The sequence below is a fragment of the Faecalibacterium sp. An121 genome, assembly GCF_002160915.1.
Taxonomy (GTDB): Bacteria; Bacillota; Clostridia; order Oscillospirales; family Ruminococcaceae; genus Faecalibacterium; species Faecalibacterium avium.
The window spans coordinates 1-56,391 of record NZ_NFLM01000004.1 but is presented as its reverse complement, the minus strand read 5'-3'; the positions used below and the strand labels follow the sequence as shown (position 1 = coordinate 56,391).

Below are 56,391 nucleotides of genomic sequence, written 5' to 3'. Positions count from 1 at the left end.
TGGCAGACGGTACAGGTCTATGAAAGCAAGACGGGCGCGTACATTTGGGACTTTGCAAAGGAAGCCCAGCGCAGAGGTGTCTGGAGCCCCAAAGACATTCTGCCGCTGCAGCATCAGGATTATCAAGAACAATGGTTCGGGTTTTGCAGCGACTACTTTGCAAGGAATCCTTAACTTTACAGCACGGCGCTGGCAGGCGTGGACAAACAAAACCAAACAGGATCCAAAGCTCAAAGACAAACTCCCGGATAGAATAACCGGGAGTTTTTTCGTTGATCGAAAAACAAGCAAATTTGGAACATAAAATGCAGATCCATGCAGCCGTACCAAAACCAGGCCCAGCGGGTCCGGAAACCGCCGGAACCGGCCAAAAGGCCCAAAAGTGGCTGAAAAGGGCTTTTTCGCTTCCCTATTTTTCGTATAACGTGCATTATACGAAATATATACATAGGCAAAAAAGCCTCTCCTCTCTTTGTCCATCCGCCCGGGATTTTGCGCCGCGGCCTGTGCTGCGGCCAATATAAAACGCATCCCCTCACCTGTGCCCCGCACAGATGTAAGGATGCGTTGTTCATGATCTTATCTTTTTTCCAAAAGCTCGCAGCGCATCAGCGCAAGTCGCAGATGGCCCCGTAGCACGCAGGCCGGCGGTCCCGGAACAGCCCCCATTCCATACGGGCCTGCCGGATGGCCGCAAAGTCATAGCTGGCAGTCAGCACTTCATCCTGATCCCGGCCAGCCTGTGCCACCACAGCCCCCGTCTCGTCGGTCAGGAAGCTGGTGCCATAAAACCGCAGCGCGCTGTGCTGGCCGCCGTTTTCCCTGCACGGCACCACAACTTCGGTGCCATAGCGATTTGCAGCCGCCACCGGGATCACATTGGCCGCCGCATGGCCCTGCATGGTGCGCTGCCAGTGGCCTGCGCTGTCCACATCCAGGATGGGTTCGCTGCCGATCGCTGTTGGATACAAGATGACGTCCGCCCCGGCCAGAGCCAGGCAGCGGGCCGTCTCCGGGAACCACTGGTCCCAGCAGATGCCCACGCCTACCCTGCCGTACCGGGTATCAAACACCTTGAAGCCGGTGTTGCCGGGCGTGAAATAAAACTTCTCCTGATAGTAGTGGTCATCCGGGATATGGGTCTTGCGGTAAACTCCCAGGATACTGCCGTCCGCATCGATCATGGCGACGCTGTTGAACAGCCTGGTGCCGTCCTTTTCATAAAAGCTGACAGGAACCACCAGATCCAGCTCCTGGCACACCTGAGAAAAGCGCTGCACCGCAGGATTTTCCGAAACAGGCAGTGCGTAGTCGTAGTATTCGTACCTGCGCTCCTGGCAGAAGTACGGGCGTTCGAACAGCTCCGGCAGCAGGACGATCTGAGCGCCCTGGGCGGCGGCCTGCCGCACCAGTTCCTCGGCGCGGGCCAGATTTTCGGCCGGGTCGGCGGCACAGGTCATCTGGATGGCCGCAACAATGGTCTGAGGCATCGCATTCCCCTCCTTACAATGACAGCGGTATCTGCTGGGTGATGCAGTGGATATTGCCTCCGCCCTGCAGGATCTCCCGGGCGGGCAGGCCGATCACCTGGCGGTCCGGGCACAGCTCTTGCAGGATGGCGCAGGCCCGGGCATCGCTGGCGGCGTTCTCGCCCCCAAACTGCGGCACCAGCACAGCATCGTTGGTAAAATAGAAATTGACATAGCTGGCAGCCAGGCGCTCCCCCGGCTCCCGGGTATCCTCTCCCGGCTCAAAGGCATAGGAGCTGCAATCCTCCTCGCTGCACAGGATGGGATGATCCGGGATGGGCAGCTTGTGCACGGTCAGCCGCCTTCCCCTGGCATCGGTGACGCTTTGCAGGTAGTCCAGATCAGCCGCCGAAAGCGCATACTGCGGGTCGGACGGGTCATCGGTCCAGGCCAGCACCACCTGGGCAGGCCCTACAAAGGCGCAGACATTGTCCACATGCTCGTTCGTCTCATCGTTGTAGATGCCGCGGGGAAGCCAGAGTACCTTTTCCACCCCCAGCCGCCGGCAGAGCTCCGCTTCGATCTCCTGCCGGCTCATGGCGGGGTTGCGCCCCGCCGAAAGCAGGCAGCTCTCGGTCACGAGGGCCGTCCCCTCTCCATCGGTGTGGATGCTGCCCCCTTCCAGGACAAAAGGCGCGGCATCCTCACAGGGCAGGCCAACCGCCTCGCAGAAGGCACGGGCCACAGCGTCGTCTTTGCGCCAATCCGCATAAAGGCCGTCCACCGTGCCGCCCCAGGCGTTGAAACTCCAGCTGATTCCTTTGATGCTGTCCCCCTCCTTGACAAAGGTGGGACCGACATCCCGGGCCCAGGCGTCATCCGAATCGATGCAGAGCAGGTGCACCCGGTCCAGGCGGGCCACTGCCGCCTGCGCCTCCCTGAAATGGTCGGGGCCGGCCAGCAGGTAGAGTTCCTCGCTGCGGGTGATCGCCTCGAACACCCGGACAAAGGCTGCCTGTGCGGCGCGGGGATCTTTTCCCCAGCTGCCGGGACGGACCGGCCAGATCATCAGGGTGCCCCGGTGGGGCGCATATTCAGCCGGCATTTTGTACATGGGCAAACTCCTCTTTCGGGCTGTCAGGACAGCCGCATCTTGAAATCTTGATAATCAAAGTGGCGCACCACCTCACAGCTGCCGTCCGGATGCCGCAGGGCGATATCCGGCAGAGGCATACCGTTGAAGGTGTTGTTCTTGACCATGGAATAGATCGCCATATCGCCAAACACAAGCCGGTCTCCCACCTTTGGGCAGACATCAAAGCTGTATTCACCGATCACGTCCCCGGCCAGGCAGGTGCGCGAGCCAAGGCGGCAGGTGCAGGGCTTTTCACCCGGCAGCCCCGCGCCGTACAGGGGCGGACGGTAAGGCATCTCCAGCACATCGGGCATATGGCAGGCGGCCGAAGTGTCCAGGATCAGCACCGGCATATCGGCTGCCTGGACCACGTCCAGCACGGTGGTAATCAGGGTGCCAGCCTGGAGGGCGATGGCCTCCCCCGGCTCCAGATAGACCGCAAGGTCGTATTTTTCCCGGATCGAGCGGATCAGATCCTCCAGGGCCGCGATGTCATACCCCGGCCGGGTGATGTGATGCCCGCCGCCCAGGTTCAGCCATTTGAGACCGGGCAGATAGCTGCCAAAGCTCTTTTCAAACGCGGCAAAGGTCTCCACCAGCGGAGCGGCATCCTGTTCGCACAGGGTATGGAAGTGCAGCCCCTCCACCCCTTGCGGCAGGGTGTCGGGCAGATCCTGCCTGCGGATGCCCAGACGGCTGCCCGGCGCACAGGGGTCATAGATGGCATGGCCTTCCTGGGTGGAGTGTTCGGGGTTGACCCGCAGCCCCACGCTGACCCCCGCCGCCTGCCAGGCCGGGCGGTGTGCCTCCAGCTGCGCGATGGAATTGAAGCTGATGTGGTCGCAGATCCGAACGATCCGGGCCATTTCCTCCGGCGTAAAGGCCGGGCTGAAAACATGGTTTTCCTTGCCGGGCATTTCCTCATAGGCCAGCTGCGCTTCGAACAGGCCGCTGGCAGTGGCGCCCGCCAGATACTGTCCGATCAGCGGGTAGACCCGAAACATGGAAAACGCCTTTTGGGCCAGCAGGATGCGGCAGCCGGTGCGCTGCTGCACCCCGGCCAGGATCTCCAGATTGCGGCGCAGCGCGTTTTCATCCACCACATATACCGGGGTGCGCAGCCCCGGCTCGGTGCAATTCTGGCGGTCCATCACTCCACCGTGGCGGGATGCTCATCCACCACCCAGGGCAGGCCGTACTGGTTCAGCATCTCCATGAAGGGATCGGGATCCATCTCCTCCAGGTTGTAGACGCCGGGCTTGCGCCACTGGCCATTGGCCACCAGAGCGGTGCCGATCATAGCGGGCACGCCGGTGGTATAGCTGATGGCCTGGCTGCCCAGCTCCTTGTAGCACTCCTGATGGTCGCAGACGTTGTAGATATAGATGGTACGCTCTTTGCCATCCTTGACGCCGGTGTAGATGCAGCCGATGTTGGTCTTGCCCACCGTACGGGGCCCCAGCGAAGCGGGATCGGGCAGCAGCGCCTTGAGGAACTGGATGGGTACGATCTCATGCCCCTCAAAGTTGATGGGGCTGGTGGACAGCATACCCACGTTTTCCAGACACTTCATGTGGGTCAGATAGCTCTGGCCGAAGGTCATGAAGAAGCGGATCCGCTTGACGCCGGGGATATTCTTGGCAAGGCTCTCGATCTCCTCGTGATGCAGCAGGTACATATCCTTTTTGCCCACCTGGGGGAAATCGTACTCCCGCTTGATCTCCATGGGCTTGGTCTCCACCCAGTGGCCGTCTTCCCAGTAGCTGCCGTTGGCCGACACCTCACGCAGGTTGATCTCGGGGTTGAAGTTGGTGGCGAAGGGATAGCCGTGGTCGCCGCCGTTGCAGTCCAGGATATCGATGGTGTGGATCTCGTCAAAGTAGTGCTTGAGGGCATAGGCGCTGAAGACGCTGGTGACGCCCGGATCAAAGCCGGAACCCAGGATGGCGGTCAGGCCGGCCTCCTCAAACTTTTTCTTGTAAGCCCACTGCCAGCTGTAATCAAAGTAGGCGGTGAAGCCTTCCTCCTTGCAGCGCTTTTCGTAGATAGCGCGCCAGGCGGGATCGTCGGTATCCTCGGGCTCATAGTTGGCGGTGTCGATGTAGTGCACACCGCAGGCCAAGCAGGCGTCCATGATGGCCAGATCCTGGTAAGGCAGGGCTACGTTCAGCACCAGGTCGGGCTGGTACGCGTTGATCGCCCGCTTGATGTCCTCCACATCGTCGGCATTGACGGTCATGGTGGTGATCTTCACCGGGGTGCCGGCGGCCTCCAGCTTGGCCTTCAGTGCATCGCACTTGGAAACCGTGCGGCTGGCAATGCACAGTTCGGGGAAAGTCTCGAAATTCTGGCAGCACTTCTGGATCGCCACCGAGGCGACGCCGCCGCAGCCAATGACAAGCAGTTTGCTCATAGTTGATCTCCTTTCATCCTCAAACGCCAGGGTCAGGCCCTGGATCAATCTTCTTCCTCTTTCAAAAGGTCCTCGACATAACGCGGCAGCATAAAGGCGCCGCGGTGCAGGTGGGTGGTATAGTACCAGGTCTTGATGTTGCGCTTGTTCCAGCGCTTGGGGTCAAAGTCCTTGATGGGATGGTACTTTTTGCTGGCAAAGCCAAACAGCCAGTACCCTGCCGGGCAGGTGGGGATATGGGCCTGGTATACCCGGCTGATGGGGAACGAGCGGTATGCCTTTTTGTGCATGGCGCGGCAGGTCTCCTCATCCTCGTCAAAGAAGGGGCTGCCGTGCTGGTAGACCATGATGCCGTCCTCGCGCAGGGCCTTGTAGCAGCTGCCGTAGAACTCTTTGGTAAACAGGCCGGCCGCATGGCCCAGAGGGTCGGTGCAGTCGTTGATGATCAGGTCGTACTCATCCTCTTTGCCGCGTAAAAATCGCAGGCCATCCTCGTAGTACACCCGCACACGGATGTCATCCAGGCCGCAGGCGTTGTCGGGGAAGAATTTGCGGCAGACATCCACAAACATCTTGTCCGGTTCCACCACATCGATGACTTCGATCTCCTGGTAGTGGGACAGTTCCCGGGCGACGCCGCCGTCCCCGCCGCCGATGACCAGCACCCGCTTGACGTCGGGGTGGACCGCCATGGGCACATGGACGATCATCTCGTCGTAGGTGAACTCATCCTTTTCGGAAAAAATAACGCTGCCGTCCGAGGTGAGGAACCGGCCAAATTCAGGGGAATCAAACACATCGATCCGCTGAAAATCGCTGGTGCCGCTGTAAAGCTGCCGGTCCACCCGGATACAGGTCTTGACGTTGGCGGTGTGCAGTTCGCCAAACCAGTAATCCATCTCCTGCATGGGATGTATCCTCCTTTCAGGCCAAAACGTTCAGTTCAGAGATATCCTCGCTTGCGGGCCCCTGCATCGAGCAGCCCTTGGCCTTGGCAAACTCGATGTAATCGATGATCTCCGGGGTGATCACTTCGCCGGGGGCGAGAATGGGGATCCCCGGCGGATAGCACATGACGAACTCGGTGCAGATCCGCCCTGCGGTCTGGCGCAGGGGCAGGCTCTCCTTGGGCGAATAGAACGCCTGCTGGGGCGTGGCCTTGACCTGGGGCGTGATATATTCCGCCGTAAACAGGTCGCTTTTGGGCTTGGAGTAGAGGCGCCGGATATCCGCCAGCGCGCCCACCAGCCGCTCGATGTCCTGGATGCGGTCCCCAATGGAGATATAGGCCAGGATGTTGGAAAGATCCCCGAATTCGATCTGGATATCGTACTCATCCCGCAGCAGGTCGTAAACCTCGATGCCGGTCAGCCCGATCCCGCGGGTGTTGACCGCCAGCTTGGTGACGTCGAAGTCATAGATGCTGCCGCCGTTGATCAGTTCGGAGCCGAAGGCGTAGTAATCCCCGATGGCGTTGATCTCATGCCGGGCATACTCGGCCATGTCCACCACCTTGGCAAAGCTCTCCCTGCCCCGCATGGCCAGATTGCGCCTGCTGATATCCAGGCTGGACATCAGCAGATAGGAAGCGCTGGTGGTCTGGGTCAGGTTGATGATATTGCTCACATAGCCCACATTGACCCCGGGACCGCACAAAAGCAGCGAACTCTGGGTCAGGCTGCCGCCCGATTTGTGCATCGAGACGGCCGCCATATCCGCGCCGGCCGCCATGCCGCTGAGGGGCAGGGCCGGCCCAAAATACAGGTGGGTGCCGTGCGCCTCATCCACCAGGGCCAGCATTCCATGGCTGTGGGCCAGCTCCACCAGCCTGCGCAGGTCGGAGCAGATGCCGTAGTATGTGGGGTTGTTGATGAAGATGGCCACAGCATCGGGGTTTGCCTCGATGGCGGCCCGCACGTCTTCCACCTCCATCCCCAGCGGAATGCCCAGGTCGGTGTCCACTTTGGGGTCGATGTAGACCGGCACCGCCCCGCACAGCACCAACGCATTGATGGCGCTCTTGTGCACGTTGCGGGGCAGGATGATCTTATCCCCCGGCTTGCAGGCGGTCAGCACCATGCTCTGCACACTGCTGGTGGTGCCGCCCACCATCAAAAACGCATGGGCTGCGCCGAAGGCGTCGGCGGCCAGCTCCTCTGCCTCCTTGATGACCGAAACCGGATGGCAAAGGTTATCCAACGGTTTCATCGAATTGACATCGATCCCGACGCAGCGCTCTCCCAAAAGCTCTACCAGCTCCGGGTTGCCGCGCCCTCTCTTGTGTCCCGGCACGTCAAAGGGTACTACCCTCTGCCGTCGGAACCTTTCCAGCGCCTCGTAGATAGGCGCTCTTTTTTGACGCTCCCGATCCAATGAACATCTCCCTCTCCTGCATAGATTCCCTGCCGCGCCGCAAAATAAAAAGCAGCGCACCCTTGCGGGCACACTGCTTGTGGAAACATTCTAAAGGGGCCGCCGTCCCGTCTGGCGGGACATGGCGCGCCAGGCGCCGGGCCATACCTTGCAAAGAGGGCTTCAGCAAATAGATCGAGGGGCTGTTCTGCTGCTCTTATTGACGTTTCACAAGTGGTGTGCGCATCCGCACGGGGTTACAAAAAGGACCAACTTATAAAATTTCCGGGCACATGGCCCGTTCAATAATGTTGTGGCGCTTTACGCCACACGCGGCAGCGGCCAGCCCTGTCCGATGAGCTTTAGGCGCCCCGGATGGGCGCCCGGCCTAATCTATTTGCGTGCATGGAACGCACACATTTCGAGTTTATTGTATCATGTTTTTTTCACTTGTCAAGCAGTTGTGTGAAAATCCTTTCATTCTTTATCCCTTTCTGTCGGAAAACCGCGTATGAGCGCAGCCGTCCGGCTTTTTACAGCGGATAAAATAAGCCGCTGCCTGTGCGCAGCGGCCATTCTTTTACGGCGCGGCCTGCTCCAAAGGCGTGGTGCCGAAATAGGCACAGATGGCCTGGTAGTAGACTCTGGCGGCCAGCTGGCAGCCGTCGGCGTCTCCAAACCGGTCCACGTCCCCGGCATTCGTCACAAAGCACTGTTCCGCCAGCACAGCCGGACAGTCCGCCTGCTCCAGCACAGTGAAAGTCTCCTCGTCCCGGATCTGCAGGTCGTTGGCCTCCGCCAGCACCTTCTGCCCCTGCTGGTAATAGATGTAGCGCACCCCGCCCTGCCCCCGCAGGGTGCTGCCGGCGGCCTGCATCCCTTCCGCCAGCAGCCGCGCAAAATAAACGCTCTCCCTATGCCAGGTGCGCCCCGGCGTAATGGGGTAACACTCGAAGCCGCTTGCCTCGGTGGCGGCAGAATTCCCGTGGATGGACAGCAGCAGGTCGGCTCGCTGCCGGTTGGCCTGCTGCACCCGTTCGGTGGGGGTGGCTGTGACATCATACCCCGCACGGGTGGTGACCGGCTGATAATTGGGGTCTGCCCTCAGCCAGGCCAGCAGCGCCTCGGCCGTGGCAGCGGTCATGTCCCGCTCCACCACCACCCCGGTGGCGCCGGGGTCACTGCCCCCATGCCCTGCATCCACAGCCACCACATAGGGCGGGTCCCCCACTTCGGGACGGAAATCCGGTCCCGGCTCCTCCACGGCACTGGTTTCCCGGTAGGTATCCGGTGCGCCGTACAGTGCGCTGCCTATGCGTAAAGCAAGGCCCAGTGCTACCGCGGCGGCCAGGGCGACAGCCTGCCAGCCGACGCGGACCGGCCTGCTGTGTTTTGATGCGATCCTTCTGCGCTGTTTTCTCATCCTGTGCCTTCGTTCCCTCCCTGTTTGGTCTCCCTTCACTTCAAAACGAAAACGACCGCCCCAAAATGACAGACGGGCGGCCGTTTTCTTGTATTTTTCACAAAAGGCCCGATTTACTTCAGCTCCACGACGGTCACGCCGCTTTCGCCTTCGCCGTAACGGCCCAGACGGAAACTCTTGACCATCCGGTGCCCCCGCAGGTGCTTCTGGATGGCATTGCGCAGCGCGCCGGTGCCATTGCCATGGATCAGGTAGACCGTGGACTGCCCGTTCAGGATCGCCCGGTCGATGAAGGAATCCGCTTCCTGGATCGCCTCATCCACCGTCAGTCCCAGCAGGTTGCATTCCATTTTGGCATCCCTGCGCACCCGCTCCACATGGCCGCCGCCCGAGCGGCTGCCATCCCCGGTCTGGCGGGTGTAGCGCTGCTGGGCTTTGGTCTTGGGGGCGGCGGGCGTCTTTTCCATCTTATCCGGCTGCTTGAGGCCCTTCAGGGGCACCTTGGTTTTGACGATGCCCGCCCGTACCAGGACGTCCCCGTTGCGGTCCGGCAGAGCCAGCACGGTAGCCAGCTGGCCCAGCTCCGCGATGCAGACCTCCTGGCCCACCCGCACCTCTTTCAGGGGCACAAATTCCCGCACCGGGTTGTGGACCACGTCCGAGTTGGCAAACAGCTTGGCCGACTCTTTTTTGGCGATCTCCCGCGCACGCTGGGCACGCTGCTGGGCGCTGGTCTTTTCATCCTTCTGGATACGGCGCAGCTCCTCGGTCAGATTGTAGGCTTCGTTCTCCACCTGCTGGGCCAGGGTGCGGGCTTTGGCCCGGGCTGCTTCCAGCTCGTTTTCACCCTGGCGGATCAGCTCCTCTTTCTTTTTCTGGGCGTCTTCCAGCTGATGGGCCGCCTCGTGGCGCAGCTGCTCCACCTGGTCCTGGCTCTCTTTCAGCTGAAGCTTGAGATCGTCCAGCTGCCCCAGCACGGCGTCCAGCCGCTTGTCATCGGCAGACAGATGCTGCTTGGCGGCCTGGATGACCCGCTCGGGGATGCCCAGCTTTTCGCTGATCAGGAATGCATTGGATTTGCCCGGTACACCCACGCTCAGCTTATATGTGGGCCGCAAAGTCTCCAGATCGAACTCACAGCTGGCGTTCACCACACCGGGCGTCTCCAGGGCAAACACTTTCAGCTCGGCATAATGGGTGGTCGCCATCAGCAGCACCTTGCGGCGGCGCAATTCCTCGATGATGGCGACAGCCAGGGCGGCGCCCTCGGCGGGGTCGGTGCCTGCGCCCAGCTCGTCCAGCAACACCAGGGTGCCGGGGCCGGCCAGCTCAAGGATGCCGGTGATCTTGGTCATATGGCCCGAGAAGGTGGAAAGGCTCTGTTCGATGCTCTGCTCGTCGCCGATATCCACCAGGTATTCCTGAAAGACACAGACCTCGCTGCGTTCATCCGCAGGGATCAAAAAACCGCACTGGGCCATGGCGCACAGCAAGCCGGCGGTTTTCAGGGTCACCGTCTTGCCGCCGGTGTTGGGGCCGGTGATGATCAGCGCGTCATAGTCCTGCCCCAGCGCGATATCCACCGGCACACATTTGGCCGGGTCGATCAGAGGATGGCGGGCGCGCACCAGCGAGAACGAAGCGTCATACCGGACGGCGGGCTTGAAAGCCTTCATCTCCAGGGCCATGCGGGCCTTGGCCAGCAGGATGTCGATCTCCAGCATGGCCTTGTAGCTGTACTGGAACTGGGGCTCGATGGCCGCCACCTGGCTGGTGAAAGCGGTCAGGATCCGCTCGATCTCCTGGGCCTCCTGGGCCCGGTATTGCAGGATGCGGGCGTTGGCTTCCACCACGGCCTGGGGTTCCACGAAAACGGTGGCGCCGGTGGAGGAGACGTCGTGGATGATACCGCTGATCTCGCCCCTGTATTCGCTTTTGACGGGCACCACATACCGTCCGTTGCGGATCGAGACCACCGCCTCCTGCAGATACTTGGAGGACTCCATATTGTGGACCATATTCTCCAGACGGTCACGGATGGCGTTTTCGGTGGCGCGGATCTTTTTGCGCAGATCGTTCAGGGTGTGGGAGGCGGTGTCCGCCATGGTGTCAGGCGCCAGAATAGCGGCCGAGATCTGCTGTTCCAGACCGGGCTGAGGAGCCAGGGCGTAGAACAGGTCGTCGGTGGGCAGCATATCGTGGTCGGTGGAACCGTACCAGCTGCTCAGATTCTGGAAGTTGCGCAGGGTGCCCGCCACCAAAAGCAGCTCACCCATCGACAGGACGCCCCCCTTGACGGCACGGGTGGCCAGAGCGCTGACCCCCTCCACGCCGCCAAAACGAGGCGACCCGTTTTTGATCAGGAGGGTGTTGATGGCGTCGGTCTGCTCCAGGGCATAGCGGACCTCGTCCGGGTCGCACTGGGGCGTCAGCTCCAGCATCTTCGCCCTGGCCTCCTGACAGACGCATCCGGCGGCAGCCCGCTCGATGATCTTATTCAGCTCCAGTGTTTTAAAAAAACTTGTATCCATTGGTTCAATCCTTTGTTTGCTTTTGATCCGGGTCCCAGGAGGACAGGGACCGCAAAAACTTGAGGGTATTCAGAGGCTTGTCCATGTGAGCCAGGGCGTACTGCTCGGCCACAGCAAAGAGATATCCGGCGCTGCTGGCCGAGATCCGGAAACCGAACAGCTTTTTATCCTCTGCCAGACAGATGTAGCGCACCGCGAACAGTGCCCCCTTATCCAGGTTGCAGACCACCTTTGCTTTGGCTGCACAGTCCTCGCAGAGCAGATGGCCGTCCTCCATATCCAGGTAGAAGCGTTCCCCGTCATAAGCGCCGCAATCCCTGCAGCAGAGCAGCTGAGGCAAAAAACCGCACTCGCAGCACATCCGCAGCTCGAACACCGCCTTGACGATCTTGGGGTCGGCTTTTTTCTTGCAGATCATATACAGGCAGTTCATCAGCAGTTTGAGTTCTTTCTCGGCGGGCTGGTCCGCCAAGGAAAGGCCGAGGGTGTATTCCACCATATACATGGCGACGCCCTGGGCCTCAAAGCTGTAAATGATATCCCGAAAATCCGTTTCGTATCCCGCTTCCACAACGGTGTACATTTTGTCATCGGCGTTCCGCCCGGGCCGCAGCACAAATTCCGAATAGCACAGCTGGCCGCAGGCTGCAAAAAGGTGGCTGGTCAGTCGCATACTGTTTTTGGCAAAGGCCGAGATCAGCCCCTTTTCAGCCGTCAGGATCTTGATGATCCGGTCCGACTCGCCGTACTCGATCTCCTGCAGCACCAGCCCCATGATCACAAACTCGTCCATCGTACCCTCCTCCGGCAGGCACCGCGGCGGCGGCCCGTCTGTAATCCAGATAGTGGTCGATCCGTCCGGTTCGGGCAAACCGCTGCCAGCAGCGTTCAGCATCCATATGTCAGCACCCGCTTTCTCGTTTCTGTCGCGGCGGCCTGCCCGGGCAAAGGGTCACTTGCGGCCGGGGTCCTGCCGGAAACCGAAGCTGTTGAGCAGGAACTCATTGTCCCGCCAGTCCGGCTTGACCTTGACCCAGCACTGCAGGTTGACCCGGCAGCCCAAAAAGTCCTCGCAGTCCACCCGGGCGGCGCTGGCAATCTTTTTGAGCATGGCGCCCCCCTTGCCGATCACCATTCCCTTGTGGCTCTCCCGCTCACAGTAAATGTTTACGTCGATGTCCACAAGGTCGGTCCCGGGGCGCTCCTTGAACCGCTCCACCACCACGGCCAGCCCATGAGGGATCTCATCCCGCATGAACAGCAGCGCCTTTTCCCGGATCAGCTCGGCCACCAGTTCTTTTTCGGGCATATCGGTGTAGGCGTCATCGTCAAAGTAATGGGGCCCCTCCACCGCATAGCGGCTCAGCAGCTCAAACAGCTGCTCACAGTTGCGGTTGTCCCGGACGCTGACGGTGCAGACCTGGTCAAATACGCCCAGCGCTTCCAGCTCTGCTTTGCGTGCTTCCAGCTCGGCGGGGTCCTTGACCAGATCGATCTTGTTGATGACCGCAATGGCAGGCCCGCTGCGGCGCAGCGCGTCGATCAGCATCTGCTCCGACTCGTTCAGGCCGGGATGGGGTTCAAACAGCATCATGGACACATCCACATCCCCCACCGAGTCGCTGGCGGTCTTGTCCATCCGCTTGCCCAGCTTGTTCTTGGCCTTGTGGACGCCCGGGGTGTCCAGCAGGACATACTGCAAGGGCCCTCTGGTGATCACGCCCGTAATGCGGGTACGGGTGGTCTGGGGCTTGGAAGTGACAATGGCTACCTTTTCCCCCACCAGGAGGTTGGTCAGGCTGGATTTGCCCACATTGGGCCGGCCGATCACCGCCACAAAGACCGAGGCAGTCCGCGCCTCGTGTGTATGTTCGGTCGTTTTATTCTCGGTATGATTCAAAAGTCTTACTCTCTTTCCATCCTCGGTGTATAGCCGCCAATCTGCCGGGTTGGGCTGTTCCTCATCCTGCTTTCCCGGCTGCGGGTCTCATTCGGTATAACTGACCGTGCGGGGCAGTCCCAGCTGCAAAAGGATGGCTTCCTCCCGCTCCCGCATACGGACGGCCTCCAGGCCGCCGTTCTCATGGTCATAGCCCAGCAGATGCAGCATCGAGTGGACCGTCAAAAAAGCCACTTCCCGCTGCAGCGAATGGCCGTAGAGGTTGGCCTGTTCCATGGCCCGCTCCATGCTGATGACGATGTCCCCCAGCATCTTGCAGCCGTTGTTGCCGTCCACGTCGTACTGGCCGCCTTCGCCCAGCGGAAAGCTGAGCACATCGGTGGGCATGGGCTTGCTGCGGTACTGGTTGTTCAGCTCCGCAATGGCCGCGTTGTCCACGAAGGTGACGCTGATCTCGGCCGGCCCCTCAAACTTTTCATATTCGAGCACAGCGTTGCAGGCCCGGCGGATCAGGATGCGCAGGCCGGATGGCACCTTGACTGCCTTCTGCGCGTTGGTGATAAGAACTTTATTGGACATTGTCAGTCCGCTCCTTTCTTTTGGCGGCGCTTTACCATCAGCGTTTCGCGGGGTGCGCGGCAGCCTCATAGGCTTTGATGATCTCCTGCACCAGACGATGGCGCACCACGTCCTTTTCGTTGAAATAGCACTGTGCGATCCCGGAAATATTCTTGAGCACCTGCAAAGCATCCACCAGGCCGCTGCGGGTCCGGTCGGGCAGGTCGATCTGGGTCACGTCCCCTGTCACCACGACCTTGGAACCGTTGCCCATCCGGGTCAGGAACATCTTCATCTGCTCCGGTGTGGTGTTCTGGGCCTCATCCAGAATGATAAAAGAATCGTCCAGGGTGCGCCCCCGCATATAGGCCAGGGGGGCCACCTCGATCAGCTGCTTTTCCACCAGACGCTCAAAGCTCTCGGCGCCCAGCATATCCAGCAGGCCGTCATACAGAGGCCGCAGGTAGGGGTCCACCTTCTGCTGCAGATCGCCGGGCAGAAAACCCAGTTTTTCGCCGGCCTCCACAGCCGGCCGGGTCAGGATGATGCGGGAGACGTCCTTTGCCTTGAAGGCTTTGACCGCCATCGCCACCGCCAGATAGGTCTTGCCGGTACCGGCAGGCCCCACTCCAAAGGTGATAGGATGGGTGCGGATGGCGTTGAGATATTCCTTCTGCCCCAGCGTCTTGGGCCGGATGGGCCGGCCTTTGACGGTGACCGCCACAAAGTCCTCGGTCAGCTCCCGGACCCGTTTTTCCTCGCCGTCGTGGGCCAGGCTCATGCAGTAGTGCACGGTCTGGTCCTCCAGCGGCGTGTGGTTCTCGATCAGGAGCAGCATACTTTCCACCGCCCGGGCTGCGGCCGCCACATTCTCCTCCTCCCCGGCCAGGCGCAGCATGGTGCCCCGGCAGGTGGCCGTGACGGAAAACTCTTTTTCCAGAAGGCGGATGTTGCTGTCGCAGTTGCCAAACACAGCGGCGGCGATCTCTACACTGTCCAGTTCGATGCTCTTTTCTGCCATGGGTTCCCTCCCGCACTGAATGATGGATCGGATTTTGCGCAGGTGCCGCGCACCTGCCCAGTTTAACACAGACTATAATTCTATGCTTTATTATATCACCAAAACTTTACAGTGGAAACTGTGAAAATTACACAAAATTTTTGATGCGTATTCAAGCGGTTTACCATGTAGGCACAGCCCGCTGCCTTCCAGCAAAACGGCCCATGCTTTCTCCATCGCCGCAGGGCAAAGGGGATCGCTTGACACCCGGCGTCTTTTGTGATAGAATAGGTTGCGTTGCAGCAAACGTGGTATGCTACTGTGGCTCAGCCGGTAGAGCAGCTCACTCGTAATGAGCAGGTCGTCCGTTCGAATCGGATCAGTAGCTCCATCCAAATCCCCGGGATCGTGGAAAACGGTCCCGGGGATTTTTGTTTTATCTCCGTCATTCTTGAGGCGGCAGGCTGCGGCAGAGCTGGCAGAGGATCAGACAGCATCCCAGAAAGGCCAGCAGTGCACAGTCCGGCGGCACCCGGCGCAAGATGGCCGGGAACTTGTGCAGCACAGCAGCGGCAGACTGTTCTCCGCCCGGCAGCCAGAGCAGCAGGCGAAACAATCCCAAAGACAGAGGCAGATGCAGCGCCCGCGCCAGCAGCAGAGGCCGGAAGGATATCTCCGGCGGGCAGATGGTCCGCACCTGGAGCAGCACCGAAAGGCCCTGCAAACTGATGGCTGCGCAGCACAGCCAGCTGGCCCACCGCCCGCTCCGGGCGGCCAGGTCGCAGCCGGAACACACCTCCAGCAGCATGGCGGCAGGGAGGCTGCTGCCGGGCAGCAATGCCCCCAATCCTCCCGCCAGCAGCCGAAAGTACAGAATGAAGCCGCACAGCTTGCAATACGTCACAGCAGCCTCGGCAATGACCGCATCCAGCCGTACCGGCTGCCATACAGGCTGCTGGGGTGTCCCGGCAGAGGCAGGCTGCCGTCGCTGCCGGCACGCACAGCGCAGAAATGCCGCCGAGGCCAGCCCAGCCGCCGCCTGTGCCAGAAACAGCCGCACGCCCAGTGCCATGCTGCCCAGCATCCCCTGCCCCACCGTCAGGATCACAAAGGAAGGGCCCGAACAAATGCAGGCGGGCAGCAGGCAGGCTGCCTCCCGGGCGTCCAGCTGCCCGGCGCGGACTGCCTGGGCCGCGGCGTTGGCCGCAGGGGCAAAGCCGCCGGTCAGCCCCATCAGCAGCACACCGCCGGCACAGGGGCTGGAAGCGCCGGCCAGACGGGCGGCGGGTGCCAGCAGTCGGCCCAAAAGGTCCCCGCCGCCGCTGCGTACCATCAGGGTGGATACGATCAAAAACGGGAACAGCGACAGCAGCAGCGGTCCCCCGCACAGAACCAGTCCCTGTCGCAAAGCCTGGGCGCAGGCTGCCGGCGCGGCAAAGGGCAGCGCCGCGGTCAGCAGCGCCAGCAGGACCAGCACCCATCGTTGAAAAAAGCAGCGGCAATACATAAGCAGCCCCCCTGCTTCCATATATATGGACAGGGACGGCGCGGCATTCCGGCCAACGGAGCGCCTGTCCGCACACCGCCGCAGGGCTGCCAACAGGAGGGAAAACGGTGTCGAAACAACACAAAAGGCGGCTTACGCCGCAGGGCTGGCTCAAGCTGCTGTTCCGCCAGCCCCCTGCGGGGATCTACCGCCAGCCGTCTGTCTATATGACCGGCACCCAGATGGAGATCCAGAACTTCCGGCAGATCCGCACCTATGACAGCAGCAAACTCTGCCTGGAGCTGTACGGCGGCATCTTTACGGTGTATGGGGACGAGATGCAGATCCTGTCCCTCGCAGCCCACCGGATCACACTTCAGGGCCGGTTTGTGCGGACCGACTTTTCGGACGGAACATAAAAGGAGGCGGGCGGATGGACGCATTGCAGCTCTGGGCCATGGTATCCTTCACGGCCCGCGGCGGAAACACCGAAGGTCTGCTGAATGCAGCCGCCAGCGGCGGGCTCCATCTCTCCCGGCTCACAGCCCGGACGGACGGCTTTGCGGGACAGTGTGCCGCCTGGCGTTACCGGCGGCTGGCTTCCATGGCCCGCCGGCGTCGTGTGCGGCTGCGCATCCAAAAACGGATGGGGCTGTTCTTCTGTCTGCGCCCTCTGTTCCGGCGCACCGGTCTTTGGGTGGGGGCTGCCCTCTTTGTGCCCCTTCTGCTTTGGAGCCGCAGCCTGGTTTGGGCTGTGGATTACGACGCCCTGTCCACCGGCCAGCAGGCTCGCGCCGCCATTGTGCTGCGGACCGGAGCCGGACTGGAACCCGGCGCACATGTCACGCAGGAGCGGCTGGCCGCCGGCGAATACGCCCTGCTGCAAAGCGGGGAATTCTCATGGGCCAGCCTCAATTTCTTCGGGGGTAGGCTGCAGGTGGAGGTCACTCCCGCTAAACCGGTCCCCGCCATCTTTTCGGGCAAGTGGCAGACGCTGTGTGCCAGGACCGGCGGCACGGTAGAGGCGGTGGATTTGCAGAGCGGCACCGCCCTTGTGACTCCCGGCCAACAGGTGGAGGCAGGCCAGCCTTTGATCGGCACATCCCGCACCGAACGGGACGGCACCCCTATTTTTGCCCCGGCCGCCGGCACTGTGACCGCCCGGTTCGAGTGGACGGCCGCCTGGCAGCAGCCCCTCTCCGCTCAGGTCCCGCTGCTGACCGGCACCACCCGCACCCATCTGCTTTTGCGCTGCGGCGGTCTGGAGCTTGCCCTTCCAAACCTTTGGGGCGCCGGCGCAGAGGGCAGTGCCGTCACGCGCCACATCCAGCTGGCCCCTGCGGGGTTTCCCCTGCCGGTCTCCATCGAGGAGACCACCGTATATCAAACGGAAGCGGGACAGACCGACTACCCCGACGGGCTGGCTCTGGCCATGGCACGCCTCCACTGTCTCCAGACGCTGGAGGACGAATGGCCCGGCGCCCGGATCGCAGCCAGAAAAGAGCAGGTGAAAATGCGGGCCGGCAGCCTGGATTATACCGTCACCTATACCCTTTTGGCAGATATCGTACAGCGTTAGACCGCACAAAAAAGCTGGCCCGTGCCCCAAAGCGCGGCCAGCTTTTTCATATGCAGCATCGTTTCGGGAAAGACGCCGTCACGGGGCGGCAGGAGCTTCCTCCTGGGGCGGCAGTTCGGCCAGCAGCCGGTTGAGGTCAAACTCATATTTGCTGTGGCAGAAATGGCACACCACCTCGCACCGGGGGTCCTCATCCCGGAGCTTTTCCAGTTCCCTGCGGCCTAAACTGAGCAGCATCTCCCGGGTGCGCTCCTCGCTGCAGTCGCACCGGTAAGAGACCTGCCGGGTCTCCAGCACCGAGGGTGCAAATCCGGCCAGCGCCTTTTCCATCATATCCCGCGGGGTGGCACCGGCCTGCAGCATCTCGGTCACCGAGGGCATGGCAGCGATGTTGGCCTCCAGCCGGGTGATCTCCGCATCGGTGGCTCCGGGCAGCAGCTGCACCAGGTATCCGCCTGCGCAGTGGATGCTCAGATCCGGGTCCACCAAAACGCCCAGGGCGCACACCGTGGGGATCTGCTCGCTGTAAGCATAGTAGGCCGTCAGATCCTCGGCGATCTCACCCGATACCAGGGGCACCTGCCCCACGGTCGGCTCCTTCTGGAGTTTATTGTCCCGGATCACCGTCAGGACGCCGTCCCTGCCCACTGCACCCCCTACATCCAGATGGCCGTCGGCCCGGGGAGGCATCTCGACCAGCGGATGGTCGATGCAGCCTTTGACATTGCCGGTGCCGTCGGTGCAGGCAATGAGCAGACCGGCAGGCCCTCCGCCGTTCACACGCAGGGTGATGCGGTCGCGGTCATCTTTCAGCATCGAACCCATCAAGGCCGCGCCGGTCAGCAGCCGGCCCAGAGCCGCGCTGCAGGTGGCGCTGGTCTTGTGCAGCCGCTCCGCTTTGCAGACGATATCGGTGGAATTTATACCGCAAAATACGATCCCGCCATTTTCGGACAGACCGCGGATCAATTCAGCCATTTTGTTCTCCTTCCAGCTGTGTATAATTTTTGACCGCACAGAAGAAATACCGCTCGCTGGTGTCGGTCAGCGGGCCAAACGTCTCCCCATCGCAGACGGACTCCAAAGTGAAGCCGTGCCGCTCCAGCGAGGCGCGGATCTGGTCCAGCGGATATGTATACTCACAGAATTCCTCGTGGAAACGCTCCCCTGTCTCCTGGTCGTGCACATCCAGGGCTATGCGGACTTTTCGCCCGTCCTCTTCCAAATGGTTTTTCCAGACGCAGTCCGCCTCGTCCGCTGCAAAGGTAAAGGTGTTGTTGCCCAGCACTTCCCGGTGTTTGTAGGGCGTATTCATATCAAAGAGCAGCACTCCGCCCTTTTCCATAAAGAAAGCAGCGTTGGCGATGGCTTTGTCCAGCTCAGGCAGATGGTTGAAGGTATCAAAGGTAGACACCGCCCCCCGAATGGTGCCGTAGAGATCCAGATCGCACAGATCCTGCTGCAGCAGAAGGAGCCTGCCGGTCAGCTCCAGCTGGTCGGCTTTGTCCCGTACCACACAGAGCATTTCCTCCGACTGGTCAATGGCGATCATATCGTAACCGGCCTGGGCCAGCATCAGGGTCAGCTCACCGGTGCCGCAGCCCAGATCGGCCAGAATGCCGTCCGTGATGCCATGGGCGTCCAGCTGGCCTTTGACATGGCGGTAAAGCGCCTCGTAATCTGCATCCTCATTGAAGGAATCGTAAAAATAGGCAAATTCGTTATAAGCCATTCGTCTGTTCTCCCTCGCCCGGCGCCCCCGCAACGGCGGCGTCCAGGATGGCCTGCAGCTGAGGAATGCCATAGCCGCTTTCGGCGCTGGTCAGCACCACAGCCTTGCACCCAAAGGTCAGGCATACCTTCTCAAAGGCCTGGCGGGTCTGCTCCAGCTGGCTCTTTTTCAGCTTGTCGGCCTTGGTCAGAGCTACCACATAGGGGATCTGGTGATAGTGCAGATACCGCAGCATCTGCGCATCGTCGGCGCTGATGTCGTGGCGGCAGTCGATCAGCTGGACCAGCAGGGTGTGGTTGCGCTGGGCGTCGAAATAACTGTTGATCAGCTCATCCCAGCGCTGACGGTCGGCGTTGCTGACCTTGGCATAGCCGTAACCGGGCAGGTCCACAAAATAGCAGCTGTCCACCTCATAGAAATTGATGGTGGCGGTCTTGCCCGGCGTACTGGACACCCGGGCCAGGTTCTTGCGGTTGCACAGCTTGTTGATCAGGCTGGACTTGCCCACATTGGACCGGCCCGAAAAACTGATCTCAGGCCGCCCGCTGTCGGGCAGCTGGCTGGAAATGCCATAGCTTGCCAGAAAGGCCGCTTTGTTGTAATTCATGGTTTCCCCCTTTGGATCGGTTCAGCAGACGACCCCCGGCTGCGGCGTTTTTTCGGCCGGCGGCGGCAGGATGGCGTCGCTGGTCTTGGGCTTTCTGGCCCGGGTGCGCCGGGTGGGCATGGACTTGGCAGGCTTGAGCAGCGCCGTATCCAGCACCTGCTCCAAAGTGGAAACAGGCATGAAGGTCAGGTTCTGCTTGACCTCCTCGTCCACATCGTAAAGGTCGCTCTCGTTGTCTTTGGGGATCAGCACCAGCTTCATCCCCTCCCGGTAAGCCGCCATGCTCTTTTCACGCAGGCCGCCAATGGGCAGCACATAGCCGTGCAGGGTGATCTCACCGGTCATGGCCACATCTCCCCGCACGGGGCGGCCGGACAGGCAGGAGATCAGGGCGGTGGTCAGGGTGACGCCGGCCGAAGGGCCATCCTTGGGGATGGCGCCTTCCGGGGCGTGGATGTGCAGATCGCACTTTTTCAGCTTTTCGGTGTCGATGCCGTATTCCGCCGCATGGACCCGGGCATAGGTGATGGCCAGCTGGGCGCTCTCCTTCATCACGTCGCCCAGAGAGCCGGTGACGGTGATCTTGCCCGAACCGTCCTCGATCACCTGCACCTCGATGGGCAACGTCTCGCCGCCTACGCTGGTCCAGGCCAGGCCGTTGGCGATGCCCACGGCATTGTCCCGGTTGAGGAACTCCGGCTTGACCACACGGGGACCCAGCAGTTCTTCCAGCATCGACTCGGTGACCGACACCTTCTCCGTCTCACCGGCGGCGATCTTGCGGGCGCACTTGCGCAGCACACTGGTGATGATGCGCTCCAGGCTGCGGACGCCTGCCTCCCGGGTATAGCCGTCGATCAGGCCGTAAAGGGCTCCCTTGGACAAAGTCACCTTGCCGGTCAGGCCGCACAGCTCCAGCTGCTTGGGCAGCAGATGCTGGCGGGCAATGTTGTATTTTTCCACGCGGGTATAGCTGGGCAACTCGATGATATCCATTCGGTCCCGCAGAGGCGCCGGGATACTGCCCAGGTCGTTGGCCGTGGTGATGAACAGGACGTGGCTCAGATCGTAGGGGATGTCCAGGAAATGGTCCTTGAATGTATTGTTCTGTTCGGGGTCCAGCGCCTCCAGCAGGGCGGCGGCGGGGTCGCCGCGGAAATCCCCTGCCAGCTTGTCGATCTCGTCCAGCAGGATCAGCGGGTTCTGGCTCTTGGCCGAGATCATGGCGCTGATGATCTTGCCGGGCATGGCACCGATGTATGTGCGCCGGTGGCCCCGGATCTCCGCCTCATCCCGTACGCCGCCCAGGCTGAGCCGGACGTACTTGCGATGGAGGCAGGCCGCGATGGAACGCGCAATGCTGGTCTTGCCCACGCCCGGAGGACCCACCAGGCAGATGATCTGGGCTTTGACATCGGGGGCCAGTTTGCGGACAGCCAGCATCTCCAGGATGCGGTCCTTGACCTTCTTCAGGCCATAGTGGTCCCGGTCCAGGATCTCCTGAGCCTTGACGATATCCAGATCATCTTCGGTGAAGGTATTCCATGGCAGGTCCAGACAGGTATCCAGGTAGGTGCGGATCACCGTGGCCTCCTGGTTGCTGCCCTGCATCCGGGCCAGACGGTCCACTTCCTTCAGCAGTTTCTGCTCGCTCTCCTCCCCCAGCTGGAGGGCCAGGATGCGGCGGCGGTAGTCCTCTGCCTCAGCGTGGGTGTCGTCCCCTTCCCCCAGTTCGCTGCTGATGATGTTCAGCTGTTCGTGGAGGTAGTAGTCCCGCTGGTTTTTGTCCATCGACTCGTTGACCTTGTCGCTGATCTCCTTTTCGATCTGCATGACCTGGCACTCCCGGCGCAGCAGCTCGATCAGTTTTTCCAGTCGGCCCATCAGGGTGTTCTCATCCATCACCGCCTGCTTGTCCTCATAGCGCAGCAGCAGATTGGCAGGGATGTACTCGCTCAAAAAGACGGGGTCATCGCTGGACACGATGGCAAACACCACATCCTTGGCCAGACGCTGGTTCAAAGCGAGGTATTCGTCAAAGACGCTCTTGAGGCTGCGCACCAGAGCGTCCGCCTGGAGGGTCTCCTCCTCCCGGACGCTCTGCACGGGCGCAGGCTGCACCGCCGCCAGCAGGAACTTGCCTTCGTTGTCCAGCTGGGTCATGCGGGCGCGGTATTTGCCCTCCACCAGCACCCGCACCAGCTCGTCCGAGACCCGCAGCACCTGCTTGATCTCGGCCACAACGCCATAGGTGAACAGGTCCGACCAGCCGGGTTCGTCGGTGTCCATCTTTTTCTGGGCCACCAGGAACACGTTGGAATTGTTGCTCATCGCCCATTCGATGGCGGCGATGCTCTTTTCACGGCCCACCTCAAAATGGACCAGGTTGTTTGGGAAGACCACCAGCCCGCGCAGGGCAATGGCAGGAAGATGGAGCACCTGCCGCTCCACCTTGATCGTAACTTTCTCAGACATTGTGTGAACCTCCCAAGGCTGCGGCCCCAGTATCGCGCAGGGCACAGCCTTTGTTCTCGAGAAAGGGCCGGCCTTGCAGGCCCCGTCCCTGTATTATAGCTGCTTGCCGCGGCTGTTGCAATGGGTCCCACTGCTTTTGCCAGGCAGCGAAAGTTTTCCAGCTTCGGCAGCCTGTGCCGCAAAAGCTGTTTTACTGATGTCGTTCTCTTATATTATACCCCAGCTTGTCCAGTGCCGGCAACAGGGCCCGCAGGACCAGGGCGGTCAAAGCGCCCATGGCCAGCCCCAGCACCAGCATCACCGGCGCGTAGTAAAAGGACAGCGACGAGGAAATGATCGCGGCTGCCCCCAGCAGCTGGCCGATGTTGTGTGCAAAGGCCCCGCTGACCGACAGGATGAACCAGGTGGGACGCACCGGCAGCACATCATACAGCAGCCACATCACCAGCAGCGAGAGCATCCCCCCGCACAGGGAAAGGAATCCTGCCGTGGGGCCGGACACCAAAAAGACAAAGAGCGCTTTGAGCAGATCCAGGATCAGAGCCTGCCCGGCCCCCATGAACAGCAGCGCATACATCACCACCACATTGGCCAGGCCCAGCTTCATGCCGGGCAGCAGGCCGGGTATGGTCAGAGAACCTTCTGCAAAAGAAAGGGCCATGGCCAGGGCGAACAGCATCCCCGAAAGGGCGGTCTGTTTTGCTTTGGAAGGGCGACGGTTGCCTTGCTGCATATCTGCCTCCTGCCCGGGGTTCAGTCCCCGGTGTTCTCCGTGTCCTCAAGGGACCGCTCATACTGTTCCTGTTCTTCGACGGCGGCCTCCCAGGCGGCAAACAGTTCCTCCTGATGGAAGCGCAGATCCTCCAGCTCGTCGCTTTTCTGGCGCAGCAGCTGGGGATCGTTGTACACCTCAGGGGAGTTGATCTCGTTGTCCAGCTCCACTTCCCGGGCGCCGCACCTTTCCATTTCCTCCTCGCAGGCCTTGATCTTGGCCCGCAGTTCGGCCCGGCGGCGGCGCTGTTCCTTGCCATAGCCGGCCTTTGCGGCAGCGTCGCTTTTTTCCGCTGCCGGCGCGGCAGGAGCCGACCGTCCCATCAGCGCATCGTAGCTGGGATAGATGGATGCCTTGCCGTCCTCCAGATAGAGGATGGGACAGGCCAGGCTGTTCATCAGATGCCGGTCATGGGTGACCAGCAGCAAAGTACCGGTATAGGCCATCAGCGCCTCGGTGAGATTTTCACGGGTGTAGATGTCCAGGTGGTTGGTAGGCTCGTCCAGAAACAGGAGGTTGGGGCGCTCCAGCACGATCTCCGCAAAGCGGAGCCGGGCCAGTTCGCCGCCCGACAGGGAGCTGCAGTCCTTGAACACCGTCTCCCCGCGGAAACCCAGCCGCGCCAGATGGCTGCGCACTTCCAGTTCGGTCATCTGGGGGTATTTGTCCCAGATGGCGTCGATCACCCGACCGGCGCCGGCCCGGTGCTGCTGCTGTTCAAAAATGCTGGGACGTGCCCCGGTACCCAGCCGCACCATCCCGCCCGAGGGGCGGCGCTTGCCGTCCAGCACCTGCATCAGGGTGGACTTGCCGGCGCCGTTGGGGCCGGCGATCACCAGCCGCTGCCCCCGGCAGACGGTATGGGTGAAGGGCTCCAGCAGGACCCGGCCCCCCACGCTGATGGTCAGGTTTTTCATGATGACCAGCTCGTTCCATGGCTCGATGTCATACTCAAACCGGAAACTGAGCTTGTTGGTCTCATCCTTGGGCGCCTCGGTGATCTCCAGCTTTTCCAGCTGTTTGCGCCGGCTCTGGGCCATCTTGGTGGTGGAAGCCCGCACAAGGTTCCGGTCGATGTAATCCTGCAGCTTTTCAGCCAGCGCCACATCGGCGTCGTGCTGCTTCTGCCGCAGGGCGTCGGCCGCCTCCTTCTGGGGCAGATAGGCCGAAAAGTTGCCCTTGTAGACGGTCATGGTCTGGCCCGACACTTCCCAGATCCTGGTACAGACGTTGTCCAGGAAGTAGCGGTCGTGGCTGACCACCAGCACCGCGCCGGAATAGGTCTTGAGATAATTTTCCAGCCACTCCATGGTGGTGAAGTCCAGGTGGTTGGTGGGCTCGTCCAGGATCAGGATATCGGGCTTTTCCAGCAGCAGCTTGGCGATGCGCAGCCGGGTCAGCTCACCCCCCGAAAGCACCCCCACGCCCTTCTCCCAGGTATCCTGGGGGAAGCCCATGCCGCTGAGCACCTTCTTGATGTTCACATCCATGTTGTAGCCGTCGGCGGCATCCACCACCGCCTGCAGCGCAGCGTGCTGCTCCAGCAGGGCCGGGTCGGCAGGATGGGCCGCCATTTTTTTCTCCACCACCTGCATCTGTGCCATTGCATCCAGCACCGGCGCAAAGGTAGAGCGCATCTCCCCGTATACGTCCAGGGTCACGTCCAGCTTGGCGTTCTGGGCCAGATACCCCAGGGTGACCCCGTGGGTCAGGCTGAACTCGCCGGCATAATCGGTATATTCACCGGTCAGGATCTTGAGCAGCGTGGTCTTGCCTGCACCGTTCTGGCCCACGATGCCGATGCGGTCCTCCCGCTCGACGCTGGCCGTTACGTTTTGCAGCACCACTTTCTCCCCAAAGCTCTTGCCGATCTGTTCCAGGTTCATCAACATATTCTTTTCCCCACACTGTATTCATGGCCGGGGCAGCTCGGTTCAGACCTGATGCCGCCGGTTCTTCTGGCCCACGCGGGCCAGCTCGTCCGGTTCCATCACGATCTGGTACAGCTGCTCCAGCTGGTCGATCTCATAGGTCGGGTTCACCTGGCCCGGGTTCTCCGCATGATCCCGGTTGAGCCAGCAGGTATCCAGACCGGCGTTGATGCCGCCCTGGATGTCGCTGGTCAGGCTGTCCCCCACCACCAACACGTGCTCCCGGTTCTCAACGCCCAGGGTGCGCAGCGCGGTGTCGAAGATCTTGCGGTTGGGCTTTTCGCTGTCCAGCCGCTCGGACACAAAGACATCTTCCATGTAGGCGGCGATGCCCGATTCCTTCACCCGGCGGCTCTGGACCCGGTCAAAGCCGTTGGTCACGATGGCCATGGTGGCCACCTCGGCCAGCTCATGCAGCACATCCAGCACATTGCCCACCATCAGGTCCGGGTGGCTGGACAGCTGGTTCAGGTAATAGCGGTTCATCTCCGCGCCGTTGCCCGAAGCCCCGATCTCCTTCAAAAACCGGGTGAAGCGCTCGTTCACCAGCTTCTCCCGGCGGATCTGGCCTTTTTCCAGCTGCCGCCACAGGGCCTCATTGATCTCGCGGTACTTATGCACCGTCTCGTTGGACGGCTCGATGTGATACTGGACCAGCGTTTCAGCCAGGGCCTTGCTCTCGGCGGCATCAAAGTCCAGCAGAGTGTTGTCTGCGTCAAACAAAATGCAATAGTATTTTGCCATGGTCCTTCCCTTTCCCTCAACGTATACAAGACAAAGCCAGCCCCGCCCGTGCAGAGCTGGCCCTGTCCTTCATTCTTTTGGATCTGTGCCGCTGCCGGCGGGGCGCGGCGCGCTTTCCGGATGGCTGTCTGCCATCCAGCCTTTCTCTTCCAGAGGTCCGGGCCCTCCGGTGATCTCCCAGTCCATGTCGTAGTAATCGACGCTGCCATTGGTCACGTCGCCTGCGCCTGGCAGGGAGAGGGTGTATTCATGCATTTCAGGGACATGCATCGCTCTCGCCTCCTCTCTTTCCAGCTTATGCAGCCGGCGGGAGAAGGTTCCCTCGTCAGTCGCCCGTGCCGTAGATGGTATCCATCAGAGAGTCCAGCGCCTGGCCTCTGCCTGTTTCCTCGCTGGAAGAGCTGGAGGAGCTGGAGGAAGAGGCGGGCGCCTCACTGGAAGAACTGCTCGGACGGGAGCTGGAAGAGCTGCCCGCAGCAGAGGAACTGCCCGAAGAAGCGGGACGGCTGCTGGAGGAGTTGCTGGCACTGGAGGAACTGCCCGAAGAACTGGAGGAGCTTCCCGAAGAGCTGCCGGAAGAGGACGGCCTGCTGCTGGAAGAACCAGAGCTGGGACGGCTTGTGGAAGCCGAGCTGCTGGACGAAGCCGAAACTTCCTGCGAACCGTCCTCCGAGGAAGCGCCGGACGAACTGCCGGCAGAGCTGGAAGATCCGGAAGCCGCCTCCGAAGAAGAGCTGCCGGAAGAAGATCCGGAAGCGCTCTCACTGGAAGAACTCTCCGAGGAACTGGAAGAGCTGGAGGAACCGGAGGAAACTCCGCCCTCAAAAGAGACGGTCAAGGTATTGCTGACCACCTGGCTGCCGTTGTAGCTGACCGTCGCGTAGACCGTATAGGTCTGATTGGCCAGGATGGGGTCCACGATAAAGGTGATGGAGGTCCTGCCGGCCGCGTCCCTGGACTCCACGCCGTTGACATACCAGCGCAGGTTCTCGGCATTTGCATACTGGCCGCTGAGCTTGGCACGGAAGGTATAGTTCATCCCCAGGATGCCGCTGCCCTCGCCGGTGATCTCCACAGAGGCCCGGGAGAAAACAGCGGTCACATCCAGATTCTGTTTGAAGCCGCTGTCGGTACGGGTCGGGGTGGTGACACCGTCGCTCCAGTTGACGAAGAAGTAGCCCTCCGCAGGCACCGCCGTCACGGTGACCGAATCGTCCGCCGTGACGTCAAAGCTGAGGGAGGTCTCGCCCGACACATCCCCGCTGGTCAGGGTACCGCCGGTCTGGTCGATGCGGTAGCGGGCCTGGAAGGTCTCGCCGGCCTCTGCCTGCGAAGAACTGGGCGCTACGGGGTCGCTGGGGTTGCTGGTGTACTCCAGGGTACGGGTGGGGATGTTGCTGGTATCCGGGCGGCGGTCTTCTGTCTCATAGGCATGCGTGGTCAGATAGTTCAGCACTGCCTTGAGGCCGCTGCTTTTGAGATGGATGTCCCCGTCGATATAATAATCGCTCAGTCCAAAACCGCTGGAGGGATCTTTGAGCACCTCGGCGCTGTTGAGGAACTTGACCCCCAGGTTCTCGCACATGGTCAGCAGGGCCATGTTGAAGTCGTCGATCTTTTCCTGGGAAGTGTCCGGGTAGTTGGAGTGGTTCTCCGGCACCGGCGGAACGGTATTGACGATGATATCGGTGTAGGGATAGCTGGCCTGGATGCTCTGGACAAACTGGGTGTAGTAGTTGATGAAGGTATCCACATCCATCCCGTTGTCGTTGGTACCCAGGGTGATGACCACCCGGCGGGGCTTCATCATGGCCACCGCCTCCGCCATGGTATAACGCTGATCGGTGCCTTTGAAGGTGACCAGCTGCTCCGAAATGGCGCTCTGGATGCCGATGCCCTCCTTGGCGCAGAACTGCTGCAGCGAGATCAGGCCGTTGTTGTACAGGCGCACTGTGTTGGAATCGCCCAGAAACAGGGTGTCGTTGAGATAGGCTTCTCCTGCGTCGGCGGTCTCGGTCAGCAGGGCGGCCGACTGGGTGTCCACCTGGTAATGGGTCGCCAGGTCGCTGGGCTCCTCTACCTGGGTGACCGTGCTGGAAGCACCGCTGCCCTTGGTGGCCAGCAGCACATAGGTGACGCTGGCCGTGATCAAAATAGCCAGAGCACAGATGGCGCACACCAGCACCGCCTGCTTCTGGATCGGTGTCATTGACTGTGAATTTCGACTCATGCTATCTTCCCCATCTCTCCGTCAAAGCGGCGCCCCCAGCAGGAGGTCCGCCAGTTGTTGGCAGCTTTCGGCATACAGTCTGGGCTTGAAGGGCGCCAGCTCTTCCCGGCTGCCATAGCCATAGAGCACCGCCGCCGCGTCCAAACCGCAGGCCGCCGCGCCCCTCATGTCATCGTGCCGGTCCCCGACCATCAGGACCCGTTTGCCCTGCAGCAGAGGCTGGTCCAGCACATACTGGATCACTTCCGTCTTGGTATCCCGGCTTTTGTCCATCGAGGCGCCGGCGATCAGGTCGAACCAGGGCGCCAGTCCCTGTTCCTCCAAAATGGGGGTCACCACCTGCGTGGGCTTGGATGTGGCCGTACACAGGATCAGCCCTGCGTCCTTCAAACGGCGCAGCATTTCTGCCGCGCCGGGATAGGGTTTGCACATATGGCAGCCCCGGACCGCATAACTGTCGCGGTAAAGGTCGGTGGCGCGCTCGATCCAGGCCTCGTCTGTGGAATACTCACCGAAGGTCCTGCGCAGGGGCGGCCCCACATAGCGCATCAGATCCACGCCCGAGATGTCTGTGCCCATCTTGCAAAAGACTTCCCGCAAGGTGGAAAGGATGCCCGGGGCCGAATCCAGCAACGTCCCGTCCACATCAAACAGGACAGCATCGTAAGGTAACAAACGGCGCTCCTCCTTTATTGCATAGATATACAGTAGGTAGTATAGCACAATTTGCCCCGGGGGGCAATTCCAAGCGTATGATTTAACGAATTTTCCATTTTTACCCTGATCCGCCTCCAAAATCCGCCTGTTTACGCGCCTTCAAGCAACACAAAGCGCCCGTCCCAGCACATGGGGCGGGCACTTGCGGCGCCAGGCGGGCGGTCAGCCGGCAGGGTTGCCACCGTCGGCAATGCCGCTGTTGCCCGTATAGGGCAGGTTGTTGGTGACGAACTCCAGCTTATCCTTGAGCACCAGGCCAAGATTTGCAGCGGCGTGGATCATGTTGGCGGCCGAATCGTTCAGCTCCAGCAGTCGGTTCAGGTCCATGCCCTCCATGGTGAAGGATGTGACCATCTTCTGGCTCTCGGCGTTGAGGATTCCGCTCAGGGCCATCTCCTGCATGGCGATGCCCTCCAGCAGATCCAAAACGACCTGGTCCATCGAGGCGGCCTGGCTGCCGGGATATGGGGCGGTCGGGGTGGTGTTCATAGGCGGGTACCCTTCCTTTCCTCTCGTGGGATACGCCAGTCTATGCCGCCCGCCGCCCGGATGTGCGTCACCGGCCGTTCTTTTCCTTCTCCTGGACGCGCTCAATGATGGCCTGGTAGCCTCCCGAGCCGTACTGGATGCAGCGGTTGATCCGGCTGATGGTGGCGGTGCTGATCTCGGCAGACTTGACGATCTGCTCATAGGTCTTGCCCTGCAGCAGCAGCTTGGCGGCTTCCAGCCGCTGGGACATATCGGCGATCTCTTTCACCGTGCACAGGTCATCGAAAAACTGATAGCATTCCTCCCGCGTCTCGAGGCTGAGGATGGCGTCAAAGAGCGCGTCGGTCATAGCGTTGTGTCTGGGGTTCTTTTCAAACATAAATGCCTCCTGTACTTCCTGGCGGGTGGTTACCTATCCACTTTAGCACCTAAAAGCGTGAAAGTCAAGAGGCATTTTCCTCTTTTCTGCTCCAGGCAAAAAGAACGCGGCATCCCACCGGACGCCGCGCTCTTCTTAACAAGTCAGACTTTGCTGGGCAAAGAGCTTACTTCACCATGCTGGCCACTTCGGATGCGAAGTCGTCGGCACGCTTCTCCAGGCCCTCGCCCTTCTGGAAGCGGGCAAACTTGACGATCTTGATATCGCCGCCCAGCTCCTTGGCAACCTTGGCGGTGTACTGAGCCACGGTCAGGTCGCTGTCCTTGACGAACTCCTGGTCTACCAGGCAGTTCTCCTTGTAGTACTTCTTCATCTTGCCCTCGATCATCTTGGCCTTGACTGCCTCGGGCTTGTTGGCAGTCTTGGGATCGCTGGACATCTGCACCAGCATGATCTCCTTCTCCTTGGCGACGACCTCGGCGGGGACGCTGGCCTCATCCAGGTAGCTGGGGTTGGCAGCGGCGATCTGCATGGCGATATCCTTGCCGTAAGTGGTGAACTCAGGCTTTGCGGCGATCTCGTCGGAGGTCTCGAAGTTGACCAGGACGGCATGGGTGCCGCCGCCGTGCACGTAAGCGGCGCAGGGGCCCTCGTAGCGGACGAAACGGCGGACCTTGATGTTCTCCTTGATGACCAGGATCAGCTGCTTGAGCGCATCATCCACGGTGCTGTCGCCCATCTTGCAGTTCATCAGAGCATCCACATCGGCGGGGCTCTGCTGCATGATGACCTTGGCGGCTTCCTTGACGAACTCAACGAACTTCTCGTTCTTGGCGACGAAGTCGGTCTCGGCGTTGACCTCGATGACCACGCCCACCTTGCAGGCGGAGCAGTAATCGGCGTAGACCATGCCCTCGGCAGCCACACGGCTGGCCTTCTTGGCGGCAGTGGCCAGGCCGCGCTCGCGCAGCAGCTCGACAGCCTTGGCGAAATCGCCCTCAGCGTCGGTCAGTGCCTTCTTGCACTCCATCATGCCGCAGTCGGTCTGCTTGCGCAGCTCCATAACGTCCTTTGCAGAAATAGCCATTTTAATCCTCTCCTATTCTATCGTTGGGTATCGGGCGGAGAACTCAGGCGTTGGCTGCTTCCTCAGCGGGGACAGCTTCCTGGTTGCCCTGCTTGCCCTCCAGCACAGCGTCAGCCATGGCGCCGGCGATCAGCTTGACAGCGCGGATGGCGTCGTCATTGCCGGGGATGACCCAGTCGATCTCATCGGGGTTGCAGTTGGTATCCACGATGGCGATGATGGGGATGTGCAGCTTGCGGGCCTCGGACACGGCGATGCGCTCCTTGTGGGGATCAACGATGAACAGGGCCTTGGGCAGGGTCTTCATGTTCTTCACGCCGCCCAGGTACTTGTCCAGCTTCTCCATCTCCAGCTCCAGCTTGGCAACTTCCTTCTTGGGCAGCAGCTCGAAGGTGCCGTTCTCCTGCATCTTCTTCAGCTGCTCCATGCGGTCGATGCGCTTGCGGATGGTGCGGAAGTTGGTCAGCATGCCGCCCAGCCACCGGGCGTTGACATAGTGCATACCGCAGCGGGTAGCCTCGTCGCGGATGGACTCCTGAGCCTGCTTCTTGGTGCCCACGAACAGGATCTCGCCGCCCTCGGCTGCGACTTCCTTCACGTAGTTGTAAGCCTCATCCAGCTTCTTGACGGTCTTCTGCAGGTCGATGATATAGATGCCGTTGCGCTCGGTGAAGATATACTTCGCCATCTTGGGGTTCCAGCGGCGGGTCTGATGACCGAAGTGCACGCCTGCTTCGAGAAGCTGCTTCATAGAAATGACTGCCATGATTGTTACCTCCAAATTGTTTTTACCTCCGCACACCGTGATCTGCGCCGCCCGCATGGTACAGGCGCGCAGACTGCTCTCCACCCCCGCAGGGGCACAAAAGAGCATAGTGATGCGTGTGTGATGTTTCTTCGGCGCGTCCGGCCGCCCATTTTGAGCCAGGTCGGACACACCCTTGTTATAATACCACAGCCGCAGCCCGGATGCAAGACCGATTTTTGCTTTCCGGGGCGGTTTTTATCCTTCTTCGTCGAAGTCCAGGCCCATACGCTGTGCGGCATATCCCTCCCCGAACATCAGGTCGTATTGCAGCAGCCAGTGGTCCTGCCGCCAGGTCTCCTGACGGGCCGTCAGGCTGCCGGCCATCGACCCGTCCCAGTTGACCGCCACCCCGCCGGTGAAACTGCGGTATCCATAGCGTAGCTGCCGGTTGAGGTACTGGAAGTAGAGGGGCTGCTCCAGACCGAAAATGTCCATCATCACCGGCGACACCTCGTAGGCTGCAATGGTGCCAAGGTCCACCGGGATGCTGCTGTAATTGGACCACATCAGCAGGGTGGTCTGGTGCAGGGCCGGATCGGCGCTGTTGGCGCTGGCGTAGCCGGTGGCAGTGTAGACGTCGTAGCCTGAATCGATGGGGTTGTAGTGATCTCCCCAAAAGACCAGGATCACCGGCTCTTCCACCTGGGAAAAGTAACTGACCAGCTGTCCCAGCAGCGCGTCGGCATCCCGGACGCCGGTGGCGAAGTCCTCCAGAGCGCCGATGGTACTCTGGGACAGCCCAGCCGGGGCGCTGGTGATGTGCACCCGCTGTTCGTCGGGATAGTTGGCCGCGTTGTAGTTGGTGTGGTTCTGCATGGTCACCGCGTGCAGAAAGACCGGCGCGTCCGACTGCGCCTTCAGCGCCTCGTATTCCTGAATGATCTGCTGGCCCATCGACGCATCGGTGACCAGCCCGCCGGCCCAGTAATAGTCCCGCACCTTGTCCACCCCGTGCATATCCTCCAGGCTGATGAAATCATCAAAGCCCAGGTTGGGATAGGCGGTGTTCCGGCTCCAGTACTTGGCATAGTAGCAGTGGATCGCCGCCGTCTGGTAGCCCTTGCTCCTGAGGTAGGAGGGCAGGGCGAACATGGGGCGTGTCACGTGCTGCTGATAGGGTTTGCAGCCCGAGGGCAGAAAGCCCACCGAATGGCCGGTCAGCGCCTCAAATTCCACATCGCAGGTCCCGCCCCCGAAGCTGGGGCTGTACACCTTGCCGTAGGCGCTGGTTTGCTGCAGAGCGTGGAGGTTGGGCGAGATATCGATATCAAAGGTGACGCCGTACTGCTCCAGCTGGCTGACATCCCAATAGGATTCGTCCATCACATAGATGATGGTGGGCGTTTTGTGGACCTCTTCGGGGTCTGTTACCGCCCCGTAGCTTTCCGGGAAGTTGGGACCGGTCTCAAACCGGCCGGCCGCCTCCACTTGATCCAGAACAGCGTCCACCGCCTCCTGGGAATACCCCTCCGGCTGGTCGATCTCCAGGTTGGTGAGGTTTGTCATAAAGCCGGTGATGACCCCATACCAGCGGTAGTAGCGGTCCTGCATCCATGCGTCGGAGTAGATGCCCAGCCGCTGGGTCACCGCAGGCTGCAGGTAAACGCCGAACACCAGCCCCAGAAGCGCGGCGATGGCCGCAGCAATGGCCGCCAGCCGCATGGGCACCGGCAGCCGGGGCCGCCTGTGGTACAGCACAAACGAGAGCGCCAGCAGGATGAGCAGCAGTACGATGGACCAGACCATGCTGGTCTGGATCTTGAGACCCGCAGCAGAAGCCACCCCTGCCGCCTCTTTGATCTGAGTCAGGTCCCAGGGGAGGAACGGTTCTCCCCGCAGCTGCAAGGTGTAAAAGTTGACCGCGGCCGGCACCAGGCCCGCCGCCCCCGCCGCCAAAGTAGCCAGGGGGGCCAGCCGGGTGAGGGTATCGGCCGCGATCCAGATCAAAAGCAGGAACAGCCAGGACAGCAGATAGGATTCGATGTGCGGGTGGATGTATTCGGCCCAGGTCTCCCCTGTCAGCTCCCCCCGGGCCACCCATTCGGTCAAAACCAGCAGCACCAGGGTCGCCGCCGCAGGGAACAGGCCCCGGGCCAGCTGAACGGCCAGGGAGGCCGCCATCTGTCTAGGATTCATTGCAGTTCACTTCCTGTTTCTAGGGTTGGGCTAGGATGTATCCGACCGTATGGAGGCGTTTTCAGATGCACCCTCTGTCCCGGGCTGTCTTGAGACGGCGCCCGCCGGGACAGATACGCTTTTTATTATAGCGCGATTTGACATAAAGTCTACCTGTTTTACTGTGAAAATTTACACGCTGACCGGCCTGTTTGCCGCGCAGGCTCCCGCAGGGTCAGCCCTGTCCCAGCAGCCTGCCCAGCAGACCCGGCTTTTTCGCCTCCTGTGCGTTTTCCTCGGGCAGAGGGGTGTTGACCAGAATGGCATTGGCCCCGATCTTCTGGATCTCGTCCCAGTCGATCACCAGGGACTCTCCCCTGCCCAGCAGGCCGAACAGTTTGGGCCTGCCCAGCATCAGAAGTTTTTCCACCCGGGCGCTCTTGTCGTCGATGACCAGATCGTCGATCTTGCCCAGGCACTGCCCTTCATCTACCTGCACGACTTCTTTTTTGCTCAGTTCACGGAATGTCATACCATGCTCCCCCTTCCCGCCTGCGGAGACCCCGCAAGAAAAACCAGTGGAAATCCCTGGTCCCGATGTGTTATACTATGCAGTACGAAGTAAAATGTGTATTGCGCCCGGTCCCGCCGGGCTTGATGGAGAGCATCGTATGTATAAGAACGTTATTTTCGATCTGGGCGGCGTGATGGTGGATTTTGCGCCCAAGGATTTTCTGCTGGAGCGGTTCTGCAACACGGCCGTCGAAGAAAAAGTCTACCGCCTGACCTTTGGCAGCAAAACCTGGCAGCAGCTGGACGCAGGGCTGTGCACCCGCAGCGAGGGCAATCACGCCATGCTGACCGCCGCCCAGGCCGAGCACTGTGTATTCGAGGTCCAGGAAGTGCTGGAGAACTGGACCAGCATCCTGCATCTGCGCCGCCGGATGGTGGAGCTGGTGCGCCGGCTGAAAAACCACGGCTACTGCGTATACTATCTCAGCAACATTCCCGAAGACACCCTGGACCTTTTGATGAGCCGCGGTCTGGAAGGGGTCTTTGACGGAGGGGTCGCCTCCTGCCATGTGCACATCAACAAGCCTGACCCCCGCATCTACAAATGTCTGCTGGACCAGTATGGCCTGAATGCCAGTGAATGCATTTTCATCGATGACAGCCGGGCCAATGTCCAGACTGCCTTCCAGCTGGGGATGAACAGCATCCAGATGAAAGACAGCGTGGACACCCTGGTGCGCAGCCTGGCCACCTGCAATGTGACCCTGCGCTGACAGCCCAAAGGAAAGCTCCCCTGCCGCCGGCCCATGACAGGCTGGCAGCGGGGGAGCTTTTTTTACAGGAGTTACGATCCGCAGGAGTTACTTTTTCTCGTAGCTCTGGCAGAAGTGCGGGTTGTCCATCTGCTGGGTGCCGCAGGTGCAGTGCTCGGTCACCTTGATCTGGGGCAGATTGCACTTGCAGCAGTCCACATTATAGCGGCACTCGCTGACATCACAGATAACACCTTTGTTCTCCATCGTTTATCACCTCTCTTTGCAAGCAGTATGCCCGCAAAGAAAGGCCCTTATGCATCGACGTGCGGTTTCGGTTTTTACCAGGCGGCCAGGGCGGCGCCCAGCTTGCGGCAGTCGGCCTGCACGTCCTCGTCGGGGGCCTCGTTGCAGATCAGGCCCTCCTCGCTGTACAGGACGGCGCCGTCGCCCTTGGCGCGCTCGCACCAGTCCCGCATCCACTGGCCGTCGCCCCAGCCATACGAGCCGAACAGGGCCACCTTCCTGCCGTTCAGTGCCCCCTCCACAGAGGAGAACATGGGCTCAAACTCCCCCTCCTCCAGCTGTTCCGCCCCCATGGCCGGGCAGCCGAAGGCCACCACGTCATAGCCCGACAGCACATCGGGCGTCACATCGGCGCAGCTGAGGAGGGTGGCGCTGGCGCCTGCGCCCTCCGCAATGCAGTTGGCCATGGTCTCGGTGTTGCCGGTGGAGCTCCAGTATACGATTGCAACCTTGTTCATGCGATGTAACCTTCTTTCTGAATGTTGATGGGAAGCAAAGTTAGTTATAACTAATTTCGATCCCCTGAAAATGCGCTGGACTTCCAGCGCAGCAGCAAGTGGTTAGTTATTTATAACCAGCATCAACATGATACCACCCGGCGGGCAGGTTGTCAAGGGCTTTTTGTTCAGTGCAGGGCGTTCCAGACCATCAGCAGCCCATAGAGCACCGGCTGGTGCAGCATATAGATCACCAGCGAATGGCGGCCGATCCAGCCCAAAGGCGGACAGATGGAGCGGCGCAGCGGCTCCATCCGGGGCCGGCCCACTACCTTGTACAGATAAAACCCTGCCCAGAACAAAAACAGCCAGGGGATCAGGGAGAAATAGTCGGTGGAGTAAAAGCCCGGACCCAGAAAGCCCAGATAGGCGGTAAGCAGATTGGCGTAGAGGCTGTCGGGCAGCTGCCCCAGGTACAGGCCCCCCAAGCTCAGATAGCCTGCGTTCACATGGTAGGTCAGCAAAAACAGCAGGATGCTGCCTGCCAGGCCGGCCCAGCCGGGCACACGGTCCAGCCAGGGCCGCAGCAAGCCGGTAAAGATCATGGCGCTGCCCAAAAAGGTCAGCACACCGAACAGGACGATATCCTCCGGCAAAACAGCCCAGGTCACCAGGGTGACCAGCGCGCCGCCCCCAAACACGATCAGCCCCCGGCGCACCGGCGCATGGCCCAGGGCCAGACAGAATCCGGACAGCAGGATAAAGATACAGCAGACAGTCTGCTGCCAGAGGCGGCCCAGCAGCCCCTCATACCAGGCGGCCCGGATACCGGCAAGATAGACCAGATCCCACATCCCGTGGTAGCCGATCATGGCGATCAGACTCAATCCCCGCAGTTCATCCAGCAGAGCGTACCGCCCGCCGCTTTTTTTCGTTGCATCCATCGTTGCAGCTTTCCCCCTTTGCATGGCAAGAAAAATTAGGAATCCGTACTTCTTCAGTATAGATTCTTTACTATTGTAAAGCAAGCGAACATTTTGTGAAATTGCTGTGCACCGACGCGCCGTTCCAGCGGCCGGCCGCCTCAAATGCCCCCGCAAAGCCAAATAAAAAACCTGCGAAGCGCAGCGCGCTCCACAGGCTTTGCAATGCCGCCGACGGGGGTCGAACCCGTACTCTGTCTCCAGAAAGGGATTTTAAGTCCCTCGTGTCTGCCAATTTCACCACAGCGGCCCGTCAGGCCGCCGGGCAGAACTTGCAGCCCGGCGGCTCAGGACGCATTCTATAATACAATAGACCCGGCTTTTTGTCAACCTGCCGGCCCGGTCAGGCCCGGCCGCCGTGGTACTCGGCGTACATCTTCTCCCGGCATTCGGCCACAGCCGGGGTCATGTTGACGTAGTGCTTGTGGGGGCACTCCACCCGCAGTTCGCTCTCCCATACCTCGCTGGTCAGCTGCCGGGCCACGTATTCCCGGCGCTGGCTGATGCTGGGCAGGTCAATGACCAGCTGCCCGTCCAGAATATAGGGCACCAGCAGCTGTTTGACCTGGGTGGGGGTGAAGGTGATGACCCGTTCCACTGCGTCGGGGTCCAGGTTGACCATGGTGACCGGCTTGCCTGCCTCGATCACCTCGCCGTCCATTGCGATCAGGTCGCACTGAGCCTGGCCGTTGGCATCGTAAAGACGCCAGGGCATCTTTTTGCCCGGGATGATGGCCTTGCTGACGCTGTCCGAGATCTTCATCTTGGGCTGATAGCTGCCGTCCGCCAGTTTGACCGCCACCAGCTTGTACACACCCCCGAACACAGGATCGGAGGCAGATGTGATCAGGTTTTCACCCACGCCGTAGGAGTCAAAGTGGGCGTGTTCATACAGCTCCATATTGGCGATCTTTTTCTCGTCCAGCGCATTGGAGGCCACCAGCTTGATGTAGGGCTTGCCTGCGGCGTCCAGCGCTTTGCGCAGCCGCTTGGAACCCCGGGCCAGGTCGCCCGAGTCGATGCGCGCGGATTTGACCCGCTTGCCAGGATCGTCGGGATATTTTTCGATCAGGTAATCATCCAGCTTGATGAGGTTGGGCAGGCCGCTCTCCATGATGTTGTAGGTATCCAGCAGCAGGCTGACCGAGTCGGGATAGGTGTCGGCATAGGCTTTGAAGGCCTCAAATTCGGTGGGGAAAAACTCAATGAAGCTGTGGGCTACCGTGCCCACGGCCTTGACCTCGGCGCCGAACTTCATTTCGGCCAGGCAGTTGGCGGTACCGATGCAGCCGCCCAGCACAGCGGCGTAGGCGCCATCGTTGCCGGCGCTCTCCCCCTGGGCCCGCCGGGTGCCAAATTCCATGACGCTGCGGGGCGTGTGGGTATTCAGGCCCACCACCCGGGTGGCCTTGGTGGCGATCAGGCTGTGGAAATTGATGGTCTGGAGCAGATAGGTCTCAATGAGGATGGCCCCCACCATATCGCACTCGATCCGCACCATCTGCACATTGGGATAGCAGACCGTGCCTTCGGGCAGGGCGTACATATCCCCCTTCCACTGATAGGTGCGCAGGTACTCGCAGAACTCCTCGCTCATGCCCTTGGTGCGCAGCCACCAGATGTCCTGCGCATTGAAATGGTAGTTCATCAAAAAGCGGGTCAGCTTGCGCTGGCCGGCGCTGATGGAATACCCCTGGCCATCCGGATTCTTGCGGAAAAACATATCAAAAACCAGCCGGGTATCCTTGTAGCCATGCAGGAACAGGCAGTTGGCCATGGTGAACTCATAAAAATCCACCACCATGGCAGGGTTGTCATAATCTTCGTCGGGTATATAAGGAATGACTTCGATCTTATTCTCCATTGGAACAGTCCCTCTCTTTTCTCAAAAAGCTCAGGCTCTCCTGGCCTCCCACAGGACAGGCCGGCACATTACCGTAATGATATCATCATTTGGGCCTGGGCGCAAGTTTTTTTGAAAAATTCAGGTCAAATCCGGCCATCTGTCATGACAGGTGCCCGTCATTTCCGGATTTTTGGGAAAGGCGCTGTCTCCATGCAGGTTTTACCTTTCCTTTACCCCGATTTTGTTGTCCCTCTGCCCCCGGCACGGTACAATAAACATACCAGATCCCACACCGCCGGAAAGGAGTCGCGCCATGCAGTTGTTCCTCATCGTCCTGGCATTCGCCGCCTTTTTTGCCTACACCCTCTGGAGCAGCCGCCTGGGCAGGCCCGGCGGACATTTGGGTCACGCTGCTTTTTGTGGTGCTTGGGTGTATCCTTTTCTCGGTACCCTTTTGGGTCCGACTGTTCCGGCACCTCTCCGGATAAACCACAAAGAGGCCGGCACAACCATTGCCAGCCTCTTGGGATATGGTTCAGCCGCGGAACTTACGGAAAAACCGGCGAATGCCGCGGAAGATCATGCCGACCAGCACGACAAGCAGGCCGGCCGTGACCAAAACATCCAGGATCGACGACAGCATCTTGCAACACCCTCCCCTCTCGGACCCTGTGTGCAGAAAAGGCCCCGGCAAAAGCGCCGGGGCCCTGTTGCATTCCAAAACAGCTTTAGCCGTTCATGATATTGGGGGTGGAGTTCTTGAGGAGGACATCGTGGCTGCCGCCCTCCACAATGGAGGTGGAGGAGACCACCGTCAGCTTTGCCTTCTGCTGCAGCTCCGGGATGGTCAGAGCGCCGCAGTTGCACATGGTGCTCTTGACTTTGTACAGGGTGGTCTGGACGCCGTCGGCCAGGGGGCCTGCATAGGGCACATAGCTGTCCACGCCTTCCTCAAAAGAGAGCTTGGTGGCGCCGCCCAGGTCATACCGCTGCCAGTTGCGGGCGCGGTTGGAGCCCTCGCCCCAGTACTCCTTCATGTACTGGCCGTTGATGCGCACCCGGTTGGAGGGGCTCTCGTCAAAGCGGGCAAAGTAGCGGCCCAGCATCACAAAATCCGCGCCCATGGCCAGAGCCAGGGTGATGTGGTAATCGTGGACGATGCCGCCGTCCGAGCAGATGGGGATGTAAATGCCGGTCTCCTTGTAGTACTCATCCCGGGCCTTGGCTACCTCGATGACTGCGGTGGCCTGGCCGCGGCCGATGCCCTTGGTCTCGCGGGTGATGCAGATGGAGCCGCCGCCGATGCCGATCTTGACAAAGTCGGCCCCGGCCTCCGCCAGGAAGCGGAAGCCGTCCCGGTCCACCACGTTGCCGGCGCCCACCTTCACCTTGTCGCCATAGTGCTCGCGGATCCAGCCCAGGGTGCGGCTCTGCCACTCCGAGTAGCCCTCGGAGGAGTCGATGCACAGCACATCCACGCCGGCTTCCACCAGAGCAGGCACCCGCTGGGCATAGTCGCGGGTGTTGATGCCGGCGCCCACCACATAGCTCTTGCGGGCGTCCAGCAGCTCGTTGGCGTTCTCCTTGTGGGAGTTGTAGTCCTTGCGGAAAACAAAGTATTTCAGATGGCCTTCTTCGTCCACCAGAGGCAGGGTATTGATCTTGTTGTCCCAGATGATGTTGTTGCAGTCATGCAGGGAGGTATTCTCGGGGGCGGTGACCAGCTTGCTCATGGGGGTCATGAAATCGGTGACCGGGGCGTCGTCGGGGGTGTGGTTGATCCGGTAATCGCGGGAAGCCACAATGCCCATCAGGCGGCCGCTGGCGGTGCCGTCGTCGGTGATGGCAATGGTGGAGTGGCCGGTCCGGGCCTTCAGCTCCAGCACGTCGTGGAGGGTGGCGCTGGGAGAGAGGTTGGAATCGGAAACCACATAGCCGGCCTTGTAGGTCTTGACACGGCGGACCATGGCGGCCTCATCCTCGATGCTCTGGGAGCCGTAGATGAAGGAGACGCCCCCCTGGCGGGCCAGGGCAATGGCCAGCTTCTCACCCGAGACTGACTGCATGATGGCGCTGACCATGGGGATGTTCATTTCAAGGGGGCACTTTTCCTCCCCTTTGTGGTATTTGACCAGCGGGGTCTTGAGGCTGACCGCAGCAGGCACATTCTCAGCCGAGGAATAGCCGGGAATCAGCAGATATTCGCCAAAGGTGCGGGAGGGTTCTTCATAATAATACGCCATTGCACAATCTCCTTTTCTTCAGGGCCCGTGTGGATTGTCCCGGCCTGTGCGGGGGCCTGCGGCCGCGGCCAGAGGTCACTGATGCTTGGATATAATAATACCACATTTGCAGATGGAATACAAAATATTCAGCCGACAAACTTTTCCAAAAAGTGATCTGAAAAAACAGTCACTTTGTATAGTCCAAGCATGAAAAAGCTGCAACATCCTTCCCTTGTGCCCGCCGGCCGGCAAAACAAAAAAGCCCATCCCAAAGGACGAGCTTTTTTGTACACGAAGTGAGGTATCGCCTGTGTGGCGTCTGCCAACAGCTGAGAAGGAGAACAGCCGGAGGAGGGGCAGGCAGGCGCCCGATACCTCAGAAGCAAGAAGAAAAAGATTTCACAGTCGCCGGGTCGTTTCCCTGCTGTAACTGTATTGTAACTCTTTTGTCTCCATTTTGCAATACCTTTTTGTAATTTTTTTGTAATTTTTCAAAAAAACTTTCTGCGCCCCTCCCCACCCCGGTCAGAACTGGCAGAACAGCTCAAAAGCGGCCTTGTCCTCCCGGCGGCCCATCACATACCAGCCATCCCCGTCTTTGCCGGCGGCGGGGCCATAGAACAGCTCCATTTCCTCCCCCATCGGCACCTGGCGGTGGTACTTGATGGCCGCACTGCGGATCGGGCCCTGGTCCAGCAGCGCCAGGGGGAGCGCGTCGCAGGCCACATCCAGATAGGCGGCGTTGTTGATATGGCGGTTGGTGTCACAGACGGAGTAGCCCGCCTTCCGTATCCCGGCCGGGGTCAGGGTCTCGGCCTTGGGCACCAGCTGGGACAGCTCCCACTCCACCTCGGGGTTCCAGTGGTGGTCGATCTCCTCGGGGACATGGCGGACGATCTTGGCGCAGGTGGTATCCACCAGGGTCCAGCGGGTATCCACCCAGGCCAGTTCCTCCCCTTCCGGTGTGCGCATCACCATCACACGCTTGTTGGCGCCCCGGCGGTTGCGCTCGGGGTAAGTGACCAGGACCACCTTGTCATACATGGCGGGCACCCGCACAAACCGGAAGGCCTGCCGCCCCACCAGATAGACCAGGTTCCGCTGGCTGTAAAAGGCCTTGTCCATCCCCAGGGTGACGGCGTGGGCTGTGGCCATATGCTCGGCATGGCGCAGCAGGGCCGAAGGCCGCATCAGGCCCCGGTAATCCACGTCTCCCTCCTGCAGGGTGATCTGTTCGGTGTAAAAGCTCGGATAATCCATTGCCCTTCTCCTTTCAGAACGCTCTCAGTACATATTGCGCACCTTGCGGCGCATCTTGCGCCAGATGTTGAAACAGGCCAGCAGAACCATGGCCAAAAGCAAAAGCAGGAACAGGTAACTGCTGCCCCCTTTGTCGTAGCTCTTCATCTCGCTCCACTTGATGTCCAGCTGGCTGTTCACTTCCTCGCTCAGGGCGGTGAATACCTGTTCTTTGGCCGCGATCTCTGCGGAAGGGTAAGCGATCTCGCTGTACTTCAGCTCCTCGTCCAGCTGCTCCCAGACGGCGGTGCTGGGGGTGGTATAGCCGATGTATTCTGCATTGGCCACCCCCACATCCACCTCGCACATGAAGTTGATGAACATTTCGGCGGCCTCCTGGTTCTGGCTGGTGGCGGGGATGCACATGCAGTCCACCGACAGCACGCTGCCTTCTTCCGGGAAGACCCAGGCCAGGTCGGGGTTGTCGTCGATCATGGTGATGGCGTCCCCCGAATAGTATACGCCCACAGCCGCCTCGCCGCCGATCATCTTGTCGAAGATCTCGTCCATGACATAGGCCTGCACCAGAGGCTTCTGCACTTTGAGTTGCTCCATCACCTGATCCACTTCATCGGTGGTGGCAGGGTTGACGCTCCTGCCCTCCTTGAAGGCGGCGATGGCGTAGGCGTCCCGGCTGTTGTTGAACATCAGAATGCTGCCGGCATACTGTTCATCCCACAGGTCGGCCCAGCGGGTGGGCGCCTGGCTGACCATGGTGGTATTGTAGATGATGCCGGTGGTGCACAGCATATAGGGCACCGTATAGGCGTTTTCGGGGTCGTAATCGGGGTTGCGGTACTGCTGGTCGATCAGCTGGAAATTGGGGATATTGTCGTAGTTGAGCGGCAGCAGCATCCCCTCCTGGGTCATCTTGGCCACCATATAATCGGAGGGGATGATGACGTCGTAGGTCGCCGCCCCGGATTTGAGTTTGGCGTACATGGACTCGTTGGAATCGAAGGTGGTGTAGTTGACCTCGATGCCGGTGAGTTCTTCAAAGGCAGCCACAACGTCCGGGCTGCCGTCCGAGCCGTTGGAGATGTATTCGCCCCAGTTGTAGACGTTCAGGGTGACGTTCCGGCCCGCAAAACGGGTCCAGTCATAGTCCCCCGACACGCTGATCTCCTCGGTGACCCGGATGGGCTCCGCCGCAGCCGCAGAGACCGCGCAGGCCCCCGCCAGCACCAGGGCAGACAGAAAAGTCAGAATGCGTTTCATCGCTTTCCCTCCCTTTATACCTGCATCTGCTGGGCGGCCTGATCCCGCTTGTAGCGGCGCCCCTCCGCCGCGTTGGAGAGGAGGATCACCGCCAGGATGGCCGCAAACATGATGGTGGACAGAGCATAGATCTCGGGGCTGACCTTGCGGCGGGTCATCGAGTAGATGGCGATGGGGAGCGTCTCCACCGTGCCGCAGTTGAAGTAGGAGATCATGAAATCGTCGATGGAGTAGGTCAGGCAGATCAGGAAGGAGGAGACGATGGCGGGACTGATCTCGGGCAGGATCACCTTGAAGAAAGCCTGCCGGGGGTCGCAGCCCAGGTCCAGAGCCGCCTCATAAAGGTGGATGTCCAGCTGGCGCAGCTTGGGGCTGACATTGAAGATGACATAGGGCACGTTGAACGCCACATGGGCGATCAGCAAAGTGGGCATTCCCATGATGGTGTCGGGCAGCCAGGGCACATCCGCCGCAAACCGCTGGTAGGCCACAAACAGCAGCATCAGGGAGATGCCGGTGATGATCTCGGGGTTGACCACCGGGATATAGGTGATGTTGGTGATCACCAGGCGGGAGGTGCGCTTCATGCCGGCGATGCCCAGAGAAGCTGCCGTCCCCAGCACCGTAGCCACCACCGAGGACACCAGGGCCACTTCCACCGACACCGCCAGCGCCCGCAGGATGGAGGAATTGTGCAGCAGGCTCTGATACCACTTGAGGGTGAAGCCGGTGAACAGGGCGTAGCCCTTGCTCTCGTTGAAGCTGAACAGGATCATATAGGCGATGGGCAGATACATGAACCCGAAAAACAGGATGATATAGGTCCGCTGCATCAGGCGGAGATGCTTTGTTTTCATCAGGACACCCCCTCCATTTCGTCTTCGTCAAAGCTGGATGTAAAGCTCATGCACAGCAGCACGATGATCATCAGTACCAGACTCATGGCGGAGCCCACATTCAGATTGTAGCTGTTGCCCAGGAACTGCATCTCGATCAGGTCGCCGATCAGCAGGTTGGCGCCGCCGCCCAGCATCCGGCTGATCACAAAGGTGGACACCGCCGGCACGAACACCATGGTGATGCCGGTGCAGATGCCGGGCACGCTCATGGGGATCAGCACCCGGAACAGGGTCTTGGTGGTGTTGGCGCCCAGGTCCTGGGCGGCCTCGATGATGCTCTGGTCGATCTTGGTCATGCTGGTGTACAGAGGCAGGATCATATAGGGCACATAGTTGTACACCATGCCCAGCACCACCGCCCCGGCCGTGTTGAGCATATTGAACGGGCCCAGACCCACCAGTCCCAGCAGGGTGTTGATGGGGCCGTTGATGCTCAGCAGGCCCATCCAGGCATAGGTGCGCAGCAGAAAATTCATCCACATGGGCAGCATCACCAGCATCTGCATGATCCGCTGCTTGTTCACCCGCAGCCGGGACAAAAAGTACCCCACAGGGAAAGCGATCACCAGGCAGATGACGGTGGCGATCAGGGCCAACAGCAGACTGCGGGCAAAGACCGAACCGTAACCGCTGACCGAGGCCAGATTGGCCAGGGTGAACTGCCCTTCCCCGTCGGTCAGGGCATAGTAGCAGACGATCAGCAGCGGGATGACGGTAAACAGCACCATCCATGCCAGATACGGCGAGGCAAGACGCTTGTCATATACCTTCATCTTCTTACACCTCGCTGCGCGCCATGATGTGGATCTCGTTGGGGCCGATGCGCATCCCGATCCGCTCGCCGGGGGTGCAGGCCCGGGTGGAGTGGATCAGCCACTGGCGGCCGTCGCAGTCCACATGCATCTCGAAGTGGACCCCTTTGAAGATCACTTCCTCCACCACGCCGGTGAGCTGGCCCTCCACGGGAGAGACCACCTCGATGTCCTCGGGGCGCACCACCACCTGGACGCTCTGCTCGGGCTTGAAGCCCCGGTCCACGCAGGGGAACTGCGCCCCCGCAAACGACACCAGAAAGTCCCGGTGCATCACGCCGTCGATGATGTTGGAGTCGCCGATGAAATCCGCCACAAAAGCGTTCCTGGGCTCGTTGTAGATCTCCTCGGGGGTACCCACCTGCTGGATGACGCCGCCGTTCATGACGACGACGGTATCCGACATGGTCAGAGCTTCTTCCTGGTCGTGGGTGACATAGATGAAGGTGATGTTCATCTCGCGCTGCAGCCGCTTGAGCTCCAGCTGCATTTCTTTCCGCAGCTTCAGGTCCAGAGCGCCCAGAGGCTCGTCCAGCAGGAGGATCTCGGGTTCATTGACCAGGCTGCGGGCAATGGCCACCCGCTGCTGCTGGCCGCCCGACATCTGGGAGATGCTGCGCCGCTCAAAGCCCTTGAGGCCCACCACTTCCAGCATATCCCGCACCTTGGTGCGGATGGTCTCCTCGTCCAGGTGTTTCAGCCGCAGGCCGAAAGCCACGTTTTCAAACACGTTCAGGTGGGGGAACAGGGCGTATTTCTGGAACACCGTGTTCACCGGCCGCTTGTAGGGCGGCACCCCGGTGATATCTTTGCCATGGAGACTGACCGTACCGGCGTTGGGCTCCAGAAATCCGGCGATCAGGCGCAGGGTGGTGGTTTTGCCGCAGCCGGACGAGCCCAGCAGCGTGACGAATTCCTTGTCGTGGATGTCCAGATTCAGGCCGTTCAAAATGCGCTGGCCGTCAAAATCCACCACGATGTCCCGGAGGGATACGATTACAGAGTTGTCCATTTTCCAGATGAGTCCTCCCCTTGCTTTCTCATTTGCGCCTGCCGGCGGCAGGGCGCCGCCAGCACACAAGGGGGCTATCCGCCTGCCGGCAGGACCACCCCCAATGGGTCTATCTTAAACAATCCCACGGAAAATGTCAATTCACAAACCAAAGTTTCTGTTCCCGTCGAATCAAAAAGCGCAAAAAAGCCGGGCGCACAGCGTCTGTGCGTCCAGCTTTTGCAGAAATATGCCTTATCTTTTACATCAGCTCTTCCGCCGGGCAGAAAGCAGAGAGGGCATCCGCATCCACCCGATAGGCCGAGCTGTCCCCTTCCACGGTCAGGTAACAGCCGTCGGTGCCGGCGGCATAGGTCAGGGTGCGGCTTCCCGTATCATCGGTGACGGTCACGGTGACCGACGGTTCCCCCAGTCCCAGGGCCGCCGCATCCGCGCCGGTGACCTGTCCGGCCGCATACCCGCCCAGAACCGACAGAAGCTGCTGTACGGCCTCCTGGTCCAGAGGGGTATCGGGCTGCTGCTCCAGACGCCACTGAGTGGAGTAGGCGCCGTCCTCCCCTTCCACCGACAGGGCCTTGAGGCTGACGGTGAAGCGGTCTGCCCCATCGGCACAGGTATAGACGATCGCCTCCAGGCTGCTGGCCGTGATACCCGCCGGCTGGAAGGGAGCGAACAGCCCCTCCTTGTCATAGGCAAAGCACTCCGCCTTGGCCGGGTCGGCGGTGTAAAGAGCGCTGTCCCCTTCCCTTTGCAGATAGATGTCCCCGGTGACCGGGTTGGTGGTCCCAAAAGTATAGGTCTCGGTACGGCCCGCCGCGGTGACCGACACGGTCAGGGAGGGCTCATCCAGCCCGTAATCCTCCCCGGGCTGGGGCTCCAGGCGGCGCTTGGCCGACAGACCCGTCATGGCGGCGGCCATGGTGTTGCATTTGGTCTGATCCAGGTGGTAGTCCGGGTCCTCCGCCAGGGTCCACCGGCTTCCGTCGTAGTCCAGGGTCAGGGTCTCACCTTGCCAGGTATAGGCGATTTGGGTCAGCTCCGCCTGGGCGAACGCCGCCAGGGGGATATCCCCTGCGGCGGCTTCACTGGACGCGGCTTCGGCATGGCGGTTCGCCGCAGTCACTGCAGCCAGCGCGGCGGCGGACAGCAGGATCAGTGCCGCCAGCACCAGCAGGGTGCGCTGTTTGGCCTTCATGGCGGTACCCCCTTATCTGCGCCGGCGGCGGATGGTGACCACCGCACCGGCGATCAGCAGCCCCGCCGGGATCACCAGCAGGAAGGTCAGGCCCAGAGGGGCCACCACCCCCGCCGGGATGGTCAGCAGGTCCGCCTCCAGGGCTTTGGAATCGATGAGGATATCGCTGGACTGCCCTGTGAGGGAAGCCGCGCACCCCACCAGGAAGTCGCAGTTGCCCGGGACGCTGAGGTAATTGGCCTCGTTGTCCATGTTGGAGGACCCGATCCAGATCACCTCTGCGCCGGTGTCCTCGGCCTGCGCATAGACCGCCAGGTCAAAGGGGCCGTCCAGATCCCCCTCCTCTCTCTCGGTGGTGGTCATCTCATAGCCCGCAGCTTTGCTGTACGCAGAGCCGGAGGTGGTCAGCAGGGGTTCTGCCGTCACTCCGTCGGTGGGGGTGATCCGGATGCCCTGGGCCATTTGGACCAGCACCGGCACGCTGGACGTGATGCCGTCCAGGGCCGTGCTGACAGAGGGCTGGGCGTAGTCGGGCAGCAGATAGTAACTGTACCCATAGAGGCTGTGATCGGGGTCGCCCTCCACCACCAGGCCGTCCACCCGGGCCAGCCCAAGGCCGGCCATTACCCCGTCCAGATTGGGAGTGTCATAATAGGCATCGGTCATCAGCAGCAGCTTGCCGCCCCCCGCCAGATATTCCTGCAGGAGGGCCGTCTCATCCACCACCCCGTCCGCCCCCGCAAAGTCGCTGGCCGGGCAGTTGACGATCAGCAGGGCGCAGTCCTCGGGGATGCCGCTGGACAGCAGGCTGAGGGGAGCCGTCTCGATGTTCTGGGCCTCCAGCGCCTGGGTCAGGGTGTCCGAAAGGGCCGCTTCGCCGTGGTTGGTGGTGTAATAGGCCCGGCTGGCCTGGCCGCTGGTCAGGCGGTAGATGGCCGATGTGATCTGGCCCTCGCCGTCAAAACGAACATCGTAGGCGCCCGTCTCATAATAGCTGGCATAGTCATAGACATACAGCCCGGCGGCATCCAGCACGGTGCTGGCATCGCCCGTATCCAGGATCAGGCTGCCGGAGGCTGCATTCTCAGCCCCATACCGGGACGCAAAGGTGGGATAGACGGCGGGGTCGATCTGCTCCCAGCGGATGTGGGGACCCGCCGCGGCGTACTGGTCCAGCAGACGGGTGATGATCCGGTCCTCCGCCCCCGTCTCACAGAGATAGTAGATGGTCAGGTCTTCCTCCAGGCTGCCGGCCACCTGACGGGAGGTGTCGCCGAGGGTATACAGTCCTCCGGCAGAGAGGTCGAACTGGGTGTAGCGGGCAGGGATGGCCCCCACCAGCAGGTTGACCAGCACGGCCAGCACCACAGCCGCCGCAACGGTGGCGGCAGACAGCATCCCGCTGCGGAACACCCGGCCGCCGTCCGGGGCAGGATGCCTTTTGAATCGGATATGCAGCATACAAATCCACCCCTTTCAGACCCAGCGGCGCTTTTCCATCTGCTGCGCCGTAAAGAAGAGGAACAGCGCCGGCACGGTCAGATAATAGACCAGAGCAGGCACCGAGAAGCTGCCATTGACAAAGCTCTCAAAAGGCTCGAACAGGCACAGCGCCCCCAGCACCCGGCTGAACGCCTGGGTGAGCCAGGCGCTGCGGACCGTGAACAAAACGGCGATCCCCGCCGCCAGCAGAGCAAACAGCAGGCACCCCGCCGTCAGGCTGCGGCAGCGCAGACCCATCAGGAACCCCGCCGCTGCGGCCAGCGCCGTGAACACCAGCAGGGCCGCCCCGCTGCCCGCTGCGAACATACTGCGCAGGCTGGGCATCAGATAGGCCGACAGCAGGGCTCCAAAGCCCAGCAGGGCCGCAATGATCTGGTTCTCGGTCAGGCCCGAGAGGAATTCGCACACCGCGATGGCGGCGCATCCCAGCAGATAGTAGCACAGCAGGCTGGCCAGGTTGGAGGCCAAAGACGCCGTCGTGCACCCCAGGGCCCGCAGGGCCAGGATCATCACCGCGTCCACCCCGCAGGGCACCGCAAAGAGGGCACACATGGCCAGGTACTTGCCCACCACGATGCCCCACACCGGCACAGGGCTGGTCAGCAGCAGCTGGTCGGTGCGTGCCCGCCGCTCCTCGGCCAGGCTGCGCATGGCCAGCACCGGCACATACAGCAGCAGCACAAATACGGTACGGTAGAGGGTGTAATAGCCAAAGTCGGTCAGGCCGTAGCCCAGGTTGAGGGCAAAGAAATACAGCCCCGAAGCTGCCGCCAGAAAGGCGGTCAGCAGCCAGCCCATCATGCCGGTGAAGCTGGCCCGGAATTCCCGTTTGAAAATGGCGATCATTCCGCCCCCTCCTCTCCCGGCGCATCGGAGCCGGTCAGCTCCAGAAAGACCTGTTCCAGGCTGCGTCCGCCGGCGGTCAGTTCTTCCAATGTGCCGTCCGCTGCCAGCACCCCGTGGGACAAAATAAGCACACGGCTGCACACCGCCTGCACCTCGCTGAGGATGTGGCTGGACAGGATGACCGTGTGCTTGTGGCCCAGCTGCTGGATCAGGCGGCGGATGCCGGTGACCTGGGCCGGGTCCAGACCCACGGTGGGCTCATCCAGGATGATCACCTTCGGGTCGGACAGCAGCGCCTGGGCGATGCCCACCCGCTGGCGGTAGCCCTTGGACAGGCTGCGGATCAGGCGGGGCATCACATCTTCCACCCCGGTGCGGCGTGCGGCCGCCGCCACAGCCGCAGCCCGGCCGGCGCGGCGCACCCCCTTCAGCTCGGCGGCAAAACGCAGGTACTCGGCCACCGTCATGTCCGGGTAGAGGGGCGGCGTCTCGGGCAGATACCCCACGCAGGCCCGGGCCGCGGCAGCCTCCTCGGGCAGCGGGTGGCCTTCCACCGACACTGACCCGCTGGTAGGGGCGATGTAGCCGGTGAGGATGTTCATGACTGTGGACTTGCCCGCCCCATTGGGCCCCAGCAGCCCGCAGATCTGCCCGTCCTCCACCGTAAAAGAAAGGTCCTGCACCGCCGTCCGGCGGCCATAGACCTTGGTCAGATGCGAAACTTGGATCATGCGCACGCTCCTTTTCGAACAGTGTGGCAGGAAAAACCTGCCCACCAGCAAATATAGGCTGGAAATGTGTTCAAATCATGGCAAAGTGATGAAATCAAAAAAGGCCGCCTCCCCCATCGGGGAAGCGGCCCGTTGCTGCAAATTACTTGCGGCCAAAGCGGCGATTGAAACGATCGACACGTCCGCCGGTATCAACCAGCTTCTGCTTGCCAGTGTAGAAAGGATGGCACTTGGAGCAGACTTCCACGTGGATCTCGGGCTTGGTGGAGCGGGTGTGGATCACGTTGCCGCACGCGCAGGTGATGGTGCAGTCAACGTAATTGGGATGGATACCCTGTTTCATTTGCGATTCACCTCATTTCTGGTTCTGACGAATTGGGGCCATATTCCGATGTATGCGCCCATCACAACCTTCAATTTCGGCTACCCCCTCGAGCGGCCTTGGAAACGATTGCTGAACTATTATAGCACGAATCCGAAAAAAATCAAGGGCTTTTTTGCAGCGCGCCGCAGGCCGGGGTCCCCTTTTTTCCGGATTTGACACCGGCGCCCTTTGATGCTATACTACAAGCGCAAAAACCGAAGACCGTGGGGAGCTTATACATAGGCTGAGAGGAAGGTGTGGCCTTCGACCCGTAACCTGATTTGGATAATGCCAACGTAGGGAAAGAATGTTTTCTGTGCCGGAGATGTCCAGTTTGGGTGTCTCCGGCTTTTGCTTTTGCAGGAAGGGAGCGGATGCACAGAACGCACGGGCAGACCGTGCCGGGCAGGAGGGGAGCGCCTCAGGCCTTGTAGACAGCGATGGGAAGCCGTGTTCCGGCGTGAGAGGAAGCCAGCAAGCTTCGACCGGCTTTGGGGGACTGTGTTTGGTCCCATTTTCACGCATTATGGAGGGATTTGTCATGAAACATACCAACATCCAAAAGCTGACCATCGCCGGCATCCTCTGCGCCGTGGCCGTAGTGGGCAGCATGTTCTCGTTCCCGGTGCTGGGCAGCAAATGCGCCCCGGTACAGCACATGGTCAACATCCTGTGTGCGGTGCTGCTGGGCCCCGGCTACGGGGTGGCGGTGGCCTTTGCCGCCAGCCTGCTGCGCAACCTGCTGGGCCTGGGCAGCCTGATGGCTTTTCCGGGCAGTATGTTCGGAGCGCTGCTGTGCGGGCTGGCCTACTGGAAGCTCAAGGCCATCCTCCCCACCCTGGTCGCGGAGGTGTTCGGCACCTCGATCCTGGGCGGGCTGTGCGCCTGGCCGGTGGCCGTCTTTCTGATGGGGCAGAGCGCCGGGGAGATCGCCTTTTATGTCTACATCGTCCCCTTCCTGGTCTCCACCGCAGGGGGCGCGGTGCTGTCGGGCATCCTGCTCTGCGCACTCGCCCGGACCGGCGCCCTGGCGCAGGTGCAGCGCCGTCTGGACCTGCCGGCGAAAGGAGGCCGTCATGCTGCGGGAAACGCTTGACCGCCTGCGTGCGGCGGCGCCTCTGGTCCACTGCATCACCAACTATGTCACAGCCAACGACTGCGCCAACATCCTGCTGGCCTGCGGGGCCAGCCCCGTCATGGCGGAGGACCCCGGTGAGGTGGAGGAGGTCATCGCCCAGTGCGGCGCTCTGGTACTGAACACCGGCACTCTGCGTCAAAGCGTCCTGCCTGCCATGCTGGCCGCAGGGGCCAGAGCCAACGCCCTGGGCCTTCCCGTAGTGCTGGACCCGGTGGGGGCAGGCAGCTCCCGGCTGCGCACCGAAAGCGCCCGTACCCTGCTGGAGCAGCTGCAGCCGGCTGCCATCCGGGGCAACCTGTCCGAGATGCGCGCCCTGGCCGGCAGCGGCCGGGCCGCCCATGGGGTGGACGCCGCCCCTGCCGACCGGATCACCGCCGGGACGCTGGACCAGACGGTCGCCTTTGCCAAGTCCTTTGCCCGGCAGACCGGCGCGGTCATCGCCATCACCGGGGCCATTGACGTGGTGACCGACGGCGGACGGGCCTTCTGCATCCGCAACGGCTGCCCCGAAATGAGCCGGGTCACCGGTACCGGATGCCAGCTGTCCGCCATGATGGGGGCCTGTCTGGCCGCGGTCCCGCAGGAGCCCCTGGCCGGGGCCGTGACGGCTGTCTGTGCCATGGGGCTGTGCGGCCAGCTGGCCCGCCGCCGCATGACCCCGCTGGACGGCAACGCCAGCTACCGCAACTACATCATCGACGCGGTGTACAACCTCACCGGCGCGCAATTGGAAGAAGGTGCCGACTATGAAGTGCGATAAGGACACCCTGCTGCTCTACGCGGTGACCGACCGGGCCTGGACCGGCAGTCAGCCCCTGGCCCGGCAGGTGGAAGCCGCCCTGCAAAACGGGGCCACCTGCCTGCAGCTGCGGGAAAAGGCTCTCGACCCCGCCGCCTTTCGGGAGGAGGCCCGGCAGATGGCCGCCCTGTGCAGACGGTACGGCGTGCCCCTCATCATCAACGACAACGTGGAGGTGGCTCTGGCCTGCGGGGCAGCCGGAGTCCATCTGGGCCAGCAGGATATGCCCATCGCCCAGGCCCGCCGGATGGCCGGCCCGGACCTCATCCTGGGAGCCTCGGCCCACACGGTGCAGGAGGCTTTGGAAGCCCAGGCCGCCGGCGCCGACTACCTGGGGGTGGGAGCGGTGTTTTCCACCTCCACCAAGGCGGATGCCTCTCCCCTGCCCCTGACCACCCTCAGGGAGATCTGCGCCGCCGTCTCCATCCCGGTGGTGGCCATCGGCGGCATCACCGAAACCAATCTTTTGCAGCTGACCGGCTGCGGCGCCGCCGGGGTGGCGGTGGTATCGGCTATTTTCGGTGCCCCCGACCCGGGAGCCGCCACCGCACGGCTGGTACAGCTGGCCCGCCAAATGACCGGCCGCTGAGCCCCTGGCGGTGCGGCGGTCCCGGCCACGCTGAGATGAAAGGAGCTATCCCATGAAGAAAAAGACCGCATTGACCATTGCCGGCAGCGACTGCAGCGGCGGCGCCGGCATCCAGGCCGACCTGAAGACCATGACCATGAACGGCGTCTACGGCATGAGCGCCATCACAGCCCTGACGGCCCAGAACACCACCGGTGTGGCGGCCATCCAGGAGGCGGCCCCTGACTTTCTGGCACGGCAGTTGGACATGGTGTTCACCGACATCTTCCCCGATGCGGTCAAGGTGGGGATGGTCTCCTCCTCGGCCCTGATCCGGGTGATCGCGCAGAAGCTGCGCCAATACCAGGCCCGCAGCATCGTAGTGGACCCGGTGATGGTGGCCACCAGCGGCTCGGCCCTGCTGGAGAACGAGGCCGTGGCTGCGCTCAAATCCGAGCTGCTGCCCCTGGCCGCCCTGATCACGCCCAACATCCCCGAAGCACAGGTACTGACCGGGGCAGAGATCTGCACCCCCGCCCAGATGGAGCAGGCCGGCCGGCAGCTGTACGAGAGCTATGGCTGCGCCGTGCTGGTCAAGGGCGGGCACAGTGTCAACGACGCCAACGACCTGTTATGGACCGGGGACGGCCCCACATGGTTCTACGGCCAGCGCATCCGGAATCCCAACACCCACGGCACCGGCTGTACCCTGTCTTCGGCCATCGCCTCCAACCTGGCCAAGGGCTATCCCCTGCCCCAGGCCATCCAGCGGGCCAAAGAGTATCTGTCCGGAGCTCTGGCCGCCATGCTGGATCTGGGCCAGGGCCGCGGGCCCATGGATCATGCCTTTGACCTGCACAGCCCCTTTGGGGCGTGAGCAGGCCAGCCCAGCCGCACCCACACGAAAGGAGCTATCACCATGCGAACCTATGCGACCCAAATGGAAGCCGCCCGTCTGGGCATCGTCACCCCTGAGATGAAGGCGGTGGCTGCTCAGGAATACCGCACCGAAGAAGAGATCCGCCAGCTGGTGGCCCAAGGCCAGGTAGCCATCTGTGCCAACCGGCTGCACACCTGCCTCAAACCGGCGGGCGTGGGCTCGATGCTGCGCACCAAGATCAACGTCAACCTGGGGGTCTCCCGCGACTGCAAGGACTATGACGTGGAGATGAAAAAAGTGATGCTGGCCGTGGACATGGGGGCCGACGCCATCATGGACCTGTCCTCCCATGGAAACACCCAGCCCTTCCGCCAGAAACTGACCCGGGAGTGCCCGGCCATGATCGGCACCGTACCCATCTACGACAGCGTCATCCACTACCAGCGGGATCTTGCCACCCTGTCGGCCCAGGACTTCCTGGATGTGATCCGGCTGCACGCCCAGGACGGCGTGGATTTCGTCACCCTCCACTGCGGCATCACCCGCAAGACCATCCAGCAGATCAAGACCCACAAGCGCAAAATGAACATCGTCTCCCGGGGCGGGTCGCTGGTCTTTGCGTGGATGAGCATGACCGGCCAGGAAAACCCCTTTTATGAATATTTCGACCAGATCCTGGATATCTGCCGGGAGTACGATGTCACCATCTCGCTGGGAGACGCCTGCCGTCCCGGGTGCCTGGCCGACGGCAGCGATGTGTGCCAGATCGAAGAACTGGTCCGGCTGGGCGAACTGACCCGGCGGGCCTGGGCCAAGGACGTCCAGGTGATGGTAGAAGGCCCCGGCCATATGCCCATGGATCAGATCGAGGCCAACATGAAGATGCAGCAGACCCTCTGCATGGGCGCTCCCTTCTATGTGCTGGGCCCCATCGTCACCGACATTGCCCCCGGCTACGACCACATCACGGCGGCCATCGGCGGCGCCATGGCTGCGGCGGCAGGAGCTGCCTTCCTGTGCTATGTGACCCCGGCGGAACACCTGGCCCTGCCCAATCTGGAAGACGTCAAGCAGGGCATCATGTCCGCCCGCATCGCAGCCCATGCAGCCGATATCGCCAAAAAGGTGCCGCACGCCCGGGATGCCGATGACGCCATGGCCGATGCCCGCCGCACCTTCGACTGGGACAAGCAGTGGGAGTGCGCCATGGACCCCGAGACCGCCAAGCGCATCCGGGCCGACCGTTCCCCCGAATTTGAGGACAGCTGCTCCATGTGCGGCAAATTCTGCGCGGTGCGCAGCATGAACAAGGCCCTGAACGGAGAGTACATCGATATCCTCTGATCGGAAAAGAACCAAAATCATTTCAAGCAAAAGACCTCTGCCCGTCGAAAGGCAGAGGTCTTTGATTTGGACCGGACCGCGTACGGCACAGGCCAGCGATATAGAGAAAGAGCTTTTTATCGCTGTTTTATCAGCCTGTGCGGCGTTTTTTGTCCAGACGCATTTTGTCGGCGATCATGGCGATGAACTCGCTGTTGGTGGGCTTGCCGCGCAGGCTGTGGACGGTTTCCTTTTATAAAAGGAGGCAATAGATTCAGCAACCAGCTTCCATATTGATTGGTTTAGGATTGAATTACTTATAGTATTGATAGTATAGCATGAATCCGCAAAAAGTCAAGCAGATTCTTTAATTTGTTATAAAAAGTTTACACGCCAATATTTTAAATGTTAAGTTTTAATTTCTTGACAATTGCTTAATTTTCTTCAAAAAATTAAGGCACCACCTCTTGACTTTTCCTGAATGTGTTGTATACTATAAGTAAATGATATGCCTGTTCACATGAGCATACATGCAATCTGCAAAACGGGCATATCCAGAGCTGACAGAGATACATACCTTATTAGAAAGGGGCGGTTCAGATGGCATAGAGCATTGAGAGCAATTTTTTTAAGTTGAATGTTAGTTTTTCAGAACAAACAACTCTCCTCCCCCCCACCATTTGACTTCCGTTTAGTTCTGAGCCCCGCGAAGAACTAAACGCGAACCTTAGATTAAAACTTTAATTTCTGAGCGCAGCGAAGAAATTAAACGTTTTAATTAAGTTCTTCTTGGGTGGGCTGGGGGTGCGG

53 protein-coding genes, 2 tRNA genes, 1 pseudogene and 1 riboswitch (1 of these 57 only partly in view) are annotated in these 56,391 nt (G+C 61.0%); of the genes and pseudogenes, 10 read left to right on the top strand and 46 right to left on the bottom strand.

What is annotated here, in order from left to right; all coding sequences use genetic code 11:
- Positions 1–174, top strand: the 3' portion of a protein-coding gene (locus tag B5E66_RS03155; RefSeq protein WP_087228566.1) for a hypothetical protein. The gene continues 444 nt to the left of window position 1, outside the view; only the last 174 of its 618 coding nucleotides appear in the window; the start codon falls outside the window, past its left edge; it ends in the stop codon at positions 172–174.
- A 434-nt stretch (positions 175–608) separates the two neighbouring features.
- On the opposite strand, the gene aguB is transcribed toward B5E66_RS03155, so the two are convergent.
- The 12 genes from aguB to B5E66_RS03095 all read right to left on the bottom strand — a co-directional run bounded on the left by aguB (position 609) and on the right by B5E66_RS03095 (position 14,802).
- Positions 609–1,490 carry an N-carbamoylputrescine amidase gene (gene aguB / locus B5E66_RS03150; RefSeq protein WP_087228564.1) on the bottom strand — a complete coding sequence of 294 codons (882 nt, stop codon included), beginning with the start codon at positions 1,488–1,490 and terminating at the stop codon, positions 609–611.
- A gap of 13 nt (positions 1,491–1,503) precedes the next feature.
- Positions 1,504–2,583, bottom strand: coding sequence for an agmatine deiminase (aguA, locus tag B5E66_RS03145; protein ID WP_087228562.1), 1,080 nt, complete (start codon positions 2,581–2,583; stop codon positions 1,504–1,506).
- Between the two features lie 23 nt (positions 2,584–2,606).
- Positions 2,607–3,755 carry a carboxynorspermidine decarboxylase gene (nspC, locus tag B5E66_RS03140; RefSeq protein ID WP_087228560.1) on the bottom strand — a complete coding sequence of 383 codons (1,149 nt, stop codon included), beginning with the start codon at positions 3,753–3,755 and terminating at the stop codon, positions 2,607–2,609.
- Positions 3,755–5,017: a saccharopine dehydrogenase family protein gene (locus tag B5E66_RS03135; protein WP_087228558.1), complete on the bottom strand. Its 1,263-nt coding sequence runs from the start codon at positions 5,015–5,017 to the stop codon at positions 3,755–3,757. The genes nspC and B5E66_RS03135 overlap by 1 nt, the downstream gene beginning before the upstream one ends.
- A 44-nt stretch (positions 5,018–5,061) precedes the next feature.
- Positions 5,062–5,916 carry a polyamine aminopropyltransferase gene (gene speE / locus B5E66_RS03130; protein ID WP_087228812.1) on the bottom strand — a complete coding sequence of 285 codons (855 nt, stop codon included), beginning with the start codon at positions 5,914–5,916 and terminating at the stop codon, positions 5,062–5,064.
- 25 nt (positions 5,917–5,941) lie between these two features.
- Positions 5,942–7,390 (bottom strand): aminotransferase class I/II-fold pyridoxal phosphate-dependent enzyme, encoded by a 1,449-nt coding sequence (locus tag B5E66_RS03125; protein WP_087228556.1) that lies wholly within the window; start codon positions 7,388–7,390, stop codon positions 5,942–5,944.
- A 559-nt stretch (positions 7,391–7,949) separates the two neighbouring features.
- Positions 7,950–8,792: an N-acetylmuramoyl-L-alanine amidase family protein gene (locus B5E66_RS03120; protein ID WP_087228554.1), complete on the bottom strand. Its 843-nt coding sequence runs from the start codon at positions 8,790–8,792 to the stop codon at positions 7,950–7,952.
- Positions 8,793–8,905: 113 nt separating this feature from the next.
- Positions 8,906–11,323 (bottom strand): endonuclease MutS2, encoded by a 2,418-nt coding sequence (locus tag B5E66_RS03115; protein WP_087228552.1) that lies wholly within the window; start codon positions 11,321–11,323, stop codon positions 8,906–8,908.
- Between the two features lie 4 nt (positions 11,324–11,327).
- Complete coding sequence (gene recO, locus B5E66_RS03110; protein ID WP_087228550.1) at positions 11,328–12,116, bottom strand: DNA repair protein RecO; 789 nt, start codon at positions 12,114–12,116, stop codon at positions 11,328–11,330.
- A gap of 159 nt (positions 12,117–12,275) precedes the next feature.
- Positions 12,276–13,223 (bottom strand): GTPase Era, encoded by a 948-nt coding sequence (gene era / locus B5E66_RS03105; RefSeq protein WP_242955903.1) that lies wholly within the window; start codon positions 13,221–13,223, stop codon positions 12,276–12,278.
- Between the two features lie 87 nt (positions 13,224–13,310).
- A complete protein-coding gene (gene ybeY / locus B5E66_RS03100) occupies positions 13,311–13,802 on the bottom strand; it encodes an rRNA maturation RNase YbeY (RefSeq protein ID WP_087228548.1) in 492 nt (163 codons plus the stop codon).
- 37 nt (positions 13,803–13,839) lie between these two features.
- Positions 13,840–14,802 carry a PhoH family protein gene (locus tag B5E66_RS03095; protein ID WP_087228546.1) on the bottom strand — a complete coding sequence of 321 codons (963 nt, stop codon included), beginning with the start codon at positions 14,800–14,802 and terminating at the stop codon, positions 13,840–13,842.
- 294 nt (positions 14,803–15,096) lie between these two features.
- Here B5E66_RS03095 and B5E66_RS03090 point away from each other — a divergent pair.
- Positions 15,097–15,172: transfer RNA gene (locus B5E66_RS03090), tRNA-Thr, on the top strand.
- A 54-nt stretch (positions 15,173–15,226) separates the two neighbouring features.
- Here B5E66_RS03090 and B5E66_RS03085 read toward each other — a convergent pair.
- Positions 15,227–16,288: a hypothetical protein gene (locus B5E66_RS03085; RefSeq protein ID WP_087228544.1), complete on the bottom strand. Its 1,062-nt coding sequence runs from the start codon at positions 16,286–16,288 to the stop codon at positions 15,227–15,229.
- Between the two features lie 107 nt (positions 16,289–16,395).
- Between B5E66_RS03085 and B5E66_RS03080 the strand changes: the two genes are divergently transcribed.
- Together B5E66_RS03080 and B5E66_RS03075 are read left to right on the top strand one after the other, a co-directional pair.
- Positions 16,396–16,686 carry a YabP/YqfC family sporulation protein gene (locus B5E66_RS03080; RefSeq protein WP_087228542.1) on the top strand — a complete coding sequence of 97 codons (291 nt, stop codon included), beginning with the start codon at positions 16,396–16,398 and terminating at the stop codon, positions 16,684–16,686.
- A gap of 14 nt (positions 16,687–16,700) precedes the next feature.
- Positions 16,701–17,846, top strand: coding sequence for a sporulation protein YqfD (locus B5E66_RS03075; RefSeq protein WP_087228540.1), 1,146 nt, complete (start codon positions 16,701–16,703; stop codon positions 17,844–17,846).
- Between the two features lie 78 nt (positions 17,847–17,924).
- On the opposite strand, the gene hslO is transcribed toward B5E66_RS03075, so the two are convergent.
- The 16 genes from hslO to B5E66_RS02995 form a co-directional block, all read right to left on the bottom strand.
- Positions 17,925–18,824, bottom strand: coding sequence for an Hsp33 family molecular chaperone HslO (gene hslO / locus B5E66_RS03070; RefSeq protein ID WP_087228538.1), 900 nt, complete (start codon positions 18,822–18,824; stop codon positions 17,925–17,927).
- A complete protein-coding gene (locus tag B5E66_RS03065) occupies positions 18,817–19,578 on the bottom strand; it encodes a class I SAM-dependent DNA methyltransferase (protein WP_087228536.1) in 762 nt (253 codons plus the stop codon). The genes hslO and B5E66_RS03065 overlap by 8 nt, the downstream gene beginning before the upstream one ends.
- A complete protein-coding gene (gene yihA / locus B5E66_RS03060; protein ID WP_087228534.1) occupies positions 19,568–20,185 on the bottom strand; it encodes a ribosome biogenesis GTP-binding protein YihA/YsxC in 618 nt (205 codons plus the stop codon). The genes B5E66_RS03065 and yihA overlap by 11 nt, the downstream gene beginning before the upstream one ends.
- 21 nt (positions 20,186–20,206) lie before the next feature.
- Entirely contained in the window at positions 20,207–22,660 is a 2,454-nt protein-coding gene (lon, locus tag B5E66_RS03055; RefSeq protein ID WP_087228532.1) for an endopeptidase La, read from the bottom strand.
- Positions 22,661–22,850: 190 nt separating this feature from the next.
- Positions 22,851–23,393 carry a Gx transporter family protein gene (locus tag B5E66_RS03050; RefSeq protein WP_087228530.1) on the bottom strand — a complete coding sequence of 181 codons (543 nt, stop codon included), beginning with the start codon at positions 23,391–23,393 and terminating at the stop codon, positions 22,851–22,853.
- A gap of 20 nt (positions 23,394–23,413) precedes the next feature.
- The gene (locus B5E66_RS03045; RefSeq protein WP_087228528.1) at positions 23,414–25,324 is read right to left on the bottom strand and encodes an ABC-F family ATP-binding cassette domain-containing protein; all 1,911 of its coding nucleotides are present in this window, start codon (positions 25,322–25,324) and stop codon (positions 23,414–23,416) included.
- Between the two features lie 42 nt (positions 25,325–25,366).
- The gene (locus B5E66_RS03040) at positions 25,367–26,107 is read right to left on the bottom strand and encodes a YjjG family noncanonical pyrimidine nucleotidase (RefSeq protein WP_087228526.1); all 741 of its coding nucleotides are present in this window, start codon (positions 26,105–26,107) and stop codon (positions 25,367–25,369) included.
- A gap of 69 nt (positions 26,108–26,176) precedes the next feature.
- A complete protein-coding gene (locus B5E66_RS03035) occupies positions 26,177–26,377 on the bottom strand; it encodes a hypothetical protein (protein WP_087228524.1) in 201 nt (66 codons plus the stop codon).
- A gap of 55 nt (positions 26,378–26,432) precedes the next feature.
- On the bottom strand, positions 26,433–28,337 hold the full coding sequence (locus B5E66_RS03030; RefSeq protein ID WP_087228522.1) for an SGNH/GDSL hydrolase family protein: 1,905 nt from the start codon (positions 28,335–28,337) through the stop codon (positions 26,433–26,435).
- A gap of 21 nt (positions 28,338–28,358) precedes the next feature.
- The gene (locus B5E66_RS03025; protein ID WP_242958068.1) at positions 28,359–29,012 is read right to left on the bottom strand and encodes an HAD-IA family hydrolase; all 654 of its coding nucleotides are present in this window, start codon (positions 29,010–29,012) and stop codon (positions 28,359–28,361) included.
- A gap of 204 nt (positions 29,013–29,216) precedes the next feature.
- Positions 29,217–29,543 (bottom strand): hypothetical protein, encoded by a 327-nt coding sequence (locus B5E66_RS03020; protein WP_087228520.1) that lies wholly within the window; start codon positions 29,541–29,543, stop codon positions 29,217–29,219.
- 67 nt (positions 29,544–29,610) lie between these two features.
- Complete coding sequence (locus B5E66_RS03015; RefSeq protein ID WP_087228518.1) at positions 29,611–29,922, bottom strand: YerC/YecD family TrpR-related protein; 312 nt, start codon at positions 29,920–29,922, stop codon at positions 29,611–29,613.
- Between the two features lie 166 nt (positions 29,923–30,088).
- On the bottom strand, positions 30,089–31,009 hold the full coding sequence (tsf, locus tag B5E66_RS03010; RefSeq protein WP_087228516.1) for a translation elongation factor Ts: 921 nt from the start codon (positions 31,007–31,009) through the stop codon (positions 30,089–30,091).
- A 43-nt stretch (positions 31,010–31,052) separates the two neighbouring features.
- Positions 31,053–31,775 carry a 30S ribosomal protein S2 gene (gene rpsB / locus B5E66_RS03005; RefSeq protein ID WP_087228514.1) on the bottom strand — a complete coding sequence of 241 codons (723 nt, stop codon included), beginning with the start codon at positions 31,773–31,775 and terminating at the stop codon, positions 31,053–31,055.
- A gap of 237 nt (positions 31,776–32,012) precedes the next feature.
- Positions 32,013–33,953 carry an LTA synthase family protein gene (locus tag B5E66_RS03000; RefSeq protein WP_087228512.1) on the bottom strand — a complete coding sequence of 647 codons (1,941 nt, stop codon included), beginning with the start codon at positions 33,951–33,953 and terminating at the stop codon, positions 32,013–32,015.
- Positions 33,954–34,167: 214 nt separating this feature from the next.
- Positions 34,168–34,464 (bottom strand): YlmC/YmxH family sporulation protein, encoded by a 297-nt coding sequence (locus B5E66_RS02995; protein WP_087228509.1) that lies wholly within the window; start codon positions 34,462–34,464, stop codon positions 34,168–34,170.
- 139 nt (positions 34,465–34,603) lie between these two features.
- Here B5E66_RS02995 and B5E66_RS02990 point away from each other — a divergent pair, with 139 nt between their 5' ends.
- Positions 34,604–35,218: an HAD family hydrolase gene (locus tag B5E66_RS02990; protein ID WP_087228507.1), complete on the top strand. Its 615-nt coding sequence runs from the start codon at positions 34,604–34,606 to the stop codon at positions 35,216–35,218.
- An 87-nt stretch (positions 35,219–35,305) separates the two neighbouring features.
- Here the strand turns inward: B5E66_RS02990 and B5E66_RS02985 are convergent, their stop codons facing one another.
- From B5E66_RS02985 to rpmE, 16 genes are all read right to left on the bottom strand, one after another.
- Positions 35,306–35,464 (bottom strand): DUF1540 domain-containing protein, encoded by a 159-nt coding sequence (locus B5E66_RS02985; RefSeq protein ID WP_087228505.1) that lies wholly within the window; start codon positions 35,462–35,464, stop codon positions 35,306–35,308.
- A gap of 74 nt (positions 35,465–35,538) precedes the next feature.
- Positions 35,539–35,961, bottom strand: coding sequence for a flavodoxin (locus B5E66_RS02980; RefSeq protein WP_087228503.1), 423 nt, complete (start codon positions 35,959–35,961; stop codon positions 35,539–35,541).
- 167 nt (positions 35,962–36,128) lie between these two features.
- Complete coding sequence (locus B5E66_RS02975; RefSeq protein WP_087228501.1) at positions 36,129–36,884, bottom strand: heparan-alpha-glucosaminide N-acetyltransferase; 756 nt, start codon at positions 36,882–36,884, stop codon at positions 36,129–36,131.
- A gap of 205 nt (positions 36,885–37,089) precedes the next feature.
- Positions 37,090–37,173: transfer RNA gene (locus B5E66_RS02970), tRNA-Leu, on the bottom strand.
- 93 nt (positions 37,174–37,266) lie between these two features.
- Positions 37,267–38,787 carry a nicotinate phosphoribosyltransferase gene (locus tag B5E66_RS02965; RefSeq protein ID WP_087228498.1) on the bottom strand — a complete coding sequence of 507 codons (1,521 nt, stop codon included), beginning with the start codon at positions 38,785–38,787 and terminating at the stop codon, positions 37,267–37,269.
- Between the two features lie 710 nt (positions 38,788–39,497).
- A complete protein-coding gene (locus B5E66_RS02955) occupies positions 39,498–41,012 on the bottom strand; it encodes an IMP dehydrogenase (RefSeq protein WP_087228494.1) in 1,515 nt (504 codons plus the stop codon).
- 507 nt (positions 41,013–41,519) lie between these two features.
- Positions 41,520–42,254: an acyl-[acyl-carrier-protein] thioesterase gene (locus B5E66_RS02950; protein ID WP_087228492.1), complete on the bottom strand. Its 735-nt coding sequence runs from the start codon at positions 42,252–42,254 to the stop codon at positions 41,520–41,522.
- 24 nt (positions 42,255–42,278) lie between these two features.
- Positions 42,279–43,511, bottom strand: coding sequence for an ABC transporter substrate-binding protein (locus B5E66_RS02945; protein WP_087228490.1), 1,233 nt, complete (start codon positions 43,509–43,511; stop codon positions 42,279–42,281).
- Between the two features lie 14 nt (positions 43,512–43,525).
- Positions 43,526–44,368 carry an ABC transporter permease gene (locus B5E66_RS02940; protein WP_087228488.1) on the bottom strand — a complete coding sequence of 281 codons (843 nt, stop codon included), beginning with the start codon at positions 44,366–44,368 and terminating at the stop codon, positions 43,526–43,528.
- The gene (locus B5E66_RS02935; protein WP_087228487.1) at positions 44,368–45,183 is read right to left on the bottom strand and encodes an ABC transporter permease; all 816 of its coding nucleotides are present in this window, start codon (positions 45,181–45,183) and stop codon (positions 44,368–44,370) included. Before B5E66_RS02935 ends, B5E66_RS02940 begins: the two co-directional genes overlap by 1 nt.
- A gap of 4 nt (positions 45,184–45,187) precedes the next feature.
- Positions 45,188–46,234, bottom strand: coding sequence for an ABC transporter ATP-binding protein (locus B5E66_RS02930; protein WP_087228486.1), 1,047 nt, complete (start codon positions 46,232–46,234; stop codon positions 45,188–45,190).
- Between the two features lie 241 nt (positions 46,235–46,475).
- Positions 46,476–47,429, bottom strand: a complete 954-nt coding sequence (locus tag B5E66_RS02925; protein ID WP_087228485.1) for a DUF4340 domain-containing protein — start codon at positions 47,427–47,429, stop codon at positions 46,476–46,478.
- 12 nt (positions 47,430–47,441) lie between these two features.
- Positions 47,442–48,890, bottom strand: a complete 1,449-nt coding sequence (locus B5E66_RS02920; RefSeq protein WP_206393027.1) for a Gldg family protein — start codon at positions 48,888–48,890, stop codon at positions 47,442–47,444.
- Positions 48,891–48,905: 15 nt separating this feature from the next.
- Positions 48,906–49,778 (bottom strand): ABC transporter permease, encoded by an 873-nt coding sequence (locus tag B5E66_RS02915; RefSeq protein WP_087228484.1) that lies wholly within the window; start codon positions 49,776–49,778, stop codon positions 48,906–48,908.
- Positions 49,775–50,509, bottom strand: a complete 735-nt coding sequence (locus B5E66_RS02910; RefSeq protein WP_087228483.1) for an ABC transporter ATP-binding protein — start codon at positions 50,507–50,509, stop codon at positions 49,775–49,777. Before B5E66_RS02910 ends, B5E66_RS02915 begins: the two co-directional genes overlap by 4 nt.
- A 142-nt stretch (positions 50,510–50,651) precedes the next feature.
- Positions 50,652–50,852, bottom strand: coding sequence for a 50S ribosomal protein L31 (rpmE, locus tag B5E66_RS02905; RefSeq protein WP_087228482.1), 201 nt, complete (start codon positions 50,850–50,852; stop codon positions 50,652–50,654).
- A gap of 236 nt (positions 50,853–51,088) precedes the next feature.
- A riboswitch (TPP riboswitch) is annotated at positions 51,089–51,193 on the top strand.
- Between the two features lie 221 nt (positions 51,194–51,414).
- On the opposite strand from rpmE, the gene thiW reads away from it, so the two are divergent.
- The 5 genes from thiW to thiC are packed head-to-tail and all read left to right on the top strand — an operon-like array spanning position 51,415 to position 55,602.
- On the top strand, positions 51,415–51,969 hold the full coding sequence (thiW, locus tag B5E66_RS02900) for an energy coupling factor transporter S component ThiW (RefSeq protein ID WP_087228481.1): 555 nt from the start codon (positions 51,415–51,417) through the stop codon (positions 51,967–51,969).
- Positions 51,950–52,771 (top strand): hydroxyethylthiazole kinase, encoded by an 822-nt coding sequence (gene thiM, locus B5E66_RS02895; RefSeq protein ID WP_087228480.1) that lies wholly within the window; start codon positions 51,950–51,952, stop codon positions 52,769–52,771. The genes thiW and thiM overlap by 20 nt, the downstream gene beginning before the upstream one ends.
- The gene (gene thiE, locus B5E66_RS02890; protein ID WP_087228479.1) at positions 52,758–53,399 is read left to right on the top strand and encodes a thiamine phosphate synthase; all 642 of its coding nucleotides are present in this window, start codon (positions 52,758–52,760) and stop codon (positions 53,397–53,399) included. Before thiM ends, thiE begins: the two co-directional genes overlap by 14 nt.
- A 52-nt stretch (positions 53,400–53,451) precedes the next feature.
- Entirely contained in the window at positions 53,452–54,255 is an 804-nt protein-coding gene (gene thiD, locus B5E66_RS02885; RefSeq protein ID WP_087228478.1) for a bifunctional hydroxymethylpyrimidine kinase/phosphomethylpyrimidine kinase, read from the top strand.
- Positions 54,256–54,297: 42 nt separating this feature from the next.
- Positions 54,298–55,602: a phosphomethylpyrimidine synthase ThiC gene (thiC, locus tag B5E66_RS02880; protein ID WP_087228477.1), complete on the top strand. Its 1,305-nt coding sequence runs from the start codon at positions 54,298–54,300 to the stop codon at positions 55,600–55,602.
- 130 nt (positions 55,603–55,732) lie between these two features.
- Here the strand turns inward: thiC and B5E66_RS13310 are convergent.
- A pseudogene (locus tag B5E66_RS13310) lies at positions 55,733–55,828 on the bottom strand (sporulation transcription factor Spo0A); the annotation flags it as partial.
- Positions 55,829–56,391 lie beyond the last annotated feature (563 nt).

Bases quoted from the DNA above. Each gene is read 5' to 3' on its own strand.
- aguB (WP_087228564.1), bottom strand. From the start codon at position 1,490: ATGCCTCAGACCATTGTTGCGGCCATCCAGATGACCTGTGCCGCCGAC.
- aguA (WP_087228562.1), bottom strand. From the start codon at position 2,583: ATGTACAAAATGCCGGCTGAATATGCGCCCCACCGGGGCACCCTGATG.
- nspC (WP_087228560.1), bottom strand. From the start codon at position 3,755: ATGGACCGCCAGAATTGCACCGAGCCGGGGCTGCGCACCCCGGTATAT.
- B5E66_RS03135 (WP_087228558.1), bottom strand. From the start codon at position 5,017: ATGAGCAAACTGCTTGTCATTGGCTGCGGCGGCGTCGCCTCGGTGGCG.
- speE (WP_087228812.1), bottom strand. From the start codon at position 5,916: ATGGATTACTGGTTTGGCGAACTGCACACCGCCAACGTCAAGACCTGT.
- B5E66_RS03120 (WP_087228554.1), bottom strand. From the start codon at position 8,792: ATGAGAAAACAGCGCAGAAGGATCGCATCAAAACACAGCAGGCCGGTC.
- B5E66_RS03115 (WP_087228552.1), bottom strand. From the start codon at position 11,323: ATGGATACAAGTTTTTTTAAAACACTGGAGCTGAATAAGATCATCGAG.
- recO (WP_087228550.1), bottom strand. From the start codon at position 12,116: ATGGACGAGTTTGTGATCATGGGGCTGGTGCTGCAGGAGATCGAGTAC.
- ybeY (WP_087228548.1), bottom strand. From the start codon at position 13,802: ATGTCCAATAAAGTTCTTATCACCAACGCGCAGAAGGCAGTCAAGGTG.
- B5E66_RS03095 (WP_087228546.1), bottom strand. From the start codon at position 14,802: ATGGCAGAAAAGAGCATCGAACTGGACAGTGTAGAGATCGCCGCCGCT.
- B5E66_RS03085 (WP_087228544.1), bottom strand. From the start codon at position 16,288: ATGTATTGCCGCTGCTTTTTTCAACGATGGGTGCTGGTCCTGCTGGCG.
- B5E66_RS03075 (WP_087228540.1), top strand. From the start codon at position 16,701: ATGGACGCATTGCAGCTCTGGGCCATGGTATCCTTCACGGCCCGCGGC.
- hslO (WP_087228538.1), bottom strand. From the start codon at position 18,824: ATGGCTGAATTGATCCGCGGTCTGTCCGAAAATGGCGGGATCGTATTT.
- B5E66_RS03065 (WP_087228536.1), bottom strand. From the start codon at position 19,578: ATGGCTTATAACGAATTTGCCTATTTTTACGATTCCTTCAATGAGGAT.
- yihA (WP_087228534.1), bottom strand. From the start codon at position 20,185: ATGAATTACAACAAAGCGGCCTTTCTGGCAAGCTATGGCATTTCCAGC.
- lon (WP_087228532.1), bottom strand. From the start codon at position 22,660: ATGTCTGAGAAAGTTACGATCAAGGTGGAGCGGCAGGTGCTCCATCTT.
- B5E66_RS03050 (WP_087228530.1), bottom strand. From the start codon at position 23,393: ATGCAGCAAGGCAACCGTCGCCCTTCCAAAGCAAAACAGACCGCCCTT.
- B5E66_RS03045 (WP_087228528.1), bottom strand. From the start codon at position 25,324: ATGTTGATGAACCTGGAACAGATCGGCAAGAGCTTTGGGGAGAAAGTG.
- B5E66_RS03040 (WP_087228526.1), bottom strand. From the start codon at position 26,107: ATGGCAAAATACTATTGCATTTTGTTTGACGCAGACAACACTCTGCTG.
- B5E66_RS03035 (WP_087228524.1), bottom strand. From the start codon at position 26,377: ATGCATGTCCCTGAAATGCATGAATACACCCTCTCCCTGCCAGGCGCA.
- B5E66_RS03030 (WP_087228522.1), bottom strand. From the start codon at position 28,337: ATGAGTCGAAATTCACAGTCAATGACACCGATCCAGAAGCAGGCGGTG.
- B5E66_RS03020 (WP_087228520.1), bottom strand. From the start codon at position 29,543: ATGAACACCACCCCGACCGCCCCATATCCCGGCAGCCAGGCCGCCTCG.
- B5E66_RS03015 (WP_087228518.1), bottom strand. From the start codon at position 29,922: ATGTTTGAAAAGAACCCCAGACACAACGCTATGACCGACGCGCTCTTT.
- tsf (WP_087228516.1), bottom strand. From the start codon at position 31,009: ATGGCTATTTCTGCAAAGGACGTTATGGAGCTGCGCAAGCAGACCGAC.
- rpsB (WP_087228514.1), bottom strand. From the start codon at position 31,775: ATGGCAGTCATTTCTATGAAGCAGCTTCTCGAAGCAGGCGTGCACTTC.
- B5E66_RS03000 (WP_087228512.1), bottom strand. From the start codon at position 33,953: ATGAATCCTAGACAGATGGCGGCCTCCCTGGCCGTTCAGCTGGCCCGG.
- B5E66_RS02995 (WP_087228509.1), bottom strand. From the start codon at position 34,464: ATGACATTCCGTGAACTGAGCAAAAAAGAAGTCGTGCAGGTAGATGAA.
- B5E66_RS02990 (WP_087228507.1), top strand. From the start codon at position 34,604: ATGTATAAGAACGTTATTTTCGATCTGGGCGGCGTGATGGTGGATTTT.
- B5E66_RS02985 (WP_087228505.1), bottom strand. From the start codon at position 35,464: ATGGAGAACAAAGGTGTTATCTGTGATGTCAGCGAGTGCCGCTATAAT.
- B5E66_RS02980 (WP_087228503.1), bottom strand. From the start codon at position 35,961: ATGAACAAGGTTGCAATCGTATACTGGAGCTCCACCGGCAACACCGAG.
- B5E66_RS02975 (WP_087228501.1), bottom strand. From the start codon at position 36,884: ATGGATGCAACGAAAAAAAGCGGCGGGCGGTACGCTCTGCTGGATGAA.
- B5E66_RS02965 (WP_087228498.1), bottom strand. From the start codon at position 38,787: ATGGAGAATAAGATCGAAGTCATTCCTTATATACCCGACGAAGATTAT.
- B5E66_RS02955 (WP_087228494.1), bottom strand. From the start codon at position 41,012: ATGGCGTATTATTATGAAGAACCCTCCCGCACCTTTGGCGAATATCTG.
- B5E66_RS02950 (WP_087228492.1), bottom strand. From the start codon at position 42,254: ATGGATTATCCGAGCTTTTACACCGAACAGATCACCCTGCAGGAGGGA.
- B5E66_RS02945 (WP_087228490.1), bottom strand. From the start codon at position 43,511: ATGAAACGCATTCTGACTTTTCTGTCTGCCCTGGTGCTGGCGGGGGCC.
- B5E66_RS02940 (WP_087228488.1), bottom strand. From the start codon at position 44,368: ATGAAAACAAAGCATCTCCGCCTGATGCAGCGGACCTATATCATCCTG.
- B5E66_RS02935 (WP_087228487.1), bottom strand. From the start codon at position 45,183: ATGAAGGTATATGACAAGCGTCTTGCCTCGCCGTATCTGGCATGGATG.
- B5E66_RS02930 (WP_087228486.1), bottom strand. From the start codon at position 46,234: ATGGACAACTCTGTAATCGTATCCCTCCGGGACATCGTGGTGGATTTT.
- B5E66_RS02925 (WP_087228485.1), bottom strand. From the start codon at position 47,429: ATGAAGGCCAAACAGCGCACCCTGCTGGTGCTGGCGGCACTGATCCTG.
- B5E66_RS02920 (WP_206393027.1), bottom strand. From the start codon at position 48,890: ATGCTGCATATCCGATTCAAAAGGCATCCTGCCCCGGACGGCGGCCGG.
- B5E66_RS02915 (WP_087228484.1), bottom strand. From the start codon at position 49,778: ATGATCGCCATTTTCAAACGGGAATTCCGGGCCAGCTTCACCGGCATG.
- B5E66_RS02910 (WP_087228483.1), bottom strand. From the start codon at position 50,509: ATGATCCAAGTTTCGCATCTGACCAAGGTCTATGGCCGCCGGACGGCG.
- rpmE (WP_087228482.1), bottom strand. From the start codon at position 50,852: ATGAAACAGGGTATCCATCCCAATTACGTTGACTGCACCATCACCTGC.
- thiW (WP_087228481.1), top strand. From the start codon at position 51,415: ATGAAACATACCAACATCCAAAAGCTGACCATCGCCGGCATCCTCTGC.
- thiM (WP_087228480.1), top strand. From the start codon at position 51,950: ATGCTGCGGGAAACGCTTGACCGCCTGCGTGCGGCGGCGCCTCTGGTC.
- thiE (WP_087228479.1), top strand. From the start codon at position 52,758: ATGAAGTGCGATAAGGACACCCTGCTGCTCTACGCGGTGACCGACCGG.
- thiD (WP_087228478.1), top strand. From the start codon at position 53,452: ATGAAGAAAAAGACCGCATTGACCATTGCCGGCAGCGACTGCAGCGGC.
- thiC (WP_087228477.1), top strand. From the start codon at position 54,298: ATGCGAACCTATGCGACCCAAATGGAAGCCGCCCGTCTGGGCATCGTC.